The 57,671-nt window shown below is 56.9% G+C and carries 48 protein-coding genes (2 of these 48 cut by a window edge); 20 read left to right on the forward strand and 28 right to left on the reverse strand.

What is annotated here, in order from left to right:
• A protein-coding gene (locus DWA01_RS08825; protein WP_114285479.1) for an MmgE/PrpD family protein crosses the window boundary here: on the forward strand, positions 1-397 show its end. It extends 1,121 nt beyond the left edge of the window; the window shows 397 of its 1,518 coding nt (coding positions 1,122-1,518); its start codon lies beyond the left edge, outside the window; it ends in the stop codon at positions 395-397.
• Positions 397-1,290, forward strand: a complete 894-nt coding sequence (prpB, locus tag DWA01_RS08830) for a methylisocitrate lyase (protein ID WP_114285480.1) — start codon at positions 397-399, stop codon at positions 1,288-1,290. Before DWA01_RS08825 ends, prpB begins: the two co-directional genes overlap by 1 nt.
• A 660-nt stretch (positions 1,291-1,950) precedes the next feature.
• Here prpB and DWA01_RS08835 read toward each other — a convergent pair.
• The 3 genes from DWA01_RS08835 to DWA01_RS08850 form a co-directional block, all read right to left on the reverse strand.
• The gene (locus DWA01_RS08835) at positions 1,951-3,945 is read right to left on the reverse strand and encodes an elongation factor G (RefSeq protein WP_114285481.1); all 1,995 of its coding nucleotides are present in this window, start codon (positions 3,943-3,945) and stop codon (positions 1,951-1,953) included.
• Between the two features lie 1,286 nt (positions 3,946-5,231).
• Entirely contained in the window at positions 5,232-5,783 is a 552-nt protein-coding gene (locus DWA01_RS08845; RefSeq protein ID WP_200832529.1) for a hypothetical protein, read from the reverse strand.
• A 28-nt stretch (positions 5,784-5,811) separates the two neighbouring features.
• A complete protein-coding gene (locus DWA01_RS08850) occupies positions 5,812-6,102 on the reverse strand; it encodes a hypothetical protein (RefSeq protein WP_114285483.1) in 291 nt (96 codons plus the stop codon).
• Between the two features lie 684 nt (positions 6,103-6,786).
• Here DWA01_RS08850 and acuR point away from each other — a divergent pair.
• The 5 genes from acuR (at position 6,787) to DWA01_RS08870 (ending at position 11,459) form a co-directional block, all read left to right on the forward strand.
• Entirely contained in the window at positions 6,787-7,434 is a 648-nt protein-coding gene (gene acuR / locus DWA01_RS08855; protein ID WP_114285484.1) for an acrylate utilization transcriptional regulator AcuR, read from the forward strand.
• Between the two features lie 94 nt (positions 7,435-7,528).
• On the forward strand, positions 7,529-7,657 hold the full coding sequence (locus DWA01_RS23835) for a hypothetical protein (protein ID WP_268807713.1): 129 nt from the start codon (positions 7,529-7,531) through the stop codon (positions 7,655-7,657).
• A complete protein-coding gene (locus tag DWA01_RS08860) occupies positions 7,657-9,327 on the forward strand; it encodes a GMC family oxidoreductase (RefSeq protein ID WP_114285485.1) in 1,671 nt (556 codons plus the stop codon). The genes DWA01_RS23835 and DWA01_RS08860 overlap by 1 nt, the downstream gene beginning before the upstream one ends.
• A complete protein-coding gene (locus DWA01_RS08865) occupies positions 9,327-10,604 on the forward strand; it encodes a CaiB/BaiF CoA transferase family protein (protein WP_114285486.1) in 1,278 nt (425 codons plus the stop codon). Before DWA01_RS08860 ends, DWA01_RS08865 begins: the two co-directional genes overlap by 1 nt.
• 48 nt (positions 10,605-10,652) lie before the next feature.
• Positions 10,653-11,459 carry an enoyl-CoA hydratase-related protein gene (locus tag DWA01_RS08870; protein WP_200832535.1) on the forward strand — a complete coding sequence of 269 codons (807 nt, stop codon included), beginning with the start codon at positions 10,653-10,655 and terminating at the stop codon, positions 11,457-11,459.
• Between the two features lie 301 nt (positions 11,460-11,760).
• Here the strand turns inward: DWA01_RS08870 and DWA01_RS08875 are convergent, their stop codons facing one another.
• The 3 genes from DWA01_RS08875 to DWA01_RS23945 form a co-directional block, all read right to left on the reverse strand.
• A complete protein-coding gene (locus DWA01_RS08875; RefSeq protein ID WP_114285488.1) occupies positions 11,761-13,431 on the reverse strand; it encodes a class I SAM-dependent methyltransferase in 1,671 nt (556 codons plus the stop codon).
• Positions 13,432-14,348: 917 nt separating this feature from the next.
• Positions 14,349-17,117, reverse strand: coding sequence for a methyl-accepting chemotaxis protein (locus DWA01_RS23510; RefSeq protein ID WP_235008484.1), 2,769 nt, complete (start codon positions 17,115-17,117; stop codon positions 14,349-14,351).
• Between the two features lie 854 nt (positions 17,118-17,971).
• Positions 17,972-18,646: an FGGY-family carbohydrate kinase gene (locus DWA01_RS23945; RefSeq protein WP_235008485.1), complete on the reverse strand. Its 675-nt coding sequence runs from the start codon at positions 18,644-18,646 to the stop codon at positions 17,972-17,974.
• Positions 18,647-19,475: 829 nt separating this feature from the next.
• Here DWA01_RS23945 and DWA01_RS08900 point away from each other — a divergent pair.
• Complete coding sequence (locus DWA01_RS08900) at positions 19,476-19,931, forward strand: hypothetical protein (protein WP_136057704.1); 456 nt, start codon at positions 19,476-19,478, stop codon at positions 19,929-19,931.
• Between the two features lie 527 nt (positions 19,932-20,458).
• Here the strand turns inward: DWA01_RS08900 and DWA01_RS08905 are convergent.
• Entirely contained in the window at positions 20,459-20,755 is a 297-nt protein-coding gene (locus tag DWA01_RS08905; RefSeq protein WP_160115986.1) for a transposase, read from the reverse strand.
• Between the two features lie 444 nt (positions 20,756-21,199).
• Here DWA01_RS08905 and pcaD point away from each other — a divergent pair, with 444 nt between their 5' ends.
• Together pcaD and DWA01_RS08915 are read left to right on the forward strand one after the other, a co-directional pair.
• On the forward strand, positions 21,200-21,958 hold the full coding sequence (gene pcaD / locus DWA01_RS08910; protein WP_160115987.1) for a 3-oxoadipate enol-lactonase: 759 nt from the start codon (positions 21,200-21,202) through the stop codon (positions 21,956-21,958).
• A gap of 209 nt (positions 21,959-22,167) precedes the next feature.
• A complete protein-coding gene (locus DWA01_RS08915; RefSeq protein WP_200832531.1) occupies positions 22,168-23,082 on the forward strand; it encodes a TIGR01458 family HAD-type hydrolase in 915 nt (304 codons plus the stop codon).
• Between the two features lie 202 nt (positions 23,083-23,284).
• Here DWA01_RS08915 and DWA01_RS08920 read toward each other — a convergent pair whose 3' ends face one another.
• The 10 genes from DWA01_RS08920 to DWA01_RS08965 form a co-directional block, all read right to left on the reverse strand.
• On the reverse strand, positions 23,285-25,399 hold the full coding sequence (locus tag DWA01_RS08920) for a molybdopterin cofactor-binding domain-containing protein (protein WP_160115988.1): 2,115 nt from the start codon (positions 25,397-25,399) through the stop codon (positions 23,285-23,287).
• Positions 25,396-25,851: a (2Fe-2S)-binding protein gene (locus DWA01_RS08925; RefSeq protein ID WP_114285494.1), complete on the reverse strand. Its 456-nt coding sequence runs from the start codon at positions 25,849-25,851 to the stop codon at positions 25,396-25,398. Before DWA01_RS08925 ends, DWA01_RS08920 begins: the two co-directional genes overlap by 4 nt.
• On the reverse strand, positions 25,848-26,327 hold the full coding sequence (locus tag DWA01_RS08930; protein ID WP_114285495.1) for an OsmC family protein: 480 nt from the start codon (positions 26,325-26,327) through the stop codon (positions 25,848-25,850). Before DWA01_RS08930 ends, DWA01_RS08925 begins: the two co-directional genes overlap by 4 nt.
• Positions 26,324-27,592, reverse strand: coding sequence for an RNA polymerase subunit sigma-70 (locus DWA01_RS08935; RefSeq protein ID WP_114285496.1), 1,269 nt, complete (start codon positions 27,590-27,592; stop codon positions 26,324-26,326). The genes DWA01_RS08930 and DWA01_RS08935 overlap by 4 nt, the downstream gene beginning before the upstream one ends.
• Positions 27,592-29,118: a tripartite tricarboxylate transporter permease gene (locus tag DWA01_RS08940; RefSeq protein ID WP_114285497.1), complete on the reverse strand. Its 1,527-nt coding sequence runs from the start codon at positions 29,116-29,118 to the stop codon at positions 27,592-27,594. Before DWA01_RS08940 ends, DWA01_RS08935 begins: the two co-directional genes overlap by 1 nt.
• Positions 29,111-29,623, reverse strand: coding sequence for a tripartite tricarboxylate transporter TctB family protein (locus DWA01_RS08945; protein WP_160115989.1), 513 nt, complete (start codon positions 29,621-29,623; stop codon positions 29,111-29,113). Before DWA01_RS08945 ends, DWA01_RS08940 begins: the two co-directional genes overlap by 8 nt.
• Positions 29,624-29,697: 74 nt before the next feature.
• Positions 29,698-30,693, reverse strand: coding sequence for a Bug family tripartite tricarboxylate transporter substrate binding protein (locus tag DWA01_RS08950; protein WP_160115990.1), 996 nt, complete (start codon positions 30,691-30,693; stop codon positions 29,698-29,700).
• 90 nt (positions 30,694-30,783) lie between these two features.
• Positions 30,784-31,557 (reverse strand): sulfite exporter TauE/SafE family protein, encoded by a 774-nt coding sequence (locus DWA01_RS08955; RefSeq protein WP_235008486.1) that lies wholly within the window; start codon positions 31,555-31,557, stop codon positions 30,784-30,786.
• A 7-nt stretch (positions 31,558-31,564) separates the two neighbouring features.
• Positions 31,565-32,509, reverse strand: a complete 945-nt coding sequence (locus DWA01_RS08960) for a substrate-binding domain-containing protein (RefSeq protein WP_235008487.1) — start codon at positions 32,507-32,509, stop codon at positions 31,565-31,567.
• A 74-nt stretch (positions 32,510-32,583) separates the two neighbouring features.
• Positions 32,584-33,270 carry a fumarylacetoacetate hydrolase family protein gene (locus tag DWA01_RS08965; protein ID WP_114285502.1) on the reverse strand — a complete coding sequence of 229 codons (687 nt, stop codon included), beginning with the start codon at positions 33,268-33,270 and terminating at the stop codon, positions 32,584-32,586.
• Between the two features lie 133 nt (positions 33,271-33,403).
• On the opposite strand from DWA01_RS08965, the gene DWA01_RS08970 reads away from it, so the two are divergent.
• Positions 33,404-34,132 carry a FadR/GntR family transcriptional regulator gene (locus tag DWA01_RS08970; protein WP_114285503.1) on the forward strand — a complete coding sequence of 243 codons (729 nt, stop codon included), beginning with the start codon at positions 33,404-33,406 and terminating at the stop codon, positions 34,130-34,132.
• 937 nt (positions 34,133-35,069) lie between these two features.
• Here the strand turns inward: DWA01_RS08970 and DWA01_RS08975 are convergent.
• The 6 genes from DWA01_RS08975 to DWA01_RS09005 form a co-directional block, all read right to left on the reverse strand.
• Positions 35,070-35,981 (reverse strand): ATP-grasp domain-containing protein, encoded by a 912-nt coding sequence (locus DWA01_RS08975; protein ID WP_114285504.1) that lies wholly within the window; start codon positions 35,979-35,981, stop codon positions 35,070-35,072.
• Between the two features lie 614 nt (positions 35,982-36,595).
• Complete coding sequence (locus tag DWA01_RS08985) at positions 36,596-37,402, reverse strand: glycerophosphodiester phosphodiesterase family protein (protein WP_160115991.1); 807 nt, start codon at positions 37,400-37,402, stop codon at positions 36,596-36,598.
• 180 nt (positions 37,403-37,582) lie between these two features.
• Positions 37,583-38,689: an ABC transporter substrate-binding protein gene (locus tag DWA01_RS08990; protein WP_114285507.1), complete on the reverse strand. Its 1,107-nt coding sequence runs from the start codon at positions 38,687-38,689 to the stop codon at positions 37,583-37,585.
• A 39-nt stretch (positions 38,690-38,728) separates the two neighbouring features.
• Entirely contained in the window at positions 38,729-39,556 is an 828-nt protein-coding gene (locus DWA01_RS08995) for an ABC transporter permease (protein ID WP_114285508.1), read from the reverse strand.
• A complete protein-coding gene (locus DWA01_RS09000) occupies positions 39,553-40,410 on the reverse strand; it encodes an ABC transporter permease (RefSeq protein WP_200832532.1) in 858 nt (285 codons plus the stop codon). The genes DWA01_RS08995 and DWA01_RS09000 overlap by 4 nt, the downstream gene beginning before the upstream one ends.
• The gene (locus tag DWA01_RS09005; protein ID WP_235008491.1) at positions 40,407-41,624 is read right to left on the reverse strand and encodes an ABC transporter ATP-binding protein; all 1,218 of its coding nucleotides are present in this window, start codon (positions 41,622-41,624) and stop codon (positions 40,407-40,409) included. Before DWA01_RS09005 ends, DWA01_RS09000 begins: the two co-directional genes overlap by 4 nt.
• Before the next feature lie 50 nt (positions 41,625-41,674).
• Between DWA01_RS09005 and DWA01_RS09010 the strand changes: the two genes are divergently transcribed.
• Positions 41,675-42,790, forward strand: a complete 1,116-nt coding sequence (locus tag DWA01_RS09010) for an ROK family transcriptional regulator (RefSeq protein WP_160115992.1) — start codon at positions 41,675-41,677, stop codon at positions 42,788-42,790.
• A gap of 352 nt (positions 42,791-43,142) precedes the next feature.
• Here the strand turns inward: DWA01_RS09010 and DWA01_RS09015 are convergent, their stop codons facing one another.
• Positions 43,143-44,042, reverse strand: coding sequence for an AraC family transcriptional regulator (locus tag DWA01_RS09015; RefSeq protein ID WP_114285511.1), 900 nt, complete (start codon positions 44,040-44,042; stop codon positions 43,143-43,145).
• A 164-nt stretch (positions 44,043-44,206) separates the two neighbouring features.
• Between DWA01_RS09015 and DWA01_RS09020 the strand changes: the two genes are divergently transcribed.
• The 3 genes from DWA01_RS09020 (at position 44,207) to DWA01_RS09030 (ending at position 47,862) form a co-directional block, all read left to right on the forward strand.
• Positions 44,207-45,028: an SDR family oxidoreductase gene (locus DWA01_RS09020; protein ID WP_114285512.1), complete on the forward strand. Its 822-nt coding sequence runs from the start codon at positions 44,207-44,209 to the stop codon at positions 45,026-45,028.
• 190 nt (positions 45,029-45,218) lie between these two features.
• Positions 45,219-45,680, forward strand: a complete 462-nt coding sequence (locus DWA01_RS09025) for a (2Fe-2S)-binding protein (RefSeq protein WP_114285513.1) — start codon at positions 45,219-45,221, stop codon at positions 45,678-45,680.
• Between the two features lies 1 nt (position 45,681).
• Complete coding sequence (locus DWA01_RS09030) at positions 45,682-47,862, forward strand: xanthine dehydrogenase family protein molybdopterin-binding subunit (RefSeq protein WP_114285514.1); 2,181 nt, start codon at positions 45,682-45,684, stop codon at positions 47,860-47,862.
• A gap of 407 nt (positions 47,863-48,269) precedes the next feature.
• Here DWA01_RS09030 and DWA01_RS09035 read toward each other — a convergent pair whose 3' ends face one another.
• Both DWA01_RS09035 and DWA01_RS09040 read right to left on the reverse strand, forming a co-directional pair.
• On the reverse strand, positions 48,270-48,668 hold the full coding sequence (locus DWA01_RS09035; protein ID WP_114285515.1) for a hypothetical protein: 399 nt from the start codon (positions 48,666-48,668) through the stop codon (positions 48,270-48,272).
• An 11-nt stretch (positions 48,669-48,679) separates the two neighbouring features.
• The gene (locus tag DWA01_RS09040) at positions 48,680-48,925 is read right to left on the reverse strand and encodes a VOC family protein (protein WP_136057705.1); all 246 of its coding nucleotides are present in this window, start codon (positions 48,923-48,925) and stop codon (positions 48,680-48,682) included.
• A gap of 195 nt (positions 48,926-49,120) precedes the next feature.
• On the opposite strand from DWA01_RS09040, the gene DWA01_RS09045 reads away from it, so the two are divergent.
• From DWA01_RS09045 to DWA01_RS09065, 5 genes are all read left to right on the forward strand, one after another.
• Positions 49,121-49,561: a winged helix-turn-helix transcriptional regulator gene (locus DWA01_RS09045; protein WP_114285517.1), complete on the forward strand. Its 441-nt coding sequence runs from the start codon at positions 49,121-49,123 to the stop codon at positions 49,559-49,561.
• Positions 49,562-49,647: 86 nt separating this feature from the next.
• Entirely contained in the window at positions 49,648-49,959 is a 312-nt protein-coding gene (locus DWA01_RS22935) for a hypothetical protein (protein ID WP_136057706.1), read from the forward strand.
• Positions 49,960-50,427: 468 nt separating this feature from the next.
• The gene (locus DWA01_RS09055; RefSeq protein WP_114285519.1) at positions 50,428-52,650 is read left to right on the forward strand and encodes an NADP-dependent isocitrate dehydrogenase; all 2,223 of its coding nucleotides are present in this window, start codon (positions 50,428-50,430) and stop codon (positions 52,648-52,650) included.
• A gap of 768 nt (positions 52,651-53,418) precedes the next feature.
• Positions 53,419-55,617, forward strand: coding sequence for a hypothetical protein (locus tag DWA01_RS09060; protein ID WP_235008489.1), 2,199 nt, complete (start codon positions 53,419-53,421; stop codon positions 55,615-55,617).
• The gene (locus tag DWA01_RS09065; RefSeq protein WP_136057707.1) at positions 55,614-56,057 is read left to right on the forward strand and encodes a hypothetical protein; all 444 of its coding nucleotides are present in this window, start codon (positions 55,614-55,616) and stop codon (positions 56,055-56,057) included. The genes DWA01_RS09060 and DWA01_RS09065 overlap by 4 nt, the downstream gene beginning before the upstream one ends.
• A gap of 26 nt (positions 56,058-56,083) precedes the next feature.
• Here the strand turns inward: DWA01_RS09065 and DWA01_RS09070 are convergent, their stop codons facing one another.
• Both DWA01_RS09070 and DWA01_RS09075 read right to left on the reverse strand, forming a co-directional pair.
• Complete coding sequence (locus DWA01_RS09070; RefSeq protein ID WP_114285522.1) at positions 56,084-56,899, reverse strand: sulfotransferase domain-containing protein; 816 nt, start codon at positions 56,897-56,899, stop codon at positions 56,084-56,086.
• On the reverse strand, positions 56,899-57,671 hold the 3' portion of the coding sequence (locus tag DWA01_RS09075) for a radical SAM/SPASM domain-containing protein (RefSeq protein WP_160115993.1). It continues 409 nt past the right edge of the window; 773 of the gene's 1,182 nt are visible here — the last part of the coding sequence; the start codon falls outside the window, past its right edge; the stop codon is at positions 56,899-56,901. The genes DWA01_RS09070 and DWA01_RS09075 overlap by 1 nt, the downstream gene beginning before the upstream one ends.

Below are 57,671 nucleotides of genomic sequence, written 5' to 3' on the forward strand. Positions count from 1 at the left end.
TGCGCCTGAGCGGGCTGCCCGCAAAGACACCGTAGAGCTGTGGCACAAGATCACCACTGAAGAGGCACCGGAGTGGACCGAGCGTTATCATTCGGCGGACCCGGCGGTAAAAGCCTTCGGTGGCGAAGTGATCGTGACCTTTGAAGACGGCTCGCAGCTGTCCGAAGAGATCGCCCTGGCGGATGCGCATCCACTGGGCGCGCGCCCCTTTGGCCGCGAGCAATACATCAACAAGTTTCGCGCTATCGCGGAAGGCAATGTCTCGCGCGCAGAACAGGACCGTTTCCTCGCCGCCGTGCTGAACCTTGAAAACCTCACCGCTGGCCAGCTTTCTGAGCTGAATATCGAAGCCACAGGGACCGAATTGGTCATCAACCCAAGCAAAGGAATTTTCTGATGTTATTTTCCAAGCTGAATGGCCCGGAAAAACGCGCCAAGTTGCGTGACCTTCTGAAGCAAAAAACAATCATCAGAGCACCAGGGGCGTTTTCGCCTCTGGTCGCTATGGAGATTGAGCGTACGGGTTTTGAGGCGGTCTATGTTTCCGGCGCGGTTTTGTCAGCCGATCTGGGCCTGCCCGACATCGGGCTGACCACGCTGACGGAAGTCGCTGACCGGGCCGAACAGATTGCCCGCGTCACCGATCTGCCGACCATCGTGGATTGCGACACAGGATTTGGCGAGCCGATGAGCGTCGCGCGAACGGTGCGCATGATGGAGGATCGCGGCATTGCAGGGTTTCACCTGGAAGATCAGGTCAACCCCAAGCGCTGCGGTCATCTGGACGGCAAGACGGTGGTTTCCACGGAGGATATGGTGCGTCGTATCAAAGCCGCAGCAGATGCCCGCCGCGACCCCAATATGGTGATCATCGCCCGCTCTGACGCGCGCATGATTGAGGGGTTGGACGCCATGATCGCGCGCGCCAACGCCTATGCAGAGGCCGGTGCCGATATGATCTTCACCGAAGCGCTGCTGACCGCAGAAGACTGGCGCAAAGCCTCGGCTGAGATCGCCGCGCCGCTGCTGGCCAATATGACTGAATTCGGCAAATCCGATCTGTTGTCCGCCGGCGAATTGCAGGACCTGGGTGCCAGCATGGTGATCTACCCGGTCACGTCGTTGCGCATCGCGATGAAAGCGGTCAGCGATGCCCTCGGTGATATCGAAGCAAGTGGCACCCAACGCGAGATCATTGGCAAGATGCAGACCCGGCAGGAACTTTACGACCTGCTTCAGTACGAGCGCTACAATACGTTTGACCAGGGCCTGTTCAATTTCAAGCTCTGAGCGGCTCGCCGCAGGCCTCCCGTCCGGCGGTGGCGGCAGCACAACCTTGAAACAGCCCTGATCATAGTAACGCGGCCCCGGCACTCCGGGTCCACAGCCTTCAGACGCTGCGAGATCGGTCATTCGCCATTGGCTCCCGGACCAATGGCGCGCCATGGCTCTTTCGACACGCCCCGGTGGCAATTGATGGTGTGTGGATCGGAGCGGGTCCGGGGGCGCGGCATACATAACGCTCAGAAACCTTCATCTGGCAGCGTACAGGATCAATGCCGTCACTTGATTGCAATTGTTGACGCAGTATTTAGGCCTGTCAAATCTGTCTTTGGCAGGTTGCACCGCGCTGGTGTACGCCAGATTGAACACGCGCTGAATATGTCCGGCTCAGGGGCTGTTCACATAAGGGACGACGCGGGTAATTCGGCAAGCTCTCAAGGCGCACAAAACGCGCCGGTTAAACCAGGGCTGACACAGACCAGGATACGAACTGTCCTGTGCGCCATCCCACGATCCGCTGATTGATAAGTCGTTGGCTCTGATACCGTTCAAGAAATTTCCAGCAGTGTAACTTTGACGTATGTCGCACCAGAACATCCGGAAATATCCTTCGCGTTGCCCATCTGTTCAGCTGGTCCTGCAAAATTGGCCAAATGTCCGGGTTTCTTATCCCCGCGCAACATCCCTGGCGGAAACATGTTGCAGATGGTCAAACTCTGACACATGTGTTCCGACCCCAAGGCTGACAGACCGCAATTCGGTCACGATATCCGCCATTTCAACAAGCGGGATCAGGGCCTGAACCTCGTCCCAACCCGACCAGCCCGGTTTGGCGTCAAAACCCAAAAGTTGACCCCGGCGGCCTGATACGATGCGTTGCACCTTATGGGTGAACTCCGAAGGCACCGAGAAGCTGACCTTGTGAATGGGCTCAAGAAGAATGGGTTTGCATTGCGGTATTGCTTCGCTCATCGCTTTGATCGCTGCCCGCTGAAACGCCATATCGGAGCTGTCCACATGGTGATGCCCACCGTCCACCAATGTCACCGCCACATCGACAATCGGGTGGCCGTTGAGGCCTTTCTGAAGATATTCCCGAACGCCTTTTTCCACCGCTGGTATGTATTGTCTGGGAACGACGCCGCCGACAATCCGGTCCTCGAAAGAAAACCCTTCCCCACGCTTCAGCGGACTGATTTCAATTTCCACATCGGCAAACTCTCCATGCCCACCCGACTGCTTCTTGTGGCGCGCTTTCTGGGTTAAGCCCTTGGTGATGGTTTCCCTGAAAGGCACAACGGGCGTGGTTTGGGTCAGCTTCAGGGCGGAATCCGCTTCGAGATGTTTCAGGGCAATCTGCAACTGAATCGCCCCCTGACCGGACAACAAAAGCTCTCCGGTGTCCGGATTGTGTTCGACAGAGATCGAAGGGTCGGATTCAGTCAATCGTGTCAGTGCTGCAGACAGGCGCACCTCATCTGCATGGTGTTCTGTGTGAAGGGCCAGGGAAAACATCGGCGCAAATGGTGCCGGCCAGTCAGCGTTGGCCTCACCGGTTTCCGTCAGCAGGTCCCCCGTCCGGATGGAACTCAACCTGCCCAGCGTAATGACCTGGCCCGGACCCGCCTTGCCGATCAGTTCCGATTTAGGTCCAAGGTGCTGGCGGACACTGGTCACCCGGGTGCCGTTCAGGTTGTCGCCATCGCTGATTTCTCCGGCCCAGACCCGCGTAAAAGAGAGTTTCCCTGCTTTGCCTGCATAGGCGGTGCTGAACACCTGCGCCACGTTGCCAGATACCGGCAAGCCCAGTCGGGCGGCGGATTCGGCGGCGCTGGGTGTGTCGTGGCGCAGCGCCTTCATCAGTCGGATGATGCCGTTCTCATTCTCGGCAGAGCCAAAAAGCACCGGAACGATCAGGCCTTCCTGCTGGTCGCGCACCAGATTTTCATAGATCTCACTGGTCGATGGCACGACATCCTCGAGCAACTCCATCATCAGGTCGTCATCGAAGTCGGCCAATGTTTCCAACAACGCATTGCGGGCTTCGCCCTCGGTCGCAGCAAGCTCACTGGGCAGAGTGATCAATGCGGATCGTTTGTGCGGCTCCCAGCGCCACGCCCGCTCACTGACCAGATCGACCATCCCGGTCAGATGGCCATCTGAATCCCGTATCGGGATTTCGCGCAGCAACAGGGGGCGGGATGATATGGTTTGCAACGCTTCAAATGTGGCTCGGACCGAAGCCTCTTCCTGATCCATCTTGTTAATGTAGATGAGGTGCGGAATGGAGCGGTCGTCAAGGAAACGCAGTAGCGAAGACAACGTCACAGCGCGTTCCGGCCGGGGATCGCAGACCACCACGACGATATCGGCCACCATCATCGCGCATTGCGCGTCGTAGATCAGTTCGACCGAACCGGGGCAATCAATTACGGTCCAGGGATCGCCCAGATATTCGAATGAGGCGACGTTCAGCTCGGTAGAAATGCTACGCGCCCTTGCCTCAGACGAGGCATCGCCGACGGTCGTTCCATCTTTGACGGTACCACGTCGTGGAATTGCCCCTGCGGCGAACAGGATATCTTCAAGCAAGGTTGTCTTTCCGCTGGAATAAGGCCCCACAAGGGCCGCCAGTCTGGCACCGGGAGTTTGCTCTGCCATGATCGTCCTCCGTTCTGCCGATGCGCACTTTGCGAAAAACCAGACACGCAGACCTTCACAAACCGTGTGGCCTGGCTGGGTTGCCTCCACTCAGAGGTAAGGCTCGTTCTCGATCTGAGTCAATTTAATCATTCACGGTCAGGGCGCCGTCCGGCACATAATAAGATACCAACTTGAGTAGTATAGAAAGCGTATCTGGCGTTGCGATAACGGTCACAGAGTTCACATAGCACTGAGGCGAGCCGATCTCGTTGGGTGAAGGTCCACAGGTGCTCGTCTCTTAAACCAGACCGTGCTACCGGCTTTCAGTCACGTCCATTTTACGCTCAAACGGTGCCAATATCCAGTTTGATCAACTTGTATGATCGCGGTGGGTCGCGAATTGCTCAGGAAAGTTACATCCGGCCCATTTGTATGTGCGGGTACTGTTCACAAATGTTTTTTCGCATGTTCTCGGACCTAGCACATCTGTTTCCGGCCTGTTGATCGACATGCGGGTCGTGGCCTCATTGGGGGTACGCCCGCACCGTGGTCTCATCAGTTGCAAGGTCAATTATGACCAAAAAGTCCGTCAGACTTTGTGGGTGTAGTATTTCCGTTCCATGCTTTTGTCTTTTGCGATCGCCTTTGGATCACGGGGGGGAAACGCCCGTCACGACCTCGTCTCCGGGTGCACCGAACGTGGTGCCGTGGTGCAGGACGCTCCACGCAGACCGGGCGAGTTTGTTCGCAAGTGCGACCGCCAGCTTGTTGCGATGCATTTGGAGCTCCGCCCGGTTCCGCCATTCGCCAAAGCTGAAGTCTGGCCAGTGATGAGGTTGCATCAGGGTCACTTTGGCCGCCTGAACAAACAGCATTCGCAGATATCGGCCGCCGCGTCTGGTAATCCGCCGGGCACCGTTCGTCTGCCCGATCTCTATTGCCTTGGCACAAGTCCAACCCATGTCGCGAAGCCACAACCACGGCTAAATGGGTCTACGCCGAAGAGAGGCTGCAAGTGCGCCGCAGGGGCGGCAGAAAGCGTGTCTTGACCGCCCGGGAGCCTGGATGCTGCGCGATGTGTGAATGGCAGATTTGAAGAAGTTGCACTGCTGCATCAAAGTGCAATGTGAAGCGCGGGAAAAGGGCCGGGAGCACCCGTCGGACTGATCCGGGAAAAGTCTTGAACGTCCGCTCAGCAGGCGTTCAATCGATGCGCAGCGAAGTTCCGCTCAGATCCCAAACCGGACATTGTTGATCGCCCTCACTGCAACCAAATTGACTTGCGGACTTGCGGACTTGCGGACTTACGCCTCGTAGCGGCGCAAGACCCGGAAAAAGAACATCAGCATTATCATAAGGACGAATAATCCGATGATGTCACCCACGAGATAAGCAAGGTAATCTTGCGGACCGCTACCGAGAACGAAATTCGTAAGCAGTGAACTCAGGATGGAAATCGCAATACCCGCCGCCATGATACAAGGCCAACACGGCATTTGACCTGAACGTGGTGAAAGATTCCATTTCACGAGTTTGAAGGCGTGGAAAGTGGCTGCTGGTACGATGACAGCGATCAGGATTGCGATCAGGCGGCTTGGAGTAAACACCCCCAGTCCAGCCACGCTGAAAAACGCAAGGAACACACCAGGACCCAATGCAACCACAGAGCGCCACCCCAACAGCCAGGCGGCGAGCACCCGGACGCCATGCGGCAGGAAGAGCAGGCTGGCGTGGCTTGAAAATTCTGGAAAATATCTGTCCTGAAGCGGAATCAGAAGTTCAAATGTCATATAGAAAGTGGCGAGATACGCGAACGATACCACCGCTGTTTCTTTGGCCCAGGCCTGTAATCTCATCGCTGCTCTCTCCTGGCCGAACACACCACTAGTCCAGCGGCTTCACAATGTACTGGCCTCGTCCTGACGCCTGGTTCTGAAAGAGATACCCTTTGCAAACCAAGGATTTGAGAGCTCGGAAAAATGTGGGCCGAGACACGTTAACAACGAGTGTGTGGTCTAGCAAGTTGGTGGTCTGTACACCACTGCGGGCCTCTGAAAGCTCGGTCGCTGCGTAGTAGATGTCCCGCTCCACTGCAGACAGGTCCTGAAGCCCCATGGAACGCTCCATTTCCAGCATCAGTTTTCGCAGTTCCGCCAATTTAGAAATCTCAGACATACATCCAGGTCCAGTACACCGTTTGCTTGGTGCCTATTTCATCACGACTAAAAGTTATTGCAACAGAAATTATTAAAGTCTCACATTGACACTTCAATAAAGCGCGCTAGTCTCAGATGTAGTCCGGTGGCCGTCGACGAGCGTGAGTGTGGGTATGACCGGTTGCAGCCGAAAAGTAATTCTATCTGGCGCGGTGCCTTCGGGTGCCGCGTCGTTTTGTTTTCGTCCCCTCCTATGGCAGCCCCGCTTATTAAGTGACCCAGGCGCATCCTGTTTTCTGTCGACCCGGTATGGATTTGACGACAGGGGAGTATGCACCCAATTCGGCTGCAGAAACCGAAACAGCTTTGGCTCGCACGGAGTATTCATCTGGGGCAACTCAAACTTCGCGCCGCCGCGTGGCAGGACTGTCCAGTCGCCACCATTCGTAACGATCGGGGGAGAAAGGTCCTTCGCTGCAGGCGCGACCGGGGTCCGCTGTGCGGGTCTTTGTCGATAGATTATTGTCCGCATCGAACTAGGGAGCGGGCAGCCCCCCCTACCAGTGACTACCCGGTTTGCGGGCAACACGGGCAGGTTTCCGGGGTGTTGGGACCCGGAGTAATACCCGTTCAATCGCAAAGGCGCCGTCCTCAAAAATGAAAGGGTGGACTTTTAAAAACGTTCGTTTATTAAATAGCAGCCATGTCCAATGTCACAAAAATATCGCGACCGCGCGGCAGGCCAGCCAAAGATAAGGCGGAATACGCTGAAATCCGCGACAGGCTGATCCGAGAAGGTGTCGCCTTGTTGACTGAAAAAGGGTTTGCCTCCACCAACCTGGATGAAATCGTCAAAAAGGCTGGCGTGCCGAAGGGTTCGTTTTATGCCTATTTTGAAAACAAGGAGGCATTTGGCCTCGAGCTAATTGACGACTACGCCCGGTACTTTGAGCGCAAGTTGGATAAATGCTACGGCAATATCATGCGCACACCACTGGAGCGTATCTCCGACTTTATGCTTGAGGCGCGTGAAAACATGGCACGGTTTGATTTCCGCCGGGGCTGCCTGGTTGGAAATCTCGGTCAGGAGATGGCCGTATTGCCTGGATCATACCGCCAACGGCTGGTTGACGTTTTTCGCGACTGGGAAGTGAAGACAGGGGCGTGCCTGAGGGCCGCGCAGGACGCCGGAGAAATTGACATCGGGATCGACTGCGCCAAGAAAGCAGAAGCCTTCTGGATCGGTTGGGAAGGCGCCATTCTTCGGGCAAAGCTGGGTCGTTCTGCCGGAGCAATTGATCGGTATTCCGAGGACTTTCTGGACGGTTTGGGGCCAAAATCGACCTTGTGAGACAGATCTAAAAAAATTTGGCTATTTAATAGACGGTCAGTCATTAAATGGCGGCGAAATCTGAACCCAGCCGGGTTCTTTAGGGAGACGATGAATGAACTCTACTGCGATCAGCCATTTTGCAGCTACTGGCGTTGCCGGTGCGCAAAAATCCGTCGGTGGCACGCTCCGGGATAAGACCGGTTTCCATGGCGCGGAATTTTCAATGCAGGCTGTGAACTGATGGACATGGTTTTCGATTATATCATCGTCGGTGCGGGAACCGCAGGAGCCCTGCTTGCCAATCGGTTGAGCGAGGACAAAACGAAAAATGTTCTGCTTTTGGAAGCTGGTGGTAAAGACAATTACCACTGGATACACATTCCGGTGGGCTATCTCTATTGCATCGACAATCCGCGGACAGACTGGCGCTTCAGGACAGAAAAAGAAAAGGGCCTGAACGGCCGTTCTCTGCTCTACCCACGTGGCAAGACCCTGGGCGGATGTTCTTCTATAAATGGTATGATCTACATGCGTGGCCAGGCGCGGGACTATGACCAGTGGGCCAACCTGACCGGCGAAAACGAATGGGCCTGGGATGCGAGCCTTGAAGATTTCAAGGCGCATGAAGACAGCTATCGCCTCGACGATGTTACCCGCGTCAATGGGGAGAGGGTCGAAAGCCCCGACGGCAAACATGCCGCCGGTGGTGAGTGGCGTGTTGAAAAACAACGACTTAGGTGGGAAATTCTGGATGCCTACGCGCGCGCTGCAAACGAGGCCGGCATACCGGATACCGACGATTTCAACGGCGGCGACAATACCGGAACAGCCTATTTTGACGTGAATCAGCGCAAGGGGTGGCGTTGGAACACATCAAAAGCATTTCTGCGCCCGGCAAAATGGCGCGACAACCTGGAAATCTGGACCAAGGCACACGTTACAAAGCTGGGCCTTGAAAAAGATACTGACGGCCAGCAGCGGTGTACGACTGTTCATCTGCGCATGGACGGGCACGATATCAAAGTACGCGCTCAGGCGGAGGTTATCCTGTGTGCCGGTGCCATTGGCAGCCCACATATATTGCAGCTGTCGGGTATCGGCGCGTGCAAGCATTTGTCGACACATGGCATTGAAGTGCAACACGATTTACCCGGCGTTGGCCAAAACCTGCAGGACCATCTTCAGATCAGAACCGTCTATCAGGTTGAAGGCGTCAAGACGCTGAATGAAATGGCGTCCACGCTTTGGGGCAAAGCGTCGTTCGCGATGGAGTATGCGCTGAAGCGCTCTGGTCCGATGAGCATGGCGCCTTCGCAACTTGGCATATTCACCAAAAGCGACCCCGCGCGCGAACATTCAAATATCGAGTTCCACGTTCAACCGCTTAGCCTGGAGGCCTTTGGGCAGCCACTGCACGATTTTCCGGCGATTACCGCCAGTGTCTGCAACCTGAACCCGACAAGCCGGGGCACAGTACTGTTGAAGTCACCCCGCGCCGAAGACGCACCTGCGATCGCACCGAACTATCTCGATACCGAAGACGACCGGAAAGTCGCCGCCGACAGCCTGCGCGTTGTGCGCAAAATCGCCGCGCAACCGGCTTTGGCGCAGTACAATCCAAAGGAGATCAAACCGGGGCCGCAATATCAGTCGGATGCAGATTTGGCGCGGGCGGCCGGGGATATCGGTTCGACGATATTTCACCCGGTGGGAACTACAAAAATGGGCCGTGCAGATGATCCCAGCGCGGTTGTCGACAGCAAATTGCGTGTTCGCGGCATCCGGGGGCTTCGTGTCGTCGACGCCGGTGTGATGCCGACGATTACAAGCGGCAATACCAACAGTCCGACGTTGATGATTGCAGAAAAAGCTGCGCGCTGGATCGCGGCAGACAACTACGGGAGGGCGTGATGGCCGGTTCAAATGACATTCCACTGAAAAAAGGCCCGTTAAACGGGATCACAGTGCTGGATTTTTCGCGTGTGCTGGCGGGGCCATACTGCACCATGGTTCTCGCGGATCTTGGGGCGCGTGTGATCAAGGTCGAAAAGATAGGCACCGGCGATGACACCCGGGCATTTGGTCCCTTTGTGGAAGAGGAATCGGCGTATTTCACCTGCTTTAACCGAGGCAAGGAAAGCATCACGCTGGACATCAAGTCGCCGCGGGACCGCGAACTGTTGGAACGCCTGCTTGATACGTCAGATGTGCTGGTTGAAAACTTCCGCCCTGGCGTGATGGACCGGCTGGGATATGGCCCGGACCGGCTGGCCAAAACCCACCCGCATATCGTCTACGCCTCAATCTCAGGCTTCGGGCACTCCGGACCCTATGGCGACTTGCCGGGCTATGACATGGTCGTTCAGGCCATGGGCGGTATCATGAGCCTGACTGGCTGGCCGGATGGCGAACCGGCCCGTGTCGGCACCAGCTTTGGCGATCTGGGGGCCGCTCTTTTTGCCGCGGTGGGCATCGTTTCGTCGCTTTACAGCCGCACCAAAGATGCCCAGGGCACACGCGTCGATATCGGCATGCTCGATTGTCAGGCCGCGTTGATGGAAACGGCATTGGCGCGCTATGACATCGAAGGCGTTGTCCCCGGGCGCACCGGCGACTGCCACCCGTCGCTGGCCCCGTTTGAAAGCTTTCGTGCCAAAGACGAGAAAATCGTCATTGCCGCTGGGAACGACACCCTGTTCATGCTCATGGCGGATGCGCTTGGCGCGCCGAAACTGGCGCTTGATCCACGGTTTATGAGCAACGATCTGCGCTGTCAAAACCGTCCTGAAATGGTGGTTGAGATGGAAAAAATCCTGTCTCAGCACCCGGTTCAGCACTGGATCGATGCGCTCAACGATGTGGGTGTGCCCTGTGCGCCAATTAACACCATCGACAAACTGCTTGATCATCCGCAGCTTCTGGCCCGCAACATGATCGTTCAGGTCCAGGGGCAAAAAGGCAACCCGTTCAAAACGGCCGGCAATCCGATCAAGCTGACCGGACACGAAGAAATCGACGCCAATGTTCCGATGAATGCCCCTGGCCTTGGGCAGCACCGCGAAGCGCTGTTGGCGGAACTTATGGCAGGCCAGGGATCCTACGATCTGCCTGCCGCCACTGCCATCAGTACAGAAACAGAAGAAGAAAGCGCCCAGGCCGCGCCGCAGCGCGATTCCAGCGCCGCTTGATTGGAGAAAGACATGAACAAGATTGCCAACAAGGTTGAAAAGACAAAAATGTCAGTAGCAGCTTCGTCAAAGACGACAACACCTGAGCCCGAAATGATCATTGTGGAACGGCGCGAACGGGTTGGTCTGATCACACTGAACCGGCCAAAGCAACTGAACGCCCTGAACCGGCAACTGGCTGAGGAAACTCTGGCGACGCTCAGGGAATTTGACGCGGATCCCGCTATTGGCGCCATTGTCATCACTGGCAGCCCGCGCGCCTTTGCTGCCGGAGCCGATATTGCAGAAATGGCGGAAAAGTCTTTTTCCGAATTCTATATGGATGATTTTCTGTCGCCCTGGGATGCGGTCAGGACAATCTCCAAGCCTGTCATTGCTGCGGTCGGCGGGTTCGCCCTGGGCGGCGGGTGTGAACTGGCTCTCCTGTGCGACTTCGTCATCGCTTCTGACGACGCGCAATTCGGTCAGCCTGAGATCAAACTCGGTATTCTGCCCGGTATTGGCGGCTCGCAACGGCTGACCCGCTCTGTCGGAAAGGCACTGGCAATGGATCTGGTCCTCACCGGTCGCAATCTCAGTGCACAGGAAGCGAAAGAATCCGGCCTGGTGGCGCGAATTGTGCCAAAAGAGGAACTGCTGCAAACGGCCCTTGAAGCCGCACACACGATTGCCGGATACAGCGCGCCAGCAGTAAAAATGGCCAAATGCGCGGTCAACGCAGCACTTGAAACACCACTGGCTGAAGGGTTGAAACAAGAGCGTCTGTATTTCCAGGCTGCATTTGCAACCGAAGGACAAAAAGAGGGCATGAATGCCTTTGTACACAAGCGCGCGCCAGTTTTTCGAAACCGTTAAAGTCCCGATAACCGTTATAAAACTCGTTGAGCATAAGGCGGGAATTTAAGTGCGTCCGGAAACAACCGGGCCGAAAACACAACGTTGGCAACAATCCATCCGCCAGGGAGGAAACGTCGCCAACTTTGCCGGCCAGACGGTTGTTGCAGGCGTGGCGACCGGATATTTTGTGGCATATAGTGTTGATAAAATCAGCGTGGTCGGTGCATGGGGCAGGGGCCAGACACCGGTCTCGGGTGCCATCTCAAAATCAGCATTCGGAATTCGGCGAACCGTCTGTAATTTGGCAGCCGCTTCGGCCTCAATCTGGCCGGTTGGTGACATCCGGCTGCAATATCCCAAATTTGACCAGGATCGGCAAATTGCGTTTTGTAAACCGGCGGAATTGTTCGTCCAGCCAAGCTTCGGTACGAAATTCTGCGGCTAAGTTCAGGGCGGAAACCTGATCATCTGTCAACTGAGCCAATTTTGCTTTTACGCTGGTGCGGGCTTCTGACAACGTGTGACCATCCAACGCCAGCGTGAACAGGCCATTGATAAAGTTTAGCCGCAGAGACGTCCCCAATACCGGAGATTCAACATAGGCTTTGCCCTCCAAAATCAACCGCCGCGCCATGAACGCCCGGGTGGTATTCGAGACCAGTCTGTAGGTGCTTTCCCCATCTGATGCCTGTGGCTGCACGGGCTTTATCAACGGCTGAAATTGTTCACCGGCAATCAGGTCGTGCAGAGCCGACATAATTTTGCCGGCGCTAAATTCGCCCAGTTCCGGATGGTGGCAAAGCTCTGCAAAGTTATGGTCTCCGCCAGCGGCGATCCTGATCAGGTTTTGATACAGAGGACTTGCCAGATTTACGTGGCGGTAGCCAAGCTCCAGTTCGCTTTTCATCCGATATACCGGCACATTTGCCCCGAGATACAAATCATCAAAAAAGTGGTCTTGATCAGCCGCCGGCGCCTTGCTCCGGTCGCGAATATAAATGTCTCGCCGAAAGGACTCGTTGCGCATGAAACTGGCGCGGGATTCTCTTTCAAGCGCGTTTGGTGCCGCCTCCAGGTGAGGTTTTTGTTTGCGGCTGGTAACATTGTCAGGGTTGTTGCGCCGGATCTTAGCATTGCCGGCAAAGCTCAGCCCAATATCGGCCATTTCATATGCCACATCGCGAAAATATTGCGGTTCAAAACAGCCGTTGCAAAACTCATGCGCCACATAATGCGGATCGCGGGCCAGCAATTTGTCCAAAAACCGGCTTGCAGAAGGATTGGTACGAAAATAGCCCGCCCCGGCATCCCGGAGGGCCGCGATATTCTCAAGACCTATTTTGACCTTGGCAATCGAATCTCCTTCAACGGCGGTGATATATGACTGCATCATTTTCCAAAGAGGCGTGAGAGTCGACCAGCCCGGGAGCGTGTTGTAGCTCAGGTAAACCAGACCGCCCGGATTGAGACATTGATCAATCAAAGATCGGATTTGTCCGCGAATCTCCACCCCGACCCAACTGTAAATTCCATGCAGGGCGATATAGTCGAATTTTGGTGGATTGCTTAGTTCGTATTGTTCAAATGAGGCGTTGATGAAATGGATATTGGTGAGGCCGGCCTCTTCCGCCATGGACTGGGCGTTTATGATATGCCCGGCGTTGAAATCTACCCCGTAAAAGGTTGCGTGCGGATAAGCTGCCGCCAGAAAATTCAGGCTGACGCCATTGCCGCAACCAAGATCACAATAGCTGAAAGGTTGCGCGTGTGGGGGCATGAAAAAACCGTTCAGACGGGCCACATAGGACAGCAGAACCGGGCTTTGGTAGGTGAAAAAACTCCATGTATACGGCACATCCAATACATAATCCGGAACTTTTTTATGATATGCAGCATCGGGTTGTGCGCTGGTCCCGGTTGCCGGAGGGAGCTGCTGTTTCAACACTGGCGGGTGCAGGGATTGAAGACCCGTTGATTTTAAATCTGACATAATCCCTCACTCTGCAATTCGCGCCGTAAATGGCGGCTTCGATGTGAAAAACGTTATTAATTCCATCTGCTCCAGGCGGTATTAACATGCACTTGAGTGTGAATTTGGGCAGATAAAAGGCACATTGCAATCGGCATTTGTTGAGTCGGGTGGTCTGGCGCAATCTCCGGGCTGTTTTCAACCAATCAGCGTCGACGAATTTGAACGGCATTGGCGGGGCTCAAGACCGCGGATACAAAATAAATAGCGAAGCGGCCCAGGCAAAAGCGAGTGACGCAGAGACCGCTACTATGGCGGAAATTTCACTTCCATAGGAAGCGGCGTGACCGACACCGTAAGAATGCCCCTCAATGGCTCTGGCGGTTTCAGCAAAGACCTCTGCCTGCCGCAGCGGTCCTTCATGTTGTGTCTGAGACTGTTGGGCACATTCTGGGTCTTTGGAAAACAACCTGACGTGCTTTGAGAAGGCCTGAGAGAAACGGTCCGTCCCCTTACCATCGGCCTTGCGGTTATAGATTTGGCACAAAGCCAAGCTGGTTTTCAGCATTTTCCACGAGCGCTTCCGCGCCGTCGCCGGCAGTGCCGGGCGTTTGAAGTTTCAGCGACAGATGATGAGTGGTCATCGGACGCTCTCAAACATGGAAACTGCCCCGCCATATGGCGCTACGACGGGGCAGTTTCGACTAACGGTGGGTGTCAGAACGAACATCGTTGAGTTTTTCATGTCAAAAATGCTGTTCCGCTGGTCAACATAATCGCGACAGGCTTCATCGCTGAAGATACTTTCGAACATGCCTTCAGGGGTTTGTCACCGTCCGGACGTTCAACATATCTGCATACAGATCACCTGCCATGCTCTGCATCTGCAGGTGTCTTACGCTCCTGCAAGTGCGGCCGGTCGACAAAGAAAAACCGGATCATGAAGCTTCGGCCCAGGTCTCAACTGGCGGCGTTGCCGCGTGCGCATCGGTGGAGAAGGCGCCAACCGTGCCGGACAGCGTAGTTGCCTCGGCGGCGAGAACCTGGCTGGCGGCGGTGGTTTCTTCAAACATCGCTGCGTTTTGCTGGGTCACGCTGTCAAGCTGATGGATCGCGTGGTTGATCTCAGTGATCCCGGTGGACTGCTCCTTGGCCGAGGCCGCGATCTCCGCGACATGGACTGAAATTTCCTCCACTTCCGTGACGATGGACTGCAGCGCAGTGCCGGCTCTGTCCACCAGGCCGACACCCCGCTGCACCTGGCTGCTTGAGTTGGAAATCAGCGTCGAGATCTCGCGTGCCGCATCTGAAGAACGCTGCGCAAGTGCGCGTACTTCCGAGGCCACCACCGCAAAACCACGCCCGGCATCCCCGGCGCGCGCCGCTTCTACCCCGGCGTTCAGCGCCAGCAGATTGGTCTGGAAGGCGATGTCGTCAATCACTGAGATGATTTTCGAAATCTGGTTTGATGAGCTTTCGATTTCCCCCATAGCTTCAACAGCCTCTCGCACGACTTCGCTGCTTTGTTCGGCACTATCGCGGGTTACGCTCACCAGTTGATCAGCGCGCAGGGCACCATCTGCAGCAGATTGCACCGAGGAGGTCAGCTCGGTCAGCGTCGCGGCTGTTTCGCCGAGAGCGGCGGCCGATTCTTCAGTCCGCCGCGACAGGTCCAGCGCCGCATGGCTGATTTCGCCAGAACTGCGGTCGATGGTCACCGCGCTGGACGAAATCGAGCGGATCAGCTCAGACAGGGTCTGTACCGCAATGTTGAAATCAGAACGAAGCTGTTCATAACGATCGGCAAAAGTCTGATCGATAGTGGCGCGCAAATCCCCGTTGGCGAGTTTCTGCAACCCGGCGGCCAGGGAGTCCACGACCAGATCCTGTTGATCCATGAGCAGCTTTCGCTCTTCGTCGGCGGCACGGCGGATCGCATCACGTTCCTCAGCCTCGGCCAGTTCGCGTTGACGGGTTTCCTCACGACGCTCGGCCTCACGGGCAGCCTGGGCCTCTTTGCGCCCGATTTCGTCGCGTCGCGCCTGTTCTTCATCTTTGCGCTGTTGCAATTCCGCTTCAGCCTGTTCTGCTTCCATGCGTTCTTTGTCGACGAGATTGGAGCGGAACACGTTCAAAGCGCGGACAAGACTGCCGATTTCACCGCCCTGGCGTTTCAGCCCGGTCAGATCTGTCATATCCCCGGAAGCGAGGCGCTCAGTGGCCGCAGTGGCGCGGCGCAGCGGACGCACGATCATATGATAGGTTAACACTGGCGCAATCAGAAACAGGATCACGCTCGCAGCGCTGATCGCCTGCATATAGGATGTTGCATCCTCAACACGTTGATCGAGCAGGCCTGCAACCTCGGAAATATTTGCAAGAGCCTGGGACCCGTGCGCCGCGGCACCAGCGGAAATGGCACGAACCTGGGTCGCCGCCTCGGCAGAACTGGCAGTCACCGCGTTGCGCGTATTCAGGAATTCGATCCGCGCCGCGACAATACCGGTTTTTTCATCCACTATGCTGATAAGCCCTTCAGTCAATGCCTCCAGAGCCGCTCCTTTTCCACTGGCCATGAGCTGCAGACCAAACAATTGCATTGAGAGTTCGTCCTGCATGCTCCTGGCCTGTTTCACATCAGGGGCAACCGAACCTTGCAAGCCAGAAATAATGAAAGATTTCAACGCAGCGTCCATGGTGTTGAGCTCGATCAGTTCGACAAGTTGCCATTCCAGCAGAAGATTGATCGCCAAAGCATTTGCGCTACTGGTTTCTGCCACACGTTTGGTCAGACGCTCAATGGTTCCGTTTATGGCGGTTTCAAGCGCGCTGTTTGAAATTTCCCGGCTTTTGATGATTTTATCCCGCAGCGAAACCGGTATTGCAGAAGCATTGGAAAAAGCAGTTTTGTAGACTGTCAGAGCTTCGTTCACCGGGCCACTGGCGTCAGAAAATTGTGATATTTCGGAAAATTGAGGCACCAGTTCGATCAGGCGGCTGGTGGACGCCAGGCTGATTTCTTTCAGTTCTTTCACCAGTTTCTGGTCCTGGGTTTCCGCAAGTGCAAGTGCAGTGCCAGACAGAAAACTTATCTCGGAACGCACAGTTAAGGCCAGCTCAAGCGCTTTGAAATCCTCATCAATCAGCCGCGATAAGGTGTCATCCACTTTCTGAATTGTATCCCTGCCGGCCTGGATCAGTTCTTCCCGGGCGGTGTTGGTCAACTGCTGCAACTGACGGGCGCCGTCTGCGCCCTGGAGTTTTAAAGCCTCGCCCGCTTTGGCAATCGTGTCCTGCGCAGAAAATTCAACGGCACGTGCATCCATCAATTGGTTCAGTGCCGTTTCAGTCGCAGCAAGCATCGGCAGCATCTGACTGCGGTTTTCAGCATCCAGGTCCGCCATCTGAACCTGGGTTGCGGCCACCACAGCGGCAACCTTCTCCTTCTTTTCCGCCAGCAGCTCCGGCGTTGACAGCAGCAAGATATCAGCCAGCGCGTCACGCAATTCACCGGTAAGGGATGCGACGGTCGCGGCGCGTTCCAAATTGGGCAGTTGTTTTTGGGTCAGCGGTTTCATTTCCGCCGCAATAGAGTTGAACACCATATTTCCGACGAAAACCGCCGCCCCGGTCATTCCCGCCATCGCTATCAGCACAATCAGGAACTTACCCGTCACACCACCCAAAATCTGTAGAAACGCTTTCATATTAACGACCTTGCATTGCAGTCCCGCCCCCCAGTGGCACGGGAATTTTTGCCAGGATAATGTCTCTGCAGCTGCTGTCCGTGTGACTGAGGCTTCGCTCAGATCGGAGGCGTGGTCACACGTGCTGCCGCGCGCCCCGAGTCAACCGGACATTAAACCGGCAAGAAACTCACCTCATCCAACTGCGCCAGTATCCTCAAAGGTCCCTAAAGAATGGTTTCCAAGGCCCGCATTTTGCAAAACGCCCCTTTGGTGTTGCAAAATGTGACAGCAAGGCAGTTTTGGATTGGCAGCCCTGCAAAAATGGGACCGCAGCGTGACACCTGGAGGCCATTGTCTGTACTTGCCGTGATCAGCTTTTTGATCAAAAAAATTTAAGGGCTGTAAAATCCGCTTAGCAGTCGTTCGAGCAAAGCGCAGCGAGCGGCGGTTCTGAACCTGAATTAATGTTTTCTGCATCACGCACATTTGGAAGCAATGGGGGAGAACGCAGTCGTAAGCTTCAACGGAAAAGTGACTCGAGGCAATTCCGCAACACGGTCGTTCAGGCGGGAAAATCGAGATTAGGCCAGCCCATGACCGGTGAACAGATGCTTGGAATATTCGGCTGATATTGACGCATAAATAGACAGCGTTGCCATATTTTGAATGTCAAAATATTATACATTCGCAGTTGAGCAATCTGCCCGGCCCCAGCCACCCGACGGGAGTAGAGATCAATCACAACCGCCAGATACGAAAAGCCCTCGCAGGTCTTGGAATAAGTAATGTCTGTGACCTGTTGTTAAACATAGGGGCGGGCCACTTCAAAGGGGGAGGCTCATTTCCTGGTTCATCGTTAAGCCTCGACAGTGTCACGCAATTTTCTGAACCTCACGCGCGACATTTTGAAGCCGTTGAAACGCGTTAAACCGCGCGGCGTGGTGTTCGGCCAGGCGACCTGAGGCGGGCCCAAATGCAGCCGTTGAAGATGACATTGTTGTCATTGCAAGGGTCATGTCGGGAAAGACACCGCCCGCCAGGCCTGCCAAAATCGCCGAGCCCAGCAGAACCGGTTCTTCAGATGCCGTGGCGACCACCGGTTTGCCCGTCGTATCGGCCAGCAGTTGGCACACCAGATCCTGTTGCCCGGCGCCACCGCTGATCATGATCCGTTTGACCGGCGCTCCGTTCGCCGCCTTCGCCTCATTAATCTGACGCAAGCCATAGCCAATGCCGCAAATCCCCGCGATGTAGAGCGCAACCAGGCTGACGATAGCACGTTTTCCATACCAAGGCCTGCAATGATGGCCCTCAGGTATGTTGTTTATCCAGTTGTGGGGCAGGTTGGGGCCGGTCAGAACCAGATGCCCGGGTTCAAACTCTTCAATGTAATCGCCAACGTCGTAACGTCCTGACGTTTCGACTACATGATGTAATTCGTACTCGGGGTGGAAATGCCAGCGTACTGTGTGGAAGAGATATCCGTGCTCCCAGGCTTTGAAAGATTCACTTTGTCCGATCTGAACGACTTCCAGGTCCGGTTCCATGTTTTTCTACCGACGCAATTGGCACCCGATGGTTTGGTGCCACCACTTTTTCGCGCGGATCCACGGTATTGTCTTCGCACTGATATGCAGAGCAGGTCTTTTTCAGAGCCCGTTCTACTACGGATCGACGATATATTTGGTACGTTTTTAACCTGTTTCAGGCGATGTTTGACGGATTCGCCCAATGTTTGGCGGCTCACTATCCGATACAGCGATGCAGACCGGACCAACTTTTATATCTGTCGGCGTATGCAAGAGCCGGTCACAAATCGCATGCTGAGGGAATTCCGCAAGGAGGAATTTGGCCGTCTTGCGCGTCTGCCCGCGGCGGTGTCTCCCGCATACAGGCCCAGCAAGAATAGCAACTCGTCGTCTAAGCGTCATTCAGTCAGTATCAGATTAACGGCGATCTGACGCCGGAAGACAGCCGGACAAAAGCGCTGCCCGCTACAATAATGCATTGGCCGCTGAGTCGTCATTTATTGGGCGAACCGGTAGCATTAACGCCATAAAAGACAAAAAAGTATCAAGCATGCCTCCATAGCCTGGTAGAAAGGCTCTGGCGAGGCTCCTGGCATGAATATCAGGCGGTGCAGGTCTGGATCTGAAACCGCTTTGAATAGTGACGTTACGCACCTGGTGCAGCGATGTTCACCCTACGGAGGAATAATAACATGAAAAATAGAGAGCCTGAATCCCAGAAGAAGCTTAAGTACTTAACACACAGGCAATTGATGAGCCAGGTCGCACAGGTGCAGCGGTATTCGGGCTATCCCACATCCTTAATCCAAACCTGGCGCTGGCCAGTACCACCAATGCTGTGTCCGATATGATTGTCGGGCAAACCTCGAAAATGGGTGGCACGTTGGTCTATGGCCAGACCTATCCCAACTGGGCGCTGGGACAGTCAAACCGGGGTGAGCACGCATACCACCACCTTGATCTTCTGACACGTTCGATGTGGAATGCGCTGACCTGGGTCGATGAAGACATGAATGTGCAGCTCGAGTTGGCCAGCGCTTTGACGTCCAATGACATGTTGGATGTGTGGGATTGCACAATCCACGAAGGGGTGATGTTCCACGACGGCACCGAACTTACGGCCGACGATGGTTTTGCGTCGGTGACCCTGCATATGCAAGGCGGCGTCGGCATGATGAAGAACACGGTTGCCAGGATGAGAAGGTCGGGAAATACGCCGTTCGTATCCAGGGTAAGCGACTGGGTTGTATTGCAACGGATGACAGCCACTGGAAATCAGACGATGCGTTCGGCGGCTGGGTGATGGTAAAAGCAACCGCCGCCCACCCAAGCGCTGCTGGAGGCGTTGAAGGCGGGGTATTATTATGCAACCCAGGGCCCGCTGATCAACAACATCACGCAACATGGTGGATCGGCAACACTGGACACCTCAGCGGCGCAATCGGTGATGCTTGTCGGGCCAACATCCCGCAGCGTTTGTACACATGGCAGATCACTGACGCGGGTTGAATTGCAACTTGAGCAGTTTCAGGCGACTGGTGCCGGGCCGTGGTTGTTGATGCCGCTGGCAGGCGCGCCTGGTCCAACCCCCTCTGGCTGGATGCATAACCTGGAAGCCGGATATTATCGTTGTCAGCGGCGGTGCAGGTCACAAACGGTTGCAAAGTATGCTGCCTACGGATGCTACTGTCGTTGCTGACATCGCTCCACGAGGCTGCCACTTCGGTGCAACGAGGCTGTCACCTCGGCGCAACGATGCCTGATGCGGATTCTTGCGGGGCGATTGGCAGCATAGGTGAGGCGATGAAGCAAATGTCGTCCTTGGGCGAATTACCTGTTCCCGCCTGTGGTTGGCAGGCCGGCCTCCACCGTGAACGCTACGTGGCTTAAAGGCACTTCAGAGCGCGGCAGTGAGGCCGTGTTGAGCATCCCGATATCCCCAGCCCTCTTCTCCTTTTCAAAAACTACCCCTGTCAGCCCGTCAATCGCCTGCCGTTTCCAGTTCGTTATCTGCGTCGGGTGAATGGTGTGCCTGGCTGCAAGCTCCAGCACCGTCTTGTCGCCAGGCAGGGTCTCAGGTGCCGCGGAGTCTTTGAATTCATCAGAAAGTCGGCGTCTCGTCGTCATTGGCCTTTCCATCAGTCATGACAGGATACCCTTTCGCAGACCGCACATATGCACCGGACCAGTTCAAATATAGTCCGGTGTCCTGTCGCGGGTTTTGCAGATACGGCCCCCCCTGGCACAGCAACCCAAATCACGAAGCTCCGGCCCACTCCGGCCACTGACCCGGCTCCGGAAACGACGCGCCATCGGGGGAGGAGCCGCCATTGATGCGTCATGCCGCAAAATTGCCTTCCGACTGGCGGCGGGGCGGGACAAAGCTGCAGCTGTTGCATCACAGTCACGTTTTCCTGCGTCGCGACACACCAAAGCATTTACGACGGATGAGCCAATAGTATGATGACAATAGTGGCGTAACCAGCGTCACGCTCAACGACATAGCTTACGCAACTGACAACAACGGGATAATGACGCATGGTGGAGTACATTTCGGCCAATGGAATAAAGATGGCCTACCGTTTCGATGGCCCGGAAGATGCCCCGGTACTCGTGTTGTCAAACAGCCTGATGTCGACGCATCGCATGTGGGACCCACAAATGACCGCGTTTTCTGCCAACTACAGGGTTCTGCGCTATGATACGCGCGGCCATGGGGCAACCGAGACCACTGACAGCGCATACTCCATCGGGATGCTGGCACGCGACGCGGAGGCACTGATCGAAACGCTGGGTGTCGGACCTGTTCACTTCCTGGGCCTGTCGATGGGCGGGATGATCGCCCAACGAATTGCGGTAAACCGTCCTGATCTCGTCCGGTCACTAATGCTGTGTGACACGGCATCTGAGATGCCAACACCGGATATGTGGAACGAGCGCATTGCCACAGCAGAGAGCAAAGGGATCGAGGGGCTGCTGGCTGGGACCATCAAGCGCTGGTTTACCCCAGGGTTTATCGCGCGTTCGCCCGCTGCTGTGAGCTTTGTGGAAGGGATGATACGGGACACCGGCGGCCCGGGTTATATCGGGTGCGCTTCAGCAGTACGTGACATGAGCCAGACTGATATTCTGAAAGATATTGGCCAGCCCACGCTTGTTCTGGTTGGTGCCCAAGACCGAGCCTGTACGCCGGCACAGGCACTGGTCCTGCACGAAAATATCGCCAACTCATGCCATGTGGTTCTGGAGGATGCGGCGCATCTGTCGAATATCGAAAAACCTTTTGAATTTAACACTGCGGTGCTGAATTTCCTTAAGGACGTGTCCTGAATCCTGCCCTTGTCTTGCCAGGGGAAACCAGCAGAAGCGTGCGGGCCGGTCACCTGGCCAGCATGGGTAACCAAACGCAGCCCAATTTGTTGCGCAAAAACCCGTGAGCGTCCGCCAGGCGGATGATGACTTGAACTCCTGTCCGCGCAGCGAAGAACCGCTCGCTCATTGTGTTAATCATAAGGCTGCGACCGTATCTTTGTGGACCAATGCAGCTGCCGAATAATTTCGCCAGTATGGGGGAGAGCCGCGCGTGGCACAGGCCGCCCGGTCAGGCTTATCGCGGCGGATTTGACGATCCGGCTGTGGCCTGGCATGATCAGGTGATGATCAGAGGTGTATTGCTTGATCTTTCCGGTGTGATCTACGTCGGCACTCATGTGTTGCCGGGCGCCAAAGATGCGCTGTCGCGCCTGCGCGATGCGGGGCTGGCAATCCGGTTTTTGACAAATTCGACGCGGGTGCCGAAAAAAGACATTCTGGCCCGCCTTCGCCAGATGGGGATTGTCATTGCCGGGGAGGAGCTGTTCACCCCCGCCGAAGTGGCGCGCGAATTGCTTGCCCACCGTAAACGCTCCCCTCATCTGCTCATTCACCCGGATCTGATGGAAGATTTTCAAGGGCTGGCGGCGCATGCGGCCCGGGCGGTGGTGATTGGCGATGCCGGTCCAGCTTTCACCTTTGAGGCGCTGAATGCCGCATTCCGGGAACTGGTGGCGGGCGCGGATTTTCTGGCGCTGGCGTCAAACCGGTATTTCCGGGACGATGACGGCGGGCTCAGCCTGGACGCCGGCGCATTTGTAGCCGCACTGGAATTTGCCAGCCGCCGCCGCGCGGAAATCCTCGGCAAGCCGTCGGCCGGTTTTTTTGCCGCAGCCCTGGCCAGCATGAGCTGTGATGCCGCTGACGCAGTGATGATTGGCGATGATGCCGAGATGGATGTCTCTGGCGCGCTTGTGGCCGGGCTTGGCTGCGCGCTGCTGGTGCGCACCGGAAAATACCTGCCCGGTGCCGAGAAGGATGTTGACCCAGGGCCCACCGCGGTTGTGGATGATCTGCCGGCGGCGGTTCAATGGATCCTTGACCGAAGCGGGCAGGCGAGCCCCGGGGCGGCAAGGGCATGACCGGTTAGGGCTGGTTGATAGTCGTCGCGATGCTGCACTCTATGGCGGAGAAGATATATTGCTCTGACGACGGACAGATGTCATCGGCGAGAAGTTTGGGAACGCGGCAAACTGGCATCCTCGGGGCTGGCCCGGCCTGTGGTTATGAGATCCGTTTCAGGTCGCTCGCTGATTGGGGACGCACAATTCCGCCGCTTGTCTGTCAATCAGCGAATGCTTTTTGCATGATGGCGTCCGGGGTAAAAGGCATCCGGCGCATACGGATGCCGGTTGCATCGAAAACCGCATTGGCGATGGCGGCAATGGCAGGGCCGGGCGATGCCTCTCCGGCGCCGACGGATTTGTCTTCAGGCCGGTTCAGGATCGTTACATCAATCGTTGGGATATTGCCAAAACGGATCACCGGATAGCTGTCCCAGTCGCGTGACAGGATGCCGTCGCGGTCCCATGTGACGGCCTCGTACAACGCCCAGCTGGCGGCCTGTATGAATCCCCCCTCCAACTGAGCGCTTAACCCCTCAGTATCGATCACCCTGCCTGCGTCGGCGACGATATTGGCCCTTGTCAGGTAGATATTTGCGCGATCATCGGTGTCGATATCTACGCAGATACCAACGCGGGTCATCTGATTTTTATATTGCGCATATGCAATGCCGCGCCCGCCGGTTTCCGGCAGGTCCGGCAACAGCATTGTTTTGCGCTGCAGTTCGTCCAGCACGGCACGGTCGCGCGGGTCAGTCAAATAAGCTTTGCGAAAGGCAATCGGATCGGCGCCCTGGCCGCGCGCCAGTTCGTCCAGAAAACTTTCAAGGGCAAAAATATTGGCGGCGGCGCCCAAACATCGCATTGCCGACGTGCGATGCGGCCCGCCCGTGACAAGATTTTTGACCAGACGTTTCTTGGGGAACGCGTAGATCGGATCAAGGTTGCGGTGGATGCCGGTGTGGCGGCCCATGTTGGGTTGCGGCGGCACAGGACCAATGGCATCGGCGCGAAGCCGGTTGGCAAGCAGTCTGGCAGGGCCGGCCCGGTTCGGACCCGGGCGGGGGCGCGCACCATGGGTGTCGCTGTAGGCCTCGGCAGAAAAGGCAGCAATTTTCCCGTCGGCGAGCTTTGCAGCAAGGTCGATGACCATAGCAGGGGCATATGGCGCGTTGCTGTGTTCATCTTCGCGGCTCCATTTCAGCAGGATGGGCGTGTCGGGAAGCGCAATGGATATCAGGGCCGCCTCAAACGCGGCGTCATCTGCACCATTGTGGCCATAACATCCTGAGCCGGGCACATGGGTGATGTCGACTTGCCCGTGGCGCAGGCCCAGGCTGTCGGCAATACTGGTGCGCAAAGGATAAATGCCCTGACTGTGGCAGTGTATCTTCAGTGTCTCTCCATCCCAATGCGCCATGGCGGCGGACGGGGCCAACGCACCATGCATCTGGTAGGGACGCTCGTAACGCGCATGCATGTCTGGTTTGGGCAGCGCGTCAGGCACGCCAGAGTTTTGCGGAACGCCATCGATGACTGGGAAACGGCTGGCGTTCGCGGTGACGAGCTGTGTGAAGACATCCGTTTCCGGCACGCCACCGCCCGGGTCCCAGCAGCAGGCTTTGGCCAGCTGAACTGACGCCTGAACCAGCGGCCATTCCTGCGACCCGGCGATGGCCAGGAAACTGCCGTCCCGGATGATGTGCAGGCCCTCAACTCTCGACCGGTCGGTGGTTTTCAGCTCGATGCGGTCCAGCCGTGCGCGGGCATGAGGTGGGTGTATGGTCCTGGCGTGTAACATGCCCGGCGCTTCAAGGTCATGAACAAACGTGAATCGTCCCAGTACCATCTCTGACAAGCCCCGCATGGCCGGTTTCGCAACAGTACCCGGCGGGCGCGTCAAAAATGGTGCATGCCGGTCGATTTCGGTGTCCGCGGGCACCTCGTCGATTAAGTTGAGGACGGAGATCTGGCGGTTGCTGCCCGGAACTCGCAGAACGCCACCGCTAATCCGCCAGTCTTTTGGCGCGCCGCCCAACCGTGACACGGCGAGCGCAATCAGCCGGGCCCGCAGCGTGGCCGCGGCGCAGCGGACCGCATGTCCCGATTGTTCGATGGAATTACTGCCCGAGGTCATGCCCTCGTCAGGCGCGCGGCTGGTGCGCACCGGGGCGATGTCGATCTGGTCCGGTGGAATGGTCAGTTCTTCATGCGCGATCTCCGTCAACGCGGTCGATATTCTCTGACCGATATCGACTTTTCCGGTATGGACCAGCAAGCGCCCATCGCGTGTAGTGATCCAGTCAGCGATCAGGGGATAAGCATCAATGCTCACGATCGTGCCGCCTGATCCACAGCTTTCAACACTCTGGGATGCGATCCGCAGCGGCAAAGATGTGGCGACAAAGCGGTGGTCACTGCGGCGCGGTCAGGTGCCGCATCCCGGTGCAGCAGTGCGGTTGTCGCGACGATAAGACCCGCTGTGCAATAGCCGCATTGCGCCGCCGAAAACTCAACGAATGCCGCTTGAACGCGGCGGCCCAATGCGCTGTTGCCAATTCCCTCAATGGTGGTGATTTCACGGCCCGCAAAAGCCTGCGCCGCTGTCACACAGGACATTTCCACCTTGCCATCGACCAGCACAGCGCAGGCGCCGCATTGTTCCAGCCCGCAGCCCAGCTTGCTGCCCTTCAGTTTCAACTCGTCACGCAGCACATAGATCAACGGCGTTCCGGGATCTGATGAGACCCCGTAGGTCTTGCCATTGATGTGCAACTTCAGTGTCACGGTGTCACGCGCTCCCACCGGACAACGATGTTGACATCTGCCGACCTGAACAGGTTCATCACCGGGCAGCGGTATTCGACATTCCGGGTCAGCCGCTCAAACCGGTCCTGGGTTTCGTCCGTGTGGACCCGGATACGCAGTTTGACCCAGTTAAAATAGGGTCGAACGCCAACGACGCCGCGGGAACCGCGCTGGTCGACCTCGCCATCAGCTTCCATATCCACGGCTGTGTAGGAAAATTGCATCGCCTCGGCGCAACGGTTGATGATGACACCTTCACAGCCCAGCAGCGAAGAGAGCGCCATTTCCAGTGGCGTCGGTCCGGTGTTGGTGCCTTTTTCATCCGTGATGAGTACGTGATCCCGTACCATCATCACAGAGCGGGTCGAGGCCTCGTTGCGTGCACTCACGCGACGAATGCCAAGTGCCTTTTTGCCGGGATCGACACCAGGGGGCAGCAGGTCCGGTTCACTCATCGCGGTATTTCCAAAATATCCAGACCGTTGTTGCGGTCGAGCAAATAGATCCGCCCGGCGTCATCCACGTCGACATCATTGGATTGCGCCGGTCCGCCGGGCCCCGGTTCCGGGATGAAATGCGCCACTTCCACAGGCTGCATGGGATCGGCAAGATCCAGCACCCGCAAGCCGCCGGCAAACCAGGTGGCATAGACCAGCGTGCAGTCGAGCTTTTCGCGGAACTGATGCGCCCCGAACCGAACCCCGTCCTGTCCGGCCCACGGGCTGGCGCGCTCAGACAGGTCCCAGGCCGCGACGGGCACCATATTGCCGATATCGGTGACATCAAGGATCCAGATAAACGCATGCAACCGGCCAGGTGAATGATTGTGCTCCTCATCAATGGCGACGGCGTAACGGCGGCCGCCAATGGTCTGTTCCAGCGGCATGACGGTATGGGTCGGTTCCGGAATGGCGGGCGGGAAACGATAACTTCCCTTCACCTTCGGCGCAGTCAGATCGCGGGCATCCAGCACCCGAAAGCCAGCATGCCAGACCGCGGCCCATAACTCGTCACCACAGCGCATGGCATGGTGCAGGCGCACGCCGTAGCCGTCCCAGGTCGGGGTCTCTCCACCCGCAATGTGCTGACCGGGCAGGTGCCAGCGTGAGATTTCGACCGGGGCGGAGGGATTGGTGATGTCGTATGTGACGAGGATATTGCCGATATACCCCTTCATCTCGGTCGAGATATAGGCGTGGCTTTTGTCCATGTCGAACCGGTGGACGCCAAACCCGTGTGTCCTGACATAAGACAGCAGCCTTGGCCGGGTCTTGTCCTTGATATCCCAGACCCGGAAACCGCCACTGTCATAGCCACGCTCTTGCGCGTCCTCCAGCACCGCGATGTCAGCGGGCTCCACCCCCAGTTGCGCGGCAATCTCCGCATCGGATGACCCAGCCCCCAGCCTGGCGCGCACTTCGGCGATCTTTGCGCCTTTTCGCAGGAAATGCCTTTGGTCCTGTTCGACATTGGTGATCATGATGTCACCGCAGACGCGAACCTTGTGAGTATGGGACAGCCCGTCAGGCGGAGGCACATGCGCCACCACCGTTGGGTTGGCCGGGTCGCCGATGTCAATAATGGACGTGCCCATCGGTGGTTTCATATGACCAATATAGGCATAACCATCTTGCACGACGATCTGGCCGCCGCCTGCAATATCCAGATGGCCCAGCTGGCGGATGTTCCGCATCAGCTCGTATTCGATTTCCTGTCTCATTATCCCACCAACTTTCGCTGTTGTCCCATCAATTCCCGCCGCTTGCGCCGCCAGTCAAACACCGCTGGCAGCACCAGCGAAAAAAACAGAGCGACCCACAATACGTTGCCCAGTTTTGAGGAAAACAGCGTCATGATATCGCCGTCTGATTTCTTCAGCGCCAGCAGGAAGTACCGTTCCAGCAGCGGCCCGAGAATGACCCCGATCAGGATCGCGGCGACATGATAGCCAGTGCGCCGGGCGATATAACCCAACAGGCCAAACCCCAGGGCAAGATACATGTCGAACATATACTCGCGCGGCACGAAACCGCCGACCAGCGTGAAGGAGATGATCATTGGCGCCAGATAGATCGTAGGAATGGTGGTGACGTGGCTCATATACCGGCTGAGCGGCAGGATGGTCAGGAACATCAGCAGATATGCGACCGCCATTGCCATGAACATGCCGTAGCCGATCTCGGGCTGGGTCTCAAACAGCGACGGCCCGAAACTGACGCCATGGTACTGCATCACCACCAGCATAATCGCCGCAGTGGCACCGCCCGGAATGCCAAGCACCAGCAAGGGCACCAGGGTTCCGGACGTCACCCCATTATTGGCAGATTCCGGTGCGATCAGACCCTGGGGATGACCGGTGCCATACAGCTCTGGAGTTTTGGACAGGGACCGCGACTGTTGATAGGCGACAAAACTTGCAATTGATGCGCCAGCACCGGGGATCACCCCGATAATCAGCCCGATGACCGAGGTCCAGACGATGTGCCACCAGTGCCGCAATGCAATCCGCACACCCTCAAACGTGTCGTGCCAGCTGCCCGTTTTGACATCACCCTCGTGGCTGACAATCACTCTCTTTTCGATAATGATGAAAGCTTCGGAAACAGCGAACAGACCGACCAGCGCAGGGATCAAAGGGACCCCGTCGTAAAGCTCCAGAAACCCGAATGTTCCACGCGGCGTTGCATAGACCACATCCGTGCCAATCGACCCTATCATCAGTCCCAAAAAGCCCGCGATCAGGCCCTTGAGCATATCCTGCGAGGCAATCGAGGCGATCAGAGAGATGCCGAACAGCATGACCACGATCATTTCGACCGAATGCATATAGAACCCGACCCGCGCCAGAAGCGGCATCGTCGCCAAAGCAATCAGCGTGGTCAGCAGCCCGCCGATGCTTGAAGAAACGAACGAGATTGCCAGCGCCTGCTGACCTTTGCCCGCCTTGGCCATCGGATACCCGTCAAGCGGCGTCGCCGCCGCGCCTGCGGTCCCGGGGATATTGACCAGAATGGCGGGGATGCCGGCGCCCATCCGTGCCGCGCAATAGAGCGTCACCATGAAGACCAGGCCCGTCTGCAGGTCCATCGCCAGCGTTAGTGGCATCAGAATGATGATCGTATTGGCAGCGGAAAACCCCGGAATTCCGCCGACGATCAAGCCCAGGAAAATTGTTGGGATAATCACCCACCAGTAGCCGATTGTATCGATGAATACTTCGAACAGTATTGTGGTCGTTTCACCCATTTCCCAGCACCGCCTTCATTGTGATCTCGAACCAGCCGCGCGGAAACCGGGTGTCAAAAGCCCAGATGAATATGGCCCAGCCGCCAAGCGCCATCGCTGCCGAAATCAGCGTGATGAAGACCGGGCGCTTGCCCCTGGACAGGATGATCATACTGAGCGCAAGGAACAGGAACGTCGTCAGCGTAAAACCAAACCGGCCGATAAATACGCTGTACCCGACTGTGGCCATCAGCAAGCCGATCCGGCCTGTTGTTATATCCTCGCGGCTGAACAGGTTGCCAAATCCCAGCGTGGCCTTCCCGTCGCGCAGCCAGAAAATGCACCGCAGGATAAAGATGCCGCAGACCAGAAGAAGGATGCCGCCGACTGCGAATGCACTCACCTGAGCCGTCCAGGGTGAATTCCAGATCGTGCTGAAGAAATAAAGCGTGAAAGCAATCGCGAGCACCGGGATCACCAGCTCGCCGCCTAGCTGGCGACCTGCTTCGTTGCGTTCTGTGGCCATTATGCGCCCTTCCAACCTTGGAAAAATGTTTGTGAATTGGACGGCGGGACTGTCCCGCCGCTCCAAAAACCGCCTTATGCGCCGCTCAGAAGAGGTTTGTATTTTGCGCCAAGCTCGAGCATCGCAGTCATGAACGCACCGCATTCCTCAACGCCGCCGTAGTTCAGGTATTCCGGCGTGCCTTTTGATGCGATATAGGCTTCCAAAAGCGCCGGATCATCGAACGTGGCCTTAAATGTCGATGTCAGCGTTTCAAACCTTTCCGGGAAGTCATCGGCGGCTTTTTTGTGAATCGCAAAGGCGCGGCTCGACAACATTTCAGGCAGATCGGTCCCGTAAACGTCATTCATGCCAGGCGCATTGTGCAGCCGCTCACCGACCCGGTTTTCACCAAAGACCAGCAACGTCTTGACCGCTTCGCCTGCCGCAATAACCGACCCTGAAGTCAGCACCGAGAAATCAACCTCGCCCGTGACCGCGCCGGCGACAGTGTTCTTGCCACCCGACAGGGGGATCAGGTTAAAGTCGGCACCGGTTTCTTCACCCAGGGCCAGCAGACCTATAGAGGCCGGATGTGCCATGCGGCTGGTGCCAACATTCAGGCGGCGCTTCTTGCCTTCGGCGATGACGTCATCGAGCGTCTTCAACGGGCTTTCGACACCGACAAACAGGCAACCCGGATCCGTGTCCACGCGGCCAAAGTAGAAATAATCGTTCACATCAAAGCTGGGCGCCTGCATGGCCCAGTTCAGGACTTCGGGGCCCATATTTCCGAAGATCAGGCTATAAGCATCCGGCGCTTTCTTACCCATATACACTTCATAGCCGACCCGGCCCGACGCGCCCGGGAAAAAACCCGGCTCAAAATCTGCGTTGAGTTTATTTTTCCAGATGCTGGTGAACGCCCGGAAATTCCGGTCCGCACCACCGCCTTCACGTGTCGGAATTATCACGCCGATATTGCGGTCAGGATAGCCGGCGGCACGGGCAATCTGTGGCGCCGCCAGCGCAATGCCAGTAGCCACAGCACTTGTTCCCAGGAAAGTGCGACGGTTCAATGTTCGTTTCATAATCATGGTCTCCTCCCAGTCTTATTCTTGAGTTGCGCAGATATTTGTTCCCCCGCGCGGTTTGCGCATTTGCCATACGGGGTTTGCAACTTATCCGGCTCCCTCCTGGACCGAGCGGGCAATAAACAAGGCGTTTCCCCCGGCATAGATCAACCGCAGTGCCAACAAGGTGAGAGTGATATTAAGGGCGAGGCCAAAATGTTTTTCGTCTATGCGCGTCAGGACCATCCGTCCGGCAAACGTGCCCAGAACTCCAAAAGCGACCAGCAACGCGATCAGTCCCGCCCATGCTGAAAAGGCAAAGCCTAGAAAACCAAAAGCTATGGTTTTGAGCAGATGTTGCACCGTCATCAACATCGCATGGGTGGCGACATAGCTGTGACGCTCAAATTTCTGGGCCTTCACATAGGTCGCGACGAAGGGCCCGGTGCCCCCAAAAAACATCGTCAGAAAACTGGAAAAAACGCCCGTGACCATGCCCGAGCGGCGCAAAAACTCCGGTGGCTTTGACAATACTGACCACAGGATAAAACCGCCGACGCCGATCTGGATCCAGCCCGCATGCAATTGCACGACGAGTGATCCGCCCAGTAATATGCCGGCCACGGCCCCGACACTAAATCCGCCCAGAAGGTCAAGCCGCATGTATTTCAGCAGCAGCGCCGCGCGGCCGGTGTTTGAGCCCAGCTGCACCAGCCCGTGCACTGGCACGATGGCCGCTGCGGGCAACAATGTTGCAAGCACCGCCAGCATCACCGCGCCGCCGCCAATGCCGAACGCCACGGTGATGAACGAACTGGCAAAACTGACCGCCAGCAGCGTCGCTGCGATTGGCCATCCCAGCCCGGCATGCAGCGCGTCCATCAGCATCTCATGTCTCCAACACGGTAGGATGAAACAGGGCCTCGGGCTGCAGGAGGGCTGCAGCAAGGTGCTGATCGTGAGAATAACGGCATATTGCCTCGATTTCAGCTCTGTTGCGGTTAAAACCATAGCTCCAGTAATCAGTTCCGAGAGCGGCCAGAGTGCGTTCCATTGAGGCACCCAGCCAGGGCAGTGACAGCCGGTTGGCATTGCCCAACCATATCTCCCGCAGACGCTGCAGCGCCAGATCGCGGGCCGTGACAAAGCCGTCGTACAGCGCGCGGGCCAGCCAGGGGTGATCGTCGGCAATCGTCTTGCGCAGACCTATGAGATGCATGATCGGGAAAAACCCGGTGTTCCGGTGATAGGCCTGCTCAGCAGTCTCGAAATCAGGGATCAGCCGGATCACGTCAGGGTGCCCGTCCAAAAACGCTTTGGGCGGTTTCGGGGCCAACAGCCCGTCAATCTCACCGCGCAGCAGCAGGTCCTGCAGGGTATCGCCTGCGGCAATGGGCTCCACGACCATTCCTGGTGGCAGTTTCAACTCCAGCCGCTCGCGCCGCACTCCAGCGTCCAAAGCACCGGTGCACCAGTGAATGCCCGAACAATCGACGCCATATTCATCCGCCAGAATACCCCGCATCCACAGCGCGGCGGTCATCTGATATTCCGGAACACCTATCCGGCGCCCGGCGAAATCAGCAGGGCTATTGATGCCCGATCCGGCGCACGCAAAAAATCCGCTGTGGCGAAAAGCCCGGCTGACAAACGCTGGGATCGCCACATAGCCCGAGCCGCCACGCGACAGTTGCATAATATAGCTGGACACCGACATCTCGGTGATGTCAAAGCGCGCCTCCTGTACCGCCCAGGGGAACAGTCTGGCTGTAGGATGCAGCTCGCATTTCAGGGTGACGCCAGGGATCTGAACGCGACCATCATGCAACGCCATGACGCGGTCATGATCCCAGGTGCCAAGCGTGAGTTCCAGTAGTCTACCCTCCCAAACCGGCGCGACGCGCCTTGCTAAACGACCTTCACTTCCATGCGGCCCAGGCCTTCGATACTCATCGCCATCACGTCGCCTTTTGCGACTGCGGCCACCCCGGCAGGCGTGCCAGACAGGATCACGTCGCCCGCGGCCAGTGCAAAATAATTCGACAAATAAGAAATCATTTCAGGAACCTTCCAGATCATCTGGTTCAGGTCACCCTCCTGGCGGATTTCATCGTTCACTCTGAGCTCGACGCGCCCCTGATTGGGATGACCCACCGCTGAAACCGGATGCACAGGGCCACAGGGCGCTGAACGCTCAAACGCCTTGCCGATTTCCCACGGCCGGCCCATCTTTTTCTGTTCGCCCTGCAAATCGCGACGGGTCATGTCCAGCGACAGCCCGTAGCCATACACAAGCTCCAGCGCCGAGCCGACCGGGACGTTGGTGCCCCCCGACTTCAGCGCAACCAGCATCTCGGTCTCGTGATGCACATCGTTGGAATGCGGCGGATAGGGAAATTCGCCGGACGAGTCGAGGTTGTTGGGGTTCTTTTGAAAGAAGAACGGAAGTTCGCGGTCCGGGTCGTGGCCCATTTCAACTGAATGCGCTGCGTAGTTCCGGCCGATGCAATAGATCCGTCGCACCGGAAAAAGCGCCTTGGTTCCGGCAACAGGAATGCCCACAACTGACGGAATTTCGATCACGTAGTCAGACATCCATCACCTCGTTAATCCAAGGAATTTCGAATCGACCTTAGATCGGCATTGGTGAAAAATCAATCCGGACCAATTTTTGCCGATGCAGCGTTATTGTTGCCAGGAGCCATAGATCGGTGCTAAAACGACCAATATGGCGAAATTGATCAATCAATTTTCTGAACCTCTGGCATCGCTCGCCCAACGCGAACCTTCGGACCTGCAGCGGGCGATTGCGACGCTGCGCGGCTTTATCTCGGCGGGTTCCTACGCTTCGGGGGACCGGCTGCCGTCCGAGCGAGAGATGATCGGGACACTGGGGATGAGCAGGTCGTCGCTCCGAAAGGCGCTGGATGCACTGGAGCGCGAAGGCGCGATCTGGCGCCATGTGGGAAAAGGCACCTTCGTGGCCGATCATGGCGACGGCAATGGTACCGGTGTCCTCGCGGCGCTCAGCCATCAGATGACACCGATCAGGATGATCCAGGCACGGCTGTGCATCGAACCTTCTCTGGCGCGCGAAGCGGCAATTCATGCGTCGCGTGAGGCTATCATCCGCATCAAACTGGCCAGGGATGCGGCCTGGGCTGCCACCAACTGGGCCGATTACGAGGCACAGGATGACCTCTTTCACCGCGCCGTGGCCGAGTCGTCGGACAACATCCTGCTGCTGTCGCTCTTCGATCAGCTCAACTATGTACGCCGCGCTGTGGCGGGCAGCGCTGTCGTACGTGGCTCTGCGCTTCCTCCGCGTGATCACTCCAGTTTTGCCGAACACGAACAGATCGTCACTGCCATTGAGGCGCGCGATCCCGAGGCTGCGCAAAAAGCCATGCGTCAACACATCGGAGCGGTATCCACGCGACTCTTTGGAGAAGGATGACAACGGGCTGCACAAGCCTCATTGTCAGACAAACTTGCCTGGCGTGGTCAGGCCTTCATCTCGCGTCTGGCCATGACCAATCGCAACCCCTTTCGCCGCATGGAGACCCGCCCTGAGATCGTTCGTCCGGCGGGGAAATGTATGTCCGATTTTCGACCTTCACGTCGAATTGTGCTTGTTGCATCGTTGTTGACTGAGGGCCCGGAGCAGCCGTTTTTTGCGCCGGCCTGCAGGTCCGCTGAGCGGATAATCCTGCCATTATTTTCTCAACCCAACGTGGCGGGAACGGCCCGGAGCGGACCTTCATTCCGGCCGCACCGAGCTTCTTTCGCCATAGCTGACCTTGACCAGGCATTGCTCCTGGTCGCTCCAGGCCGATGTGGGTGGATGTCCGGCTCGCTCATGGGGTCGCATAAGAATTTCTAATCCATCAATTCCGGCCCTGATCTCTGCACCAGGCGTTTATTGGATTGCGCCTCGCTGCGCAGTCTTCCTGGCAAAACGCTCCGAATACGCCAATTGAGGGTGTAGCAAGTTAAAACCACAAAGTTACACATTGCGGTTTCATATGCAGAGTCTTCTGCATCAATGGAACGCGCATCTTCTCCCCAAAACCACAATCCGGAAAACGCGCCATGGCTGATGGCAGCTCGAGGGCGCATAGTCCGGGCCTCCGATCACTGCGCCTTTTGTATCCGCCGCTCCCGGGGCGAATCCTGGTCCCGTGCAGATGTTGAATACGTTCAATCAACGCGCTTCACGGGCGGTTCTGAGAAGAGCAGGTTTCGACCGGGGCGGCGAACCATGAAGCCAGAGTTTCATCGTCGGGTAGTTTAATTTTAGATGCCACAGACGGTTCCTGGCAGGAGGCGCCGGGCTATGCTGATGACGGGCGGAATCCGGATGCGCGAGACGGCCGGTTGCTGAAGTTTTCCGGTTAAGCGTCGCGGACTTTCAACAGTTCCTGACCCAGGAAGTCAGCCAGCGCTCCCATCCCCGAGACATTCATTTTGGCTTCCGCGCGGCTGTTATAGTTGGTGTTGGTGTTGAGATCATAACTGTAAATTTCGCCCTCGGCGTCGCGAATGAATTCGATAGCGGCAACTTCAATGCCATTGGCGGCAAGGCAGGCGCTGTATTTGGTGAGCACGGGGTCGTCGAACTTCTGGAGAATCTCGAACCGCTCCCGCCCGTCCGGCAGGTCGCACGCATCTGCGGGGCACAGCTCAAAACCCAGGCTCGTATTTACACGCACAGCATAAAGGAATTGACCGCCAATGAATTCGCAACGGGTGATGGCAGGTTCGCTTGCACGCACGTATTTCTGGACCAGCCAGAGACCGTCAAGCGGTTGTTCTGTGGCCGGATTATCAAGCAGCGCGGGGAGCTGGGCGATGGTCTCGATCAGTTGCACGCCCGCGCCGGCGCCGCCACGGTTGGGTTTGAGTATGAAAGGCAGCTGCCGCAGGTCGCGGGCGGCCTGGATCACTTGCTCACGGCCTGTCGCGCCAATCGTGCATGGTGTCTGAATGCCATGGGATTCCAAGGTGGCATATTGCGCAAGTTTATCAATCTCAAGCCGCAAAGCCCCGGTGCCATTGATAACGCGGCGGTCAAAAGACTCCAGCCACCGGAGAACCTGACTGGTCAATTCCGGCGCAAAGCGGTGGTCGCGTGTGTGTGATGATGCGCTCATGCGATTGTAGAAAATACCGGTGGGCGGGGGCGCCTGCGGATCAATACGGCCTGCGTCAAGATGCCAGTTCTCATATGGCAGTTCACGGGCGCTCAATTCCCTGAACAACGGCTCAGTCCAGGCCTCGTTCTCGTGAAGGACGTGGATTTTCATACGTCACCGCCTCAGCGTACGTTGTGTATAGTGCCACGATCATAGCAAATAATGCGCATTTCCGGAAATCACACGAAACCCATTATCTGCACGCGGGGGGGCCAATGTATGTACATTCGGGCCGTGGCGATCACCGGACTGCTGGACGCGGCTTAAACCTGTTTGGGGCTGAACCGGCTGGCCGGGCGGGACGGGCAGGGCGTCGTTGCGGTTCGCTCCGAACAGCGAATATTGGCACTCTGTTTCAGAACAGTCTGTTGTTTCCCTGTCTGTCGGCCGGTTCCAGCCTGGCTTTTGGCCTGCGGCGCCCAACACACCGTGGCGCGCGGATCTGTGCCGCTCTGACCGGGATCGGCATTGAGGGGCCTGAAACAAGCGATCCTGCCACATTGTCCGGCGGCCAGAAAACCCGGGTTGCGTTGATGCGCACTAACGGAGGCGATCACCTGGACCCGGCTCATCGGGATTTTTCCTGGACAAAAGACTAGGGACGTTGACAGCCACGCCTGTGGAATTAGTCACTGGTAAAATTGACTGTTCGCAGCAAGGTTGTCCGCAGTGGCCGGATCATGTTTCCCTGTGACGGCTGAAACTGAGGCAGGCAAAGCATTGGCTCAGTTTACGCCTGCCCGGATCGTTTCCATGTTCCCGGATTCAGCTGGCGCGTTTGCGTTTGGCGTGTCCGTCAGTAACAGCGGGTCATCGGTCAAAATCTGTTGGACGCCTGCAGCAAGCAGCTGACTGGCCCGCACCGGATCATTCACTGTTGCCACCCCGAATTCCACAGAGGAGGAGGCGATGGTCTCCAGCGCGGCCTCATCAGTGAAAACGTCATTCACATGGATGATCTGCACGCCGGTTTCTTCGGCAAGCTGATCGGGATTGCGCGGCACACAGGTCAGCGCCAGCGCCAGCGGCATCTTTGGCATTCTTTCAGCGACCCGGCGCAAACAGCGTTCGGAAAAGCCGGAGATAAAGATTTTGGAAGCGGTTTCGGCCGGCCAGTAGATCTCAAGCTCATCACACACCAGGTCAACCAGCTCGGCTTCACGCCCTTTGGTTTCTTTCAGCTCCAGCTGAAGATTGAGGCCGAGGTCGCAAATCATGCTGATGAATTCCCGCAGGGTCGGCACCTGCAGCCCAGAGAATTCCGGCGCCATCCAGGACCCTGCATCCAGCTTGCGGATAGCAGCCAGATCGGCTTGAGTCACGTAGCCGCAGCCATTGGTTGTCCTGTCCAGTTCAGCATCATGTATCATCACCAGCTGATTGTCGGCGGTAAACTGAACATCAGTTTCAATCCAGGACACCCCCATGCCGGCGGCCGCTTTCACGGATTCAAGCGTATTTTCCGGCCAGTATTTTGAAGCGCCGCGATGGGCGATCAGACCTGATTGAACAAGGGGTAAGGAGGCTGTCATTTTCACTGTATCCTGAAATGTGACCATGTCGCTGCCATAGCGTTCCGCGACCGGTTCACCTGTATATTATCGGATCTGCACGCCGCCAGCATGCGCAGTCGGGAGTAACTGCAACTGGCGGCGTGTAGGGTGATCTTCGTCTCCCCTGGGAGGAGGGGAGCTTGCGAAGACCGGCCTGTCTTAACGGTTGAGAACCACCTCTTCAATAAAGGTATCTTCAACTCTCTGCTTGAACGGCTGGCCCGGCCATGCCTGGCTGAAGGCGCGCTGCGAATTGGGCACAAGTGCTTTGGAATCATCAGCGTCAGCATGCATTGGCGCGGTGCCAAACCGCGCGTTGAAACCGGCCTGAACTCTGGCGGACGTCAACCAGTCGATGAACACCAGCGCCGCTGCCGGGTTGGGAGCGTTTTGAGGAATAGCGACCCCGTTGCCGCCGCCGGACATACCCATTTCAGGGATGTAATAGGCGATTTCCTTGCGCACTTCGCCCCGGTTCTGCAGGCCGGCCAAGTGATCTTCCCAGGCGGGAACCATCCACAGTTCGCGGTCGCTTACCCGGTTGATACTGTCAATGTTGGACGCTGTTATTACGTAGTTTTCAGCGTTGTCATTAAAGAAGTCGATGCCGGGCTGAATGCCTGCCAGTTTTTCATCAACCGGGGTGTCGCCGAAATAATCGATGCCGGAAACCACGCGCAGAGTGTTGTGGAAGAAAGAGGGGCCTGAGCCGCCTTTGACGTAGTTAAAACCGAATTTTTCCGGGTTTGTCGTCCAGAAGGCGGCAAAGTCTTCCGGGGTCTGCGGCAGGTCAGCTTTGGCCACCATATCCGGATCATAGGCGATGCCGGTCTGGTTGCCCCAATAGGCGAACACATAACCTTCGCCTTTGATGCCGGTCACATCCTGCGTGCGGCCAGAAACATCGGGCAAAGCGCCGTCAATCTTTTGGAAAAGCGTTCCCAGTGGCCAGATGTCGACATTCTCATAGCCGAACGCAATCACGTCGATGTCACCGGTTTCACGATCTTTTTCGGCAATCAGCTTGTCAATATTGCCAGCGGCCGTGCCTTCGGGAATCGAGACTTTGATGCCCGTTTCTGCGGTGAATGCCTTGGCAACATCGCGGAACTCATCCTGGAAATACCAAATGAACCAGGTCAGTTCACCTTCGGATTTCGCCTGTGCGACGATCTCGTCCCACGACATATCATCAAGACTGGCCGACATGGCAAAGTTTGCCGAGGCCACCAGGGCAATCCCGGTTGAGAGCAGTTTCTTTAACATTATAGTTCCTCCAGAGTTGGTCGTTTGTGTGTTTGCGGGTCAGCCTTTGCCGGAGCTCAGGCTGGGGTTGGCAGATTTCAGAAGCCGCTCAAGGATCAGCATCATGATGACGTTCGGCACGATCAGGATCAGCGCCAGAACTGCAGCATTCGGCCGGACAAAATCCTGACCCAGCGTTGAGAACAGCAGCGTCGGAACCGTCACAAAACTGGGCGAACCGACGATGAAAGCGATGGCGAACTCTTCGATGGACTGAATGAACACGATCAGCAGCGCCGCCATGATCCCCGGTTTGAGAGCGGGCATGTAAGCAACCTTCCAGCGCTCGATGGTGGTGGCGCCCAGGTCACGTGCTGCATCAATATGATCCTGGCGCACCTGTTCAAAACTGACAGTCATAATGCGGATCGCATAGGGCATCAGAATAACGCTGTGGGCAAAAAGGATCGCGCCAAACCGCCAGGCGTGAAGCCCGAGCTGAAAGATGATCGACGAGAAGAAAATCGCGGTGACAAAACCCGGCACAACCAGCGGCAGCAGTGTAATCAGCTTGGCGACTTCGCGGCCGGGGAACTGGATCCGGCCCAGCGCATAGGCTGTCGGGGAGGCCAGAAGAAGCGTGACGATTGCTGCGCTCGGCGCCAGAACGTAGGAGTTGAACAACGCCGGTCTGAGCGACGAATTTTCCCACATATAGGCCCAACGGTAGGTCGACATGACCGGAGGCAGCAATTTGTCCGCCGTCCAGGGTTCGACCGGATCCACCAGAGACCAGAGCACCGCCATGGTGAAAGGGATGATAAGCCAGACAGCACAGACGGTTATCAGGCTGTACATCAGGATCTTGTTGATTGTTGCCTGTTTCATTTGATTCGCCCCCCTTTCAGAATAATTCGGGTCGCAAAGGCAAGGAGAGCGGAGCCGATCAGCGCCACCGCCATCAGAGTTACCCCGACAACAGCCGCATCATGCCAGCGGCCACTGTCTTTGAAGAACACCATGAACTGGGCCAGAGACTGCCGGTTGGTCGGTCCGGCGATGACCTGAAAGGAAAAGTCCGCCACGGCACCGATAAAGATGATCACCAGAGCCGCCTGCATTGAAGAGATTGTCAGCGGCGCGATGATTTTGCGGAAACGCGCCATGGTGCCGGCGCCGAGATCGCGGGCTGCGTCCAGCACATCATCGCTGATGCTCTGCACTGCCCCTGTCAGCAGCAGCAGCGCAAATGGCATGTTTTTCCAGGTCTGCAACACCAGAATGCCATAGCCGTTCCGGTCGTTTTGCAGCCGGTGCGGTGCGTCCCAGAACCCGATCCACTGCATGAACTGGTTCAGGATGCCGTTATAAGAAATAACATTGATAAACAGGAAAGCCGCCACCAGACCCGGCACCAGCAGCGGCGCCTTGAGTACCGCACCGATCAGCAGTGAGCCATTGAACGGTTTGCGCAGCCAGATCGCCAGCGGATAAGCAAGAGCGACCGAGAAAAGGGCGCTGAAAAACCCAATATAAATCGAAAACCGGACCGATTTATAATACGCTTTCCGTCCGAGCATTTTGTCCCAGAACTCGAAACTGAACTCGCTTTCGCCCATCAGACTGTAGTAGCCAAGCGACTGCGCCACGGCCATGTAGATCACTGTCCCGATCATCACGGCGATCAGGCCGACACCGGGCGCCAGCAGCGCCAGCACGGTTATCCATTTTTTGGCGGTCACTGGATGGCCTCCAGCAGGATCAGATCCGACGGCTCAATCGAACAGTTGATATTCTCGCCGGGGTAGATACCCGGATCCGAAGTTTTCAACCGGTATCCGTTGCCGCCGATATCGACAAACAAATCTGTGTAGCTGCCCTGGAACTGCCGCTCTGTGACTCTGGCGGTAAAGCTGTTGACCGGGGAGTCGACTAATTTAACCGCTTCCGGCCGCCAACACACTTTGATGTGTTTAGCCGCCGGAGTGCGGTCACTTTTGGACACCATTTCACCGATCGGGGTTTGTAGCGCCCAGACGCCGGGCTCTGTTTCGCCGGTCACTTCGGCATTCATAATGTTTGCCCCACCGATGAAGTCGGCGACAAAACTGGTGCTGGGCGCATTGTAGAGAGTTTCCGGGGGGGCGACCTGCTCGATCACCCCGCCGTTCAGCACCATCACGCGGTCTGACATCGCCAGCGCTTCGGACTGGTCATGGGTCACATAGACCGCAGTCAGATTGTTCTCTTGCTGAATGCGGCGGATCTCAACACGCACTGAATCGCGCAATTTTGCATCCAGATTTGACAGTGGTTCATCAAACAGAATGACGCCGGGCCGCATGATCAGTGCCCGCCCGAGCGCGACACGCTGTTGTTGCCCGCCAGACAGTTGGTTCGGCAGTTTATCAAGCTGTGCGTCAAGCGCCAGTTGCCCGGCCATGTCTTGCAGGCGCTGTTTGCGTTCGCTGCCGTTGACCCGTTTCTGCTTCAGGCCAAATTCAATATTATCTTTAATCGTCAGATGCGGAAACAGCGCGTAGGACTGAAAACAAAGCGCGGTGTCCCGGTGCTCAGGAGGCGTCAGCGTGACATCCTCATTGGCAATTTTGATAGTTCCGTTGGTGGGCTTCAGGAAGCCGGAAATAAGTTTCAGCAGCGTTGTTTTCCCGCAGCCGGAAGGACCCAGCAAGGTGACAAACTCACCTTCTTTGACACTTACCGAAATGTCTTTGAGCGCCGTAAAATTCCCAAAGCGCATCTCCAGACGGTCAATATCAATCGTGCTCACGTGGTTCTCCTCCCAAGACGCAAACGTTTGGCAGTCGCCCGTTCGCTTATTACCCATAATGTGTAATAAAGGGATGACGCGAGTCAACGAGAATTTTCCGCGTCGACGTAAAGGACTGAAACTACTTGGAAATGATGAAGTTTTTTGATAGTGATGGCAGCGCATGTCCAATCGGATGTGCGATCTGTCTGCGGATAGAACAAGGGAGTAGCGTTTTGAAAAGGGCAGACCGATTGTCGTTGAGCGAAAGCGAACGTGACATCATGAGCATCGTACGTGCTCGTGGGCCGATCGCCCGATCTGATATAACCGAATTCACCACACTGTCGCAGCAGTCGGTGCACCGGCTGGTGGAAAACCTGACCGACCAAAAACTCCTCAGCAGTCAGAAGGCCGTCATCAAAGGCCGTGGCAAACCCAGTCCTCAGGTTGTGCTGGATGAAGCTTCAACCTATTCGCTCGGGGTCTCTGTACGCCCGGACAACGTTCAGTTGATAGCCGTCAGCCTTGCCGGCGCTGAGCTGCGACGGGCAACATTGCAGTCCCAGCCAAATGACCGCGAGAGCATCATGGCGGAAATATGCCGTATCGGGTCCGAGTGGTCCAAAACGCCAGAGTTTCGCGCGCGGACCGCCATCGGGGTAGGGGTTTCGATTCAGGGCTATCGCATTTCGAAAATGAACCAGTTCACAGTGCCGCTTCCGACCAAAAGCTGGTCAGGAATTCCGATTGATGATTTGTTCGCTGACGCTTTGGGCATCGCCGCATTCACTGAAAACAACGCCACATGCGCCGCGATCGCAGAACATCACAACGCGCTTGGCGACAATTCTCGGAACATGGCTTTTCTCTCCTTCAACTTTGGTTTTGGCGCCGGGATTGTGAACAACGGTGCCTCAGTGATCGGCGGTTTTGGCAACGCAGGTGAGCTTGGGGTTTTGATTCCGGATGACGAGTTTAAACACCGCCCGGCACTCGGAGAACTGATCAAGCGGTTGAATGACAGTGGCGTGGAGCTTAGTGGCGTCCCTGAACTGCAACAGAAATTTGACCCTTCCTGGCCGGCTGTCGCGGAATGGCTGAAGGAAATCTCGCCCACACTCGATCTGACGATCAGAGCCATAAGGGCTGTTGTTGATCCGGAAGCAATTTATTTTGGCGGTGAAGCCCCTGCCGGATTGCGCAATCTGCTGATTGACACGTGCGAGCGCCCCAGAGAAAACCGCTACGGTGAAGTGCTGCCATTTCCAGAACTTTTGCCCAGCCGGTTCAATGGTGATGCCGCGATCTACGGCGCCGCCATTCTTCCGGCCAGACAACTGGTGTTCTGAGCCACAGCTCTCGGGGCATTCCGTCACCCGAGCGTGGGATCGGACGACGTAACTGTGGACATGCCGGCGCGACGCTCAATGCGGCGGCCAACGCGTCTTTGATGTGAATTCACCTGCGTATCGGTTTGTTGTCCTGTCGGATCGTTTTTCGTCTCGGTCGATCCACTTGCGCTGCTGGTCCGGTTTGCCGCGGCCAACTCTGTTTGACTATGTAACACCGGCGGGGCGGTTCCATTCCGTGTTGCACCGACCCGTTGAAACCGTTGCCTATTGTGGGCTTTGGAGCTGGAAGCCTTGTATCGAACTTGGCGAATATTCAGTGGCGCGTTTTCATCCAATCGGCCGCCGGAGGTTAAGCTGGAAATCCGGCGGGCACCGGTACTGTTTTGTCATCGCGGGGAGATACGCCGAATTTACGTGCGTATTCGCGGCTGAATTGCGTGGGACTTTCATAGCCCACTTCAAAGGCCGCAAGCGAGACGGATTTTGTACCCGCCGTCAAAAGGCGGCGGGCCTCCATCAGTCTGAGATCCTTCTGGTATTGTAATGGCGTGGTGGAGGTAACTGCCTTGAAATGCTCGTGGAAAGCAGACTGGCTCATTCCCGCGGTTTCAGCCAGTTCAGCAACAAGAATATGTGTCGTGAAATCGCTGCGGATCCTGGCTATGGCTTTCGATATCCGGCTGGCCGGGCTGTCGCGCCACAGAAACTGACGCAACATGCCGCCATGGCGGGCCCGCAGCAGCCGGAAGTGGATTTCCCTCAGCACAAGTGGCGCCAATGCCTGTGTTTCCACCGGATCGTGCGAGATCCGGAAAAGCCTTGCCATGGCATCCACAAGCGCCGCGTCGGTTTGCGCCACATCAATAGACCGCAGCTCGTCGCCGGCCAGTTCGGTTTCGCCAATTTCGTCATAAAGGCCGCGCACCAACGCCAGATCAAGCCGTAGCACCAGGGCGGCGTAGGGCAATTCCCGCGTTGCCTCTGTCACCCCGGCCACGACCGGGACGGCATGGCTGACAATCACTGACTCGCCGGCGCCATATTCGATACGTCGCCTGCCCAGTTGGGCCTCTTTGCGGCCCTGAAGGACCAGGCACATGATTGGCTCATACAGCGTTGCTGCACATGTGGTCGGGGCAGAGTCACAAAAAACGAGCAACCCATCGACACCGGTCTGGCACGGTTGCCCAAAGGCGCCACGGGTCTCCGCAAATTCGCAAACCTCAGAAATCAGCTTTTTTTCGACCATCAGGCGCTTCCTTATTACCCGCTTTTTATAGGTCAGATCACGTCCTTACCGAAGAGAAAACCCGGGTCTCTGGAGGATTGGGCACGTCTTTCGGAGGATGAGGCAGGGCGATTTCAGCCGCCGTTGCTATTTGTTCTGACAGAGGCGCAGAGGAGTAAAGCGACATGACTAAGACTATTCTGATTACCGGAGCCTCCACGGGGATCGGCAAATCAACCGCAAAGTTCTTTCAGGCCAGGGGCTGGAATGTGGTCGCCACCATGCGCCGCCCAAATGATGAAACGGAGCTGACCGGGCTGGAAAACGTGCTGGTCACCCACCTCGATGTCACCGACGAAAGCTCGGTCAAGTCGGCTGTCAGCGCCGGTCTGGAGCGGTTTGGAAAAATCGATGCGCTTTTGAACAACGCCGGCTACGGCGCCTGGGGGCCGCTGGAAGCATTCTCTCTTGATCGTATCCGGCAGCAGTTTGAAACCAATGTGTTTGGGTTGCTGGCAACGATGCAAGCCGTATTGCCGCATATGCGTGCGGCCGGGGCGGGCGTGATCGTGAACGTCAGTTCGATCGGCGGCAAGATGACTTTCCCGCTTGGCACCATTTACCATGGCACTAAATATGCAGTTGAGGGCATCTCTGAAGCGATGACCTACGAGCTTGACCGGCTGGGTATCAAAATGAAAATCGTCGAACCTGGCGTGATCAAAACCGATTTTGCCGGCCGCTCTCTGGACTTTAACAATGACGAAAGCATGCTGGAATACCAGCCTGTCGTGCAACTCGCCAAGGCAAATATGGCCGCGGCCGCTAATGGCGGTTACGGCTCTGAACCGGAGCTCGTCGCCGAGGTGATCTGGAATGCGGTCACAGATGGCACTTCGACGCTGCGCTATCGCGCCGGGGCGGATGCCGTGGCCCTGCTGGACCAACGCGAGGCACAGGACGACGAGACCTTTTTAGGCGCCATGAAGCAAAACATGAGCCTGTGATTGCGCTTCACCGCAGGCACCATCCGAGGAGGCACATGAATGAATTTCGAAACAACCAAAACAGATGGGATGGTCGATGTGAGTGTTGCTGCCATCGACGTGAGCAATGCGGAGGCCATCAAGCGTGGACCTGCGCAAACCTTAGAACAATCCTGACAGATCCCGCCAGCCCCAACGGAGACCACAGATTATGACGATTTCCTTGAACCTGAACGGCCAGACGCACCGCGTCACGGCCGAACCCGGCACGCCTCTTTTGTGGGTGATCCGGGATGAGTTGAAACTGACCGGCACCAAATTCGGCTGCGGCGTGGCTGCCTGCGGCGCCTGCACGGTTCACCTTGATGGTGAACCCGTCCGCGCGTGCCAGACCAATATCGAAGATGTCGAAGGCGCCGAAATCACCACCATCGAGGGCCTCAGTTCCAGGGCCGCCGCCGCGGTTCAGACGGCCTGGGCCGAGCTGGATGTGGTGCAGTGCGGGTACTGCCAGTCAGGGCAGATCATGTCCGCCACAGGGCTTCTGAGCGAAAACGCCAGGCCCACTGTTGAGGACATCGACGAGTACATGAATGGCAATGCCTGCCGCTGCGCCACCTATCAACGCATTCGGGCCGCAATCCTGCGCGCGTCTGAGATCATGGAGGCCTGATATGACTGTGAACACTTCCCGCCGCGGATTCCTGCAAACCGCCGCCGCCGCTTCTGCCGTTCTGGTCCTGGGCGTTCGCCCGGACGGCGTGCTCGCCTCGGGCACCGCGGAAACCACCATGCTGACCCCATTTATCCGCATTGGCGCGGATGGCCGGGTGACGGCGATCGTGAAACATTTTGAAACCGGCCAGGGGCCGGCTACGGGCCTGACCACGCTGATTGCGGAAGAACTTGGCGTCACGATGGAGCAAATCGGCTATGATTTCGCGCCCTCCGACCCGCAGGTCTATAACAACCTGATGTTCGGCGCCTTCCAGGGCACCGGCGGCTCAACCGCGATGGCAAATTCCTTTATGCAGTACCGCCAGGCCGGCGCCGCCGCCCGCGAGCTTCTGATTGCCGCAGCCGCGCAGGAGTGGGGTGCCGATCCATCCGTTCTGATGATCGAGGACGGTGTGGTGTCCGGCGCAGGCAAATCCGCTCCGATTGGCGATTTTGTGGCAATTGCCGCAACCCTGGATGCCCCCGCAGATCCGCGTCTGAAAGATGCCGCCGAATTTAAGCTGATTGGCAACGCGCAGGTGCGGCGCAAAGATACACCGCCAAAGATCAACGGCACCGCCAAATTTGCGATGGACATGCAGCTGGACAACCAGATGGTCGTTGTGATTGCCCGCGCCCCGCGTATGGGCGCGACTGTTACCAGTTTTGATGACAGCGATGCGCTGCGGATTACCGGCTTTATCCGCGCCGCCACGTTGCCAAACAAGGCAGGCGTTGCCGTCTATGCAGAACATACATGGGCTGCACTGCAGGCACGCGACGCTCTGGATGTGCAATGGGATATCAGTAACGCCGAAAGCCGCAGCTCGGATCAGATCCGCGACCAGCTTATCTCGGCGGTGAATGCCGATCCGGAATATGCGATCACCGCCACCAGCAGGGATGAAACCGCCGCAAAAATCGACGGTGCGGCGCAGATACTGGAGGAAACATTCTATTTCCCGCTGCTCGCGCATGCTCCGATGGAACCGCTGACCTGCACGATCGAACCGCTGGCGGATGGTGGTATCATCCTGCATGATGGCGCACAGACGCCCACCGGTCCGCATATGGCGCTGTCGCAGATCCTGCAGCTGCCAATGGAGAAAATCCAGATCAAGACAATGTTTGCCGGCGGGTCTTTCGGGCGGCGCTCCACCCCCACAGCCGACTACCAGGTTGAAGCCGGCCTTGCTTTTGCGATGACCGACCGCAGCCGAGCGGTCAAACTGGTCTGGTCGCGTGAGGATGACATTCGTGGCGGGTATTACCGTCCGGCCGTGGCGCATAAGGTGCGCGTCGGGCTGGATTCAGCGGGCGAAATCACCGGTTGGGATCACCGTATCGCGGCGCAATCCATTATGAAAGGGACGCCCTTTGAGGGTGCTTTTGTGCAAGACGGGGTGGACTTCAGTTCGGTCGAGGGGGCTGCCGACACGCCCTATCAGATCCCCGGCCGGTTTGTTGGGCTGAGCGATGTTGCCAAGGCCACGACGGTGCTGTGGTGGCGCTCAGTGGGCCACAGCCACACCGCCTTTGTGATGGAAACCATGCTGGACATTGCGGCCAGGGCTGCCGGGCGCGATCCGGTCGCATTCCGCCTGGCTTTGCTGGAAGGTGGCGGCTCTGATCAGGCCCGCCTGGCCGGGGTGCTGAAACTGGCTGCCGACAAGGGTAATTGGGGCAAGTCTGATCCGGGGCGCAGCCAGGGCATCGCTGTCCACAAATCCTTTGGCAGTTTTGCGGCCCAGGTCGCTGAAATCTCGCGCGATGAGGACGGCAATGTGAAGATTGAAAAGGTGACCTGTGCGATCGACTGCGGGTTGGCGGTCAACCCGGATGTGATCAGGGCGCAGATGGAAGGCGGTATCGGCTACGGTATCGGTCACGTGATGCGCGACGAAATCACCCTCACCGATGGCGAGGTGGATCAGTCGAATTTCCCTGATTACGAGCCGCTGCGCATCGGCGACATCGCGTCAATTGAGGTGCATATCGTGTCGTCGGCTGAGGCCCCGACCGGCGTGGGGGAACCCGGCACACCGCCGTCGGCCCCCGCGCTGGCCAATGCCATCGCCGTCTCTGGCCCGAGGATCACCCATCTGCCGATGACTTCCGGCGACGTTGGTTTCATCTAGACCGCACCCCGCACCTGGCGCATTTTTCGGCAGGTGCGGGAATCATCAGGAGAACATCACCCCCCTGGGCCAAGAACGGCAACCTGTCCTGAAACTGGCCAGAGGCCATATCGCCCGCCGGATTGCCATTTGAGACACCCGATATGGCTTCCCCGGATCCGCTGGATCAATCCTTATCCATCGAACGCGTCGCAACGCGAACCGCATCACGTCTGAATTTGCCGCTGTATCCTGATGCCATCTCTTGTCTCTTTCATTGCGAATATTGCTCCAGAGAGACCAGAACTATATCGGGGCAAAACCAGACCTCAGCATAGAATTTGACAATCCCTCCAAGATCGGCCCAACTTTCCCAAACGGTCCGGGGTGGCGTCGCCACCACCCGGGACATATTGATGTCTGATTTTTCACTCCGCTCCACGGTAAATTAGACCCAGCAGCATTGCAAAGAGGCCGAACTGGGCGAAGAGATATGCTGTTTCCATCACAATAAAACCGGTCGCATCCGGGACATTCTGCTTTGCCACCAGTGCCAGAACATGGGACGTCCAAAAAAACAGGCCCATCAATCCAGCGAACTGAAAGGCCCTCACAAAGCCGGCGCTACCAGTGTGAAACAGCGGGTAAATCAATGCGAGGGCCACGCCCTGAATGATGATCGTCGCCAATCCGAGTGCCACACTGGGTTCACCCTCGAAATAGCCAAAATCCTGGTATTTTTCTTTAAAGACACCGAGGTGCCAGGCAAATGCCAGCGGGAATACGATCACGATATAACCCGCTGCAGCCAGGAGTGTTTTTGTCACGGTTCAGATCCTCACATTCCTGGTGCGCGTTTCCAAAGCGCCATGGCACTGCCGCCCGGATCGCGGATAAAACTTGCGTCACCTGCAGGGCCTTTTAGATTTTCGGCAATGACTTCGGCCCCATGCTGACGGGCATTTTCCACCGCAGCTGGCAGATCATCGACTTCAAGATAGGGCACCCAACCGGAAACGCCGTCCATTGCATCGCAGGTGGCTGAAAAGGGCTTGTCCTGGCCCTCTGCAGTCAAAAACGTCATGGGACCGATATCTGCGGGGGCCCAGCCAAAAGCATTTTTTAGAAAATCAGTTGTCGCGGGCCGGTTCCCGCCAATGTTGTCGAACCAAACGAAGGGTGTGGGCATCGGAAAATTCCTCTTGTGATTTGCAAGTGTTTATCTGGTAAATGTTGTACTTGCACATTGCAAGTGAATTTTTCTGTGCTATGGAACAGTATGAGCAAAGCACCAAAACCCGGATGGCACGGCTGCCCCACCCGATACGCTGCGGGTATCTTCGCGGATAAATGGTGTTTTCTTGTGCTCAGAGATGTTTTGCTACACGGCAAGCGAACCTATAGCGATTTTTATAATTCGCCCGAGGGCATATCTACAAATATCCTTGCAGACCGGCTGTCGCGATTTGAAGCAGCGGGTATGCTGGACCGCCAAACCGACCCCCGCAAAGCAAGCCGGGTATGTTACTTTCCAACAAGAAAGGCCCGCGACATCCTGCCCGTTCTTATTGGTATGATGGTTTGGTCAACCAAGTATGATGAACGCTCAGAGGCTCCGGACTCTTTTGCGGAGGCCTATCAAAACGATCCAGACAATACCATTGCGTGGTACGAGGCCGAAATTTCCCGTGTGGATGCGGAGATATTTCAAGCTCAGTGAACGCCCGAATTCTCTGGCGACTTAAACGCAACGCCAGCCATGACTGGATTTCGACACATTACCCAACTGTTCGGCCAGGTTCAGCAATGTCTGACGTCAGCGCCAGCAGCGGTTACTTCATCGCGTGGAAACTTTGCACGAATATGAAAGCCGCAGACGTGACGGACACGCGAGAACAGGCTTTACAGACTTCAGGATGCGCTCAGGGGCACGTCGTGCACATGCCGCACCTGCTCAGCAAGTTGCCAATGATTGCGCCACGGGTCCGCGACAGCCCCGGCGACCGTTCCAACCACATCGCTGCTGAACGGGTTGAATGGCTGGATGGCAAGGGCATGAAACACTCCCGGGGCGGACATTGCCATCCGCAAACGCAGCGCAAGATCCCCTCTCATTGACCGCTTTGCAATCGACTGCCCGGCAACGGATTTTGGCATCAAACGCCCAACAACCATTCGTCAGGACAGGCGCTGACGCCAGGAAGTTCTGAGAACAATGAGACAATCGTTTCTCCGGAACGCAACAAACAGAAGTTCCTGAGCCTGGCCTGTTGTTCGGACAATTCGCCCCGGGCTGGCGTAAGGCCAGTGTCCGGTTGCCCAGTCTACAGAGGCTGCTCTGCCCGAAGAGCCGCTGTTCTCTGCGCTGCGCCTGAGCGCCAGGTGAGTTGACAAAACCGACCTCCGGTGAGGTTCAGCGAAGTCTGCCTCGGGCACATTTCTGCAGCCTGGACGCCGTAGTTGGCGTCAATATTTGCCGCGCGTGGCGGTGCCACAAGTTGGTATCGCAGAGAAAATATGCTGTCGGTGGACCTCACAGCCCCGGTAGTATAGTGCTTGCATAAATTTCAGAAGGTCAAAGGCAGGATGACGAAAATGGACAATCCCGATATCGTATACACCAAAGTTGACGAAGCACCGGAACTGGCTTCTGCGTCTTTCTTGCCGATCGTTCAGCGTTTTGCTGCTGCCGCCGGTGTCACTATCGGCACCCGGGACATTTCCCTTGCCGGGCGCATCATTGCCGCCTTTCCGGAAAAACTGACAGAGGCACAGCGCCAGTCAGATGATCTGGCCGTTCTGGGCGAACTGGTCAAAACCGCCGAAGCTAACGTCATCAAACTGCCTAATATTTCGGCCTCCGTGCCCCAGCTCGTCGCCGCACTGACGGAGCTGCAATCGCAGGGCTACGATCTGCCTTACTATCCCGAGGTGCCTGCAACGGATACAGAAAAATCCATCCGTGCGCGTTTTGACGGGCTCAAAGGTTCTGCAGTGAACCCGGTTCTGCGAGAAGGCAATTCTGACCGCCGCGCCGCAGTTGCGGTTAAAAATTACGCAATGGCGAACCCGCATTCGATGGGTGCCTGGGCTGCAGACAGCAAAACCACCGTTACAACCATGTCCGCGAATGATTTCCGCGCCAACGAAACATCGGCCACACTGACGCCGGCACAGGCTGGCGCAGCCCGGATCGAACTGACGGCTCAGGACGGCACTGTAACGGTGCTGAAAGACGGGCTGCAGTTTCCTGCCGGCACCGTTGTGGACGCGACCTTCATGTCGGCCAAAGCGCTCGGTGCGTTCCTGCTGGAACAGATTGCCGCGACAAAGGCTTCTGGTGTGTTGTTCTCGATCCACCTGAAAGCCACGATGATGAAAGTCTCAGACCCGATCATCTTTGGTCACGCGGTCAAGGCGTTCCTGAAGCCGGTTTTTGACCAGTATAGCGACGATCTGGCGGCGGCGGGTGCCAATCCGAATTCCGGTCTTGGCGCGCTGCTGGACAGTGTTGCAGCCTCGCCAAAAGCCACCGAAATTCTGGCGGCTATTGATGCTGTGATGGCGGACAACCCGCCGCTTTACATGGTGAATTCCGACAAAGGCATCACCAACCTGCACGTGCCGTCTGATGTTATCATCGATGCCTCTCTGCCGGCGCTGATCCGGGCAGGCGGCAAAGGCTGGGGCCCCGATGGCAACGCGGCTGACACCAACTGCGTGATCCCCGACAGCTCTTATGCTGCCGTCTATGAAGAGGCGGTCAACGACTGTAAAACAAACGGTGCGCTTGACCCAACCACCGCTGGCACGGTGCAGAACGTCGGCCTGATGGCGCAAAAGGCCGAAGAATACGGCTCGCACCCCACTACGTTTGAAATCCCCGCCGACGGCACCGTGCGCATGATTGTGGCCAATGGCGACGTGCTGCATCAGCATGACGTCGAAAAAGGCGATCTCTGGCGTTCGGCCTCGACCCGTCAGGCCCCGATTGAAGACTGGGTGCAACTGGCGATTGACCGTCAGGCGCTGGTAGGCTGCCAGGCGATCTTCTGGCTTGATGAGAGCCGCGCCCACGATGCGGAGCTTCTCAAATATGTCACCTCGCTGCTGGCGGCGGCTGGCGTTGCTGACAAGTTTCAGATCCTCGCACCACGCGAAGCGACACGTGTCAGCTTTGGCACCATCCGCAAGGGCGACACCTCTATTGCGGTCACCGGCAACGTGCTGCGCGACTATCTGACCGACCTGTTCCCGATCCTTGAACTGGGCACCTCGGCCAAAATGCTGTCGATTGTGAAACTGATGAACGGCGGCGGCTTGTTTGAAACCGGTGCCGGCGGATCTGCGCCCAAACATGTGCAGCAGTTGCTTGAGGAAAATCACTTGCGCTGGGATTCACTGGGCGAGTTCTGTGCCCTGGGCGAAAGTCTGAAATATCTCGCACAGGTCAAAGGCAACGCCAAAGCCAAAGTGCTGGGCGACGCGGTTGATGTGGCGACCCAAGGCATTCTGGACCACAACAAGTCCCCGGGCCGCAAAGTTGGCCAGCCTGACAACCGCGACAGCCACTACTTCTTTGCCCGCTACTGGGCCGAAGCTCTGGCGGCGCAATCGGCTGATGCGGAACTGGCGGCGCATTTTGCGCCAATGGCGCAGACCCTGGCGGAGAATGAAGCGGCCATTCAGGCTGAAATCGTTGCGACGCAGGGTGGGGCTGCTGACACCGGCGGCTATTACCACGGTGAGGCCGGCAAAACGGCTGCGGTGATGCGCCCGTCTGCGACACTCAACCAGATCATCGGCTAAGCGCTGAATGTTCCTTCCCCCGCCAGAGCAATGATTTGGCGGGGGACACTGGCCGCCACGCGGCATCGGATCAGCTGTAATCCCTGCTATTTTGCCGGGACGTTGCTCAGGTGCCAGCACACGACCGGGGCCCGGGACCGCAGCTTCTGCCAGCGATCAGCGGAGGTCGTTTTCAGGCTGTATTGTTGAGAACGCGGGCTGATTTGAGGTCATCCTGCGGGTTCAGATTCTGCAGCGATGGGGGTTACATCCGCAGTCAAGCTGAGCGTAGACTACCCGCATTCCGGCACCACATTTATCAGTGATCGTCTGACCACAGCACCCGCGTGACCAACTCGCGGTATTTGATATGGGCGCATTCCGGATCAGCGCGCAGCACGGGTCGGGGGATGAGACGGGCAACCAGAATCGAACGTCAATCCGCTGGCAAGTTCGCCGAACCATCAGGCGTGTGACGCGCAGAGGGGGCTGATAAACCCCCCGGTTCAAGAGAGCGGGCGAACAGGATGCGGATCGCATTGGACGGGGAGAAAGGGCGAAGACAACATCGCCGCGCGCCTTCGTTGTGTTGAATCAAAAAAAAGGTTAGTCTCAAGTGGGTTTTTAAAGGTGAATTGTTATGGCGCGGATTAAAAAACTTTTTGCAAAACTGTCGGTTGTGATGCTTGCTGCGTCATGCGGATTGAATTTGACCGCACCAGATGGTGATAACAGCGGCAAAACATTATACCCGGGCAGGAACACTGCTCCCTCTGACGATACTTCATATTGAGCGTTGGCGGAGTGCAGCTTGACATCCTTTTCCTGGCAGACCTGAGGTTTCCCGGGGGGACATCAACGGCCCTCATCAACGAAGTCACGGCGGCAAAACAGGCCGGTCTGCGTGTTGCGATCTGCCCGGTTCAATCGTCTGTTCTGATCTCCCGCCGCCCGCCAAATCCGGATGTGCTGGCTCTTATATCCAAGCTCGGTGTGCAACTGCTTTCGGCCGGGCGGGATATTCGCACGCGTCTGGCACTGATTTATCACCCGACGCTTTTCAACCAACCATCGCTGCGTAAAATCTCCATCCTGGCGGCGAAAGTAGCAATGGTTGCCCATCATCCTCTGACCGATCCGCTGGGACGGCTGCAATTCCAGTTTGAGAATTTTCTGAACGTTGTCCGCCACGAGTTTGACCGGGAGCCGGTTGTGCTTCCCGTCGGGCCTGTGGTCCGGGACAGTTTTGCAGACAACGGGCATAGCGACACGCTCTGGCACAACAACTGGCACAATCTGATCGACACAGAAGCGTGGCCGCAACTTGACCTGCGCCCCAGGATCGATCGCATGGTGATCGGGCGGCACTCCAGACCGGACCTGTTAAAATGGCCCGATGAGGATGGCGCCCGGCTGGTCTACCCAAACAGTGCAGAGTTTTCGTTCCGCATGCTAGGCGTCGACGAGAAAATCATGACCGCTTTCGCGCCCTGGGCGTCTAACTGGCAAGCCAGACCATTTGCGAGAGGGGCGGTGCAATCCTTTTTGCGCCAGCTGGACGCCTATTCCTATTTTCACCATGATCACTGGAGTGAGGCTTTTGGCTACAATATACTGGAGGCCCTGGCGTCCGGTCTTCCCACTGTATTGCCGCCGCATTTCAAACCTTTGTTCGGCGACGCAGCGATCTATGCTGAGCCCGCTGATGCGGTCAAAGTCTATCAGCATCTGCGACAGGATCCTGCGGCGCGGATAAAACAAGGCGACAAAGCACGCAAATGTGTCGAGGCGCGATTTGGGCTTGACCAATACGCCCGGCGTTATGCAGAGCTTGTCGGTGATGTGAAGACAGAAACTGCGGCCCCGCGCCACGTTTTCCGCGCACTCAATCCCACCCGTGTAATGACCATTACCTCAAATGGTGTCGGGGTCGGGCACTTGTCCCGGCAACTGGCCATTGCCAAATCGCAGCCACCGGATGTCGAAACAAACTTCTTTTCTTTGTCAAAGGCGGTGACTTTTGCCCAGGAAGCTGGGTTTTGCGCGGAGTACCGGCCGTATCACCGTCAGCTTGGTGTGGATCCCAAATCATGGAACAGATGGTTTTACCAGGAGGTTCTGGAGGCGCTTGTATTCTACCGTCCGGAAACGGTCGTTTTTGATGGCAATGTTCCGTATCGTGGGTTGCTGGACGCGTTGGATCTCCATCCGCATATCGCGCGTGTCTGGGTGCGCCGGTCTATGTGGCGGCACCGGGATAAAAAAACCGCTGGTCGGGCAAAGAAATTTCATCTGGTCATTTCCCCCGGGGAGATTTGCGCCGCCGCGGACCCGCGAAATGACAGCGCAGACGATCCCTGGAGCGTCGCAGTGCCAACAATACTGCCGGTCCCGGTTGACGAGCTGCTTGGGCGTAATGCTGCCCGGCGGCTGTTGAATTTGCCAGCGGATGCGGAAATCGCGCTTTTGCAGCTGGGCGCCGGCGCTAATTTTGATATGAACCCGGCGCGGGAAATGGCGCTGGAAACTCTGTTGTCAGACCCCGACAGGCACGTTGTCGAAATTCTGTCTCCGGCGCGAACCGATAGCGTTGCACCAGTACATCCCCATCATCACCTGCGCACCATCTATCCGGTATTCCAATTCCAGAAAGCATTTGATTTCACCATCAGCGCCGCCGGCTATAACAGTTTCCATGAAATCATTGCGGGTGCCATTCCCTGTCTTTTTGTCCCGAATACCGCCTCTGAGATGGATCTGCAGGAAGTTCGGGCTGATTACGCTCAGCGCGCGGGCTGGGCGCTTTCTGCCCGGGTGAATGATACTTTTTCACTGCGACGCGGTTTAGACCGGCTCACTGCAGATCCCGAACTGCGCGCACAACTCACGGCCCGGATGCGGACCATAGACCATGACTGGGGCGGGGCGCAGGACGCTGCCAGGCTGATTTCTCTGATCGCTAAAACACAACCGGTAGTGCTCTCATGAAGTTAATCCCCCCTCAGGTTTCCCGTCACCTGCAGCGTGCAATGCTGCTGTTGATCCGGAGCGCCAACAATAAACGCCGCCCCGGGAGTTCTGAGGCTATCCTGTTGGCATCGGAAAAGGTCTCTGGTGTTGTCGGTCTTATCTGGGCACTGGATATCTGCCCGGACAGCGCAGAGGTTGAGAAAGCGGTGACCTCGCTGGGCGCGCTGGACACGTGCGTTCTGGTCACTGATACGCTCAATTTCACCAAAGCGGCCGGACTGGGCTGCATGGTCGAGGCACTGCCTGGCAAGCAAATCTGCCAGGCTCAGCCAGCGCTGGACTGGCAAACATATCTGGAGCGGCGCATCGCCCGCATCCGCTACAGCTGGGCGCCTGATGTAGAAGTTGTTGTTGCGCAAAGCCCGGCAGAATTTACCATTGCCGCAAAGGCGGGCTGACATACAGCAATGCCGCGGCCACTGGATTATGGTCCAAAGTCTGCCGCTGTTACCGGCTGGCTGAATGCTTCGTGCAGCAGATCAGCTTTTTCCAGTTCCATCCGGAATTTTGGCCCATTTTCAATCGCATCAATTACATTGTCGTTCAGATCTTGCCTGAAAAAACTTGAACCGATTTCACGCTTTGGATCACAGGTTGGAAACCCCAGTTCCGATTGCCTCAGCTCATTGAGAAGTGCTGATGATCCTTGCAGAACGTGTTGTTCATAAGACAAAATTAATGGTCGCGGTGCTTGATGCTGCTTCAATATCGTGGCGACAGTATTGAACCAGGACCGGGCATGACGGGCTTCAGTAGCAAACTTCCGGACGTCTACCACCGGTTTAAACCCGGTGGTGTCCTGCCGTTTCCAGACGTTCAGCGATCGCGCTTTCAGCAAAGACACATAGCGTGGCAGTTGCGCGCGCGTCAGTATGACAACGTCTGTGCGGGGATGGCTCAACAGCGCTGCGACAGCCGGTACAGGCAATTGATCGGCGAACAGCGTAAATGACACCCGGTTCAGCCCATGTTCCCGCGCGCAATGCTCGAGTTCAGACAATGCCCGCAACGGATCCGCATGAATCCAGCTCATCAGGTTGCTCGAAGCTTCTTCCAGAGTTTGATCCTGAAGCACATTGCGCAAATGTTTCAGGGCAATGGAATTTCCTGTCCTGAGACCAAACGCTCCGCGCGGGTTAAAGATTTCGCGCAGCCCCAGGACGCCGGGGATCTGGCTTACGATATCCTGCAGCCAGTTGGTGCCGCTCCGCTTCAGGGAAACAAGTAAGAGCCGTCGCATCAGAGAAACAGTTGTTCATATTTTTGGCGGGACTGATCCACAAGAGCGGTCATGCTGCCAAGTTCGATCCCGGGTTGGCGCAGCCCTGGATCAGCAAGGTGTCTGAGCAACAGATCGTGCTCCGGATGCTCTTCCGAACATACGTCCATTTTGCGAAACTCATCGGCGGAATAATGCCCCCAATTGCGCAACCTCAGGAAATAGACCCCATCCGCCCCGCTTTTGACCGCCAGACGTACAAAATCGCCGATTTCGCAGAAATTCTGTTGCTGTACGACAAAATCGAGACGAAAGCTGTCGATGGATCCGGTGCGCCGCAACATGCCCAGGAATCCCAGGTTTTTGCGCAGTTTATCAAACTGTCCGCCGCGGCGGACGACCGAATAAGTCTCAGCGCTGGCGGCATCAACAGACACCCAGACGGAGGACACCTGGTCCCAGAGATCCAGCTCCTCCCAGGCCCGTTCATCGGCCAACAGCCCGTTGGTGTGCAGTTGAATACGCCGCCCGGTTGTTCCCATTGAAGTCAGTTTTTTGAGAACGAAACGGAAATGGCGGCTGCCAAACGGGTCACCGGAGCCGGTAACCTTCACCTGGGACGCTTCCGCCACCAGAGGTAACAGCCGTTCTTCAAAGAGCTTGTCCAGCCGTTCGGATTTTCGATGCGCCAGGTTGATCAGTTTTGTCCGGCAACTGGGACACTGGATATTGCAGGACCGGTCATGGGACAGGATGACCCGGTCGGGGCCTTTTTCCACGTGGAGCGGATCTT

This window comes from Candidatus Halocynthiibacter alkanivorans, assembly GCF_003333265.1.
GTDB lineage: Bacteria > Pseudomonadota > Alphaproteobacteria > Rhodobacterales > Rhodobacteraceae > Halocyntiibacter_A > Halocyntiibacter_A alkanivorans.

What these genes read in the sequence shown, in the direction of transcription:
- prpB (WP_114285480.1), top strand. Translation starts at nt 397, where the DNA reads ATGTTATTTTCCAAGCTGAATGGCCCGGAAAAACGCGCCAAGTTGCGT.
- DWA01_RS08835 (WP_114285481.1), bottom strand. Translation starts at nt 3,945, where the DNA reads ATGGCAGAGCAAACTCCCGGTGCCAGACTGGCGGCCCTTGTGGGGCCT.
- DWA01_RS08845 (WP_200832529.1), bottom strand. Translation starts at nt 5,783, where the DNA reads ATGAGATTACAGGCCTGGGCCAAAGAAACAGCGGTGGTATCGTTCGCG.
- DWA01_RS08850 (WP_114285483.1), bottom strand. Translation starts at nt 6,102, where the DNA reads ATGTCTGAGATTTCTAAATTGGCGGAACTGCGAAAACTGATGCTGGAA.
- acuR (WP_114285484.1), top strand. Translation starts at nt 6,787, where the DNA reads ATGTCCAATGTCACAAAAATATCGCGACCGCGCGGCAGGCCAGCCAAA.
- DWA01_RS23835 (WP_268807713.1), top strand. Translation starts at nt 7,529, where the DNA reads ATGAACTCTACTGCGATCAGCCATTTTGCAGCTACTGGCGTTGCCGGT.
- DWA01_RS08860 (WP_114285485.1), top strand. Translation starts at nt 7,657, where the DNA reads ATGGACATGGTTTTCGATTATATCATCGTCGGTGCGGGAACCGCAGGA.
- DWA01_RS08865 (WP_114285486.1), top strand. Translation starts at nt 9,327, where the DNA reads ATGGCCGGTTCAAATGACATTCCACTGAAAAAAGGCCCGTTAAACGGG.
- DWA01_RS08870 (WP_200832535.1), top strand. Translation starts at nt 10,653, where the DNA reads ATGTCAGTAGCAGCTTCGTCAAAGACGACAACACCTGAGCCCGAAATG.
- DWA01_RS08875 (WP_114285488.1), bottom strand. Translation starts at nt 13,431, where the DNA reads ATGTCAGATTTAAAATCAACGGGTCTTCAATCCCTGCACCCGCCAGTG.
- DWA01_RS23510 (WP_235008484.1), bottom strand. Translation starts at nt 17,117, where the DNA reads ATGAAAGCGTTTCTACAGATTTTGGGTGGTGTGACGGGTAAGTTCCTG.
- DWA01_RS23945 (WP_235008485.1), bottom strand. Translation starts at nt 18,646, where the DNA reads ATGGAACCGGACCTGGAAGTCGTTCAGATCGGACAAAGTGAATCTTTC.
- DWA01_RS08900 (WP_136057704.1), top strand. Translation starts at nt 19,476, where the DNA reads ATGATTGTCGGGCAAACCTCGAAAATGGGTGGCACGTTGGTCTATGGC.
- DWA01_RS08905 (WP_160115986.1), bottom strand. Translation starts at nt 20,755, where the DNA reads ATGACGACGAGACGCCGACTTTCTGATGAATTCAAAGACTCCGCGGCA.
- pcaD (WP_160115987.1), top strand. Translation starts at nt 21,200, where the DNA reads ATGGCCTACCGTTTCGATGGCCCGGAAGATGCCCCGGTACTCGTGTTG.
- DWA01_RS08915 (WP_200832531.1), top strand. Translation starts at nt 22,168, where the DNA reads ATGCAGCTGCCGAATAATTTCGCCAGTATGGGGGAGAGCCGCGCGTGG.
- DWA01_RS08930 (WP_114285495.1), bottom strand. Translation starts at nt 26,327, where the DNA reads ATGAGTGAACCGGACCTGCTGCCCCCTGGTGTCGATCCCGGCAAAAAG.
- DWA01_RS08935 (WP_114285496.1), bottom strand. Translation starts at nt 27,592, where the DNA reads ATGAGACAGGAAATCGAATACGAGCTGATGCGGAACATCCGCCAGCTG.
- DWA01_RS08940 (WP_114285497.1), bottom strand. Translation starts at nt 29,118, where the DNA reads ATGGGTGAAACGACCACAATACTGTTCGAAGTATTCATCGATACAATC.
- DWA01_RS08945 (WP_160115989.1), bottom strand. Translation starts at nt 29,623, where the DNA reads ATGGCCACAGAACGCAACGAAGCAGGTCGCCAGCTAGGCGGCGAGCTG.
- DWA01_RS08950 (WP_160115990.1), bottom strand. Translation starts at nt 30,693, where the DNA reads ATGAAACGAACATTGAACCGTCGCACTTTCCTGGGAACAAGTGCTGTG.
- DWA01_RS08955 (WP_235008486.1), bottom strand. Translation starts at nt 31,557, where the DNA reads ATGGACGCGCTGCATGCCGGGCTGGGATGGCCAATCGCAGCGACGCTG.
- DWA01_RS08960 (WP_235008487.1), bottom strand. Translation starts at nt 32,509, where the DNA reads ATGGCGTTGCATGATGGTCGCGTTCAGATCCCTGGCGTCACCCTGAAA.
- DWA01_RS08965 (WP_114285502.1), bottom strand. Translation starts at nt 33,270, where the DNA reads ATGTCTGACTACGTGATCGAAATTCCGTCAGTTGTGGGCATTCCTGTT.
- DWA01_RS08970 (WP_114285503.1), top strand. Translation starts at nt 33,404, where the DNA reads ATGGCGAAATTGATCAATCAATTTTCTGAACCTCTGGCATCGCTCGCC.
- DWA01_RS08975 (WP_114285504.1), bottom strand. Translation starts at nt 35,981, where the DNA reads ATGAAAATCCACGTCCTTCACGAGAACGAGGCCTGGACTGAGCCGTTG.
- DWA01_RS08985 (WP_160115991.1), bottom strand. Translation starts at nt 37,402, where the DNA reads ATGACAGCCTCCTTACCCCTTGTTCAATCAGGTCTGATCGCCCATCGC.
- DWA01_RS08990 (WP_114285507.1), bottom strand. Translation starts at nt 38,689, where the DNA reads ATGTTAAAGAAACTGCTCTCAACCGGGATTGCCCTGGTGGCCTCGGCA.
- DWA01_RS08995 (WP_114285508.1), bottom strand. Translation starts at nt 39,556, where the DNA reads ATGAAACAGGCAACAATCAACAAGATCCTGATGTACAGCCTGATAACC.
- DWA01_RS09005 (WP_235008491.1), bottom strand. Translation starts at nt 41,624, where the DNA reads ATGCGCTGCCATCACTATCAAAAAACTTCATCATTTCCAAGTAGTTTC.
- DWA01_RS09015 (WP_114285511.1), bottom strand. Translation starts at nt 44,042, where the DNA reads ATGGTCGAAAAAAAGCTGATTTCTGAGGTTTGCGAATTTGCGGAGACC.
- DWA01_RS09020 (WP_114285512.1), top strand. Translation starts at nt 44,207, where the DNA reads ATGACTAAGACTATTCTGATTACCGGAGCCTCCACGGGGATCGGCAAA.
- DWA01_RS09025 (WP_114285513.1), top strand. Translation starts at nt 45,219, where the DNA reads ATGACGATTTCCTTGAACCTGAACGGCCAGACGCACCGCGTCACGGCC.
- DWA01_RS09030 (WP_114285514.1), top strand. Translation starts at nt 45,682, where the DNA reads ATGACTGTGAACACTTCCCGCCGCGGATTCCTGCAAACCGCCGCCGCC.
- DWA01_RS09040 (WP_136057705.1), bottom strand. Translation starts at nt 48,925, where the DNA reads ATGACGTTTTTGACTGCAGAGGGCCAGGACAAGCCCTTTTCAGCCACC.
- DWA01_RS09045 (WP_114285517.1), top strand. Translation starts at nt 49,121, where the DNA reads ATGAGCAAAGCACCAAAACCCGGATGGCACGGCTGCCCCACCCGATAC.
- DWA01_RS22935 (WP_136057706.1), top strand. Translation starts at nt 49,648, where the DNA reads ATGTCTGACGTCAGCGCCAGCAGCGGTTACTTCATCGCGTGGAAACTT.
- DWA01_RS09055 (WP_114285519.1), top strand. Translation starts at nt 50,428, where the DNA reads ATGACGAAAATGGACAATCCCGATATCGTATACACCAAAGTTGACGAA.
- DWA01_RS09065 (WP_136057707.1), top strand. Translation starts at nt 55,614, where the DNA reads ATGAAGTTAATCCCCCCTCAGGTTTCCCGTCACCTGCAGCGTGCAATG.
- DWA01_RS09070 (WP_114285522.1), bottom strand. Translation starts at nt 56,899, where the DNA reads ATGCGACGGCTCTTACTTGTTTCCCTGAAGCGGAGCGGCACCAACTGG.